The following is a 53,558-nucleotide window of genomic DNA, read 5'->3' on the forward strand; positions in this document are numbered from 1 at the left end:
ACCGCCTTTTCGATGTCTTCTTCGGCTTCGAAATCAACAACAGGTTTGCATCCATCCACATCCGCATACTGGTCTATGGTTTTGAGAAACAGCTCTCTTTTGTCGCCAAACGCCGCGTACATGCTGGGTCCGGTGATCCCCATTGCCTTGGTCAAATCACGCAAAGATGCGCCATCATACCCTTTGGCCCAGAACACCGACATCGCCCTAAGCAAGGCGTCTTTGTAGTCGAATTTGCGGGGGCGTCCCATTTTTTTTGTATCGTTCAATATAGAATCCTTGACGCTCTTCGGCTTTACCCAATATAAATATCAATCGATACATAAATCAAGGACGAGCCCTGATGACTCATAAACTCGCCGCTGGAAAGGCGTTTCCAGCGATCACTCTCCCTATGCTTGGCGGTGGTCAAGCGGATATTGCAACACCATCGCAGGGCCATGACTGGAAGCTGATCGTGGTCTATCGCGGCAAGCATTGCCCGCTTTGTAACAAGTATTTGACTCAGCTAGAGCAACTGCGAGACGGGTTCTCCAAAATCGGCGTCGACGTGATTGCGGTTTCAACTGACAGCCAGACACGCGCCACGGATCAGATCTCCGAGGTCGGCGCAACTTACCCCGCAGGATATGGTTTGACACTCGAACAGGCAGGAATGTTGGGCCTGTATATTTCCGGTGTGCGCAACGGCATGGATGTCGAAGCCCCCTTTGCGGAACCGGGCCTGTTTGTTGTGAATGAACAGGGCAACCTGCAACTGGTTGATATCTCGAATGTACCCTTTGCCCGCCCCGATCTGCAGGCGGTTTTAAGCGGGCTAACATGGCTGCGCAGCCAAAGCGTTAAGTTTCCCGTCAATGGCACCCATGAACCAGGAAAAACTCAATGAGTGTGACAGCCATTCGCCAAACCATGGATTCGTTGATCCAAGCCGGCACCAGCTTTGATCTGGATGCGCTGGATCATCTGTATCACGACGATATGCAGATCCTGATGATCAATCAGGATGGGGTGCTGAACAAAGCTGATAAATCCGGCTTCATCGCGATGTTCAAAGGTATGAAAGAGACCAGCTCTGGGCGGATGAACACCTGGGCCCAGTTCAACGATATCACGTCGGATGGAACCAAGGGCCATGTGTTGATCACGCGCAAAAATGATCTGGCTGGGACACCGTCTTTGATGGTGCTGAGCATTGATCTGATTTTTGACGATAACCGCTGGCAGATTGCCCGCGAAGTGATCTTTATCCGCCCTGACACCGGTGACTACCCGGGCCAAGAAAACTGATCTTACAAGCAAAGGAAAGAATTATGCGTATTGCAGCATTCGGGGCCGCACTGACCCTGACAGCAAGCATGGCCATGGCAGATGCGAAACAAGAGGTGTTGGATAGTCTTCACGCCTTTAACGTCCGGTTCAATGAATATACCGTGACCAAGAATGTGGACGGCCTTGTCGGCCTCTATTCAGATGACACGCTTTGGATCGAGCAAAACAAGCCCCTGGTTCAGGGGCAGGATGCGGTGCGTCAGACCTTTGCCTTTCTGGCCTCCAAAGACGCGGTGAATGATCATTCAATCGACAAGCTTGTTGTTGCTGATGATGGGTCATTGGCGGTGATGGTTGGCACAGCAATTGTCAAAGTCGAAGAGTTCAATCTGGATACCACGGGTACGTTTTTGTTTGTTCTCAGACCTCATGAGGACAGTTGGCAGATCGTCACGGACATGTGGCACCAGCATCAACCCCACGACACACAGCAGTAAGGACAGATCGGATATGCGGATTTTGGCAATTCTCGCGGCTCTTGCCGCAACAACACCCGTTTTTGCTCAGGATGCCACGGCAGAGCTGAAAGCAGTGAATGACGCGTTTAACGCAGGCATTGCCAGCCAAGACGTGCAGGGCCTGGTGGCTTTATACGGTCCCGAAGTGATGTGGATCGCTCCGGGCTCACCGATGAATCTTAACGGGTTGGAAGAAGCAGAAAACCTGTTCACCTTTATGACGGGCCAAAATGCCGAAGTCACACATGACATTGATCATCTGTTCGTTTCTGACGACGAAACCCTCGCCGTCATGATAGGGGATGTTACAGCTAAGGTTGAAACGCTCGGAATTGATGGGGTGGGGACATATCTGTATGTGCTTGAAAACGCTGAGGGTGATTGGAAAATCATCGCAGATATGTGGAACCAAGTGCCACAAGATTAGGGTCCTGACCCTAGGCCGACATGACAAAAGGGAAAGCCGCTATGGAAGCTCAAAAATTGGTCGAAACCTATGCCAAAGCATGGAACACCAGTGATGCTGAGATGCGGTTGGAACTTCTTTCGGCCTGTTGGGATGCAAGCGGGCGCTATGCCGATCCGGGCTGTGAGCTACAGGGGCGGCAGGCGCTTTCTGATCAAATCGGCCGGTTCCACAGGGATGATCCCGGCGCGCGCTTGTCTCTGACCAGCGCTGCGGATGGCCATAATGGATATGTCCGTTTTCAATGGAATCTGAATGACAGCGCTGGCAACAAACGGGCGGAAGGCACCAGTTTCGGACGTATTGGCAAAACTGGATTGCTGCACGAAGTGGTCGGATTCTTTGGCCCGTTTCCCAAAGCCGCCAGTGGCCAAGACCACAAAGGCTGATGGTTTCAGCCGCCCCCTGATTTAGGGCGGCCAACGCTGGAATGCTTAGGATTTTGTTCCCAGAATATCCCGAGTGATCTGTTCGAAGATCGATACCCCGACCGGGATCAGATCATCGGGGAAATCGTAATCGGGGTTGTGCAGCGCGGCATAATCGTTGCCCGGCCCCATGCATAACATGGCCGCCTTGGCCCCCCAGCCAAACACGCCGAAATCTTCTGAGGCGCGCATAGGCAGGCCAAAGTCTCCGTTTTCGATACCCAGCTTGTCCATGGCCCCGATCGCCAAGTCTGTGGCTTCACCATCATTGATCGAGGCCGCAAAATCGTCGAATATGTCAAAGGTGACGTCCAGACCGAACTCATTCGCCGCATCTGTGGCAAGCTGGCGCGCGTCCGTGGCGATGCTCTCCATTGCCTCATCCCGCGCAGTGCGCAGGGTTGCGTAGATTTCTCCTTCGCCCGGGGCGGTGCCAAAGGTGGGTTCACCTACCTGACAATGGGTGATCGTCACCAAGCGGAAGTCATCATCCAACTTGCCGCCAGATCCCAGCGCATCCAGCGCCGGGATCAACCGCGCCACCGCCATTGCGGGCGACACCCCGTCTTCTGGATCTGCCGCATGGGCGGTTTTGCCGGTCAGTTTGATGCGCACCCCCTGACTGGCGCAATTGACCAATCCGGTTCGAGTCGACACATAGGCCCAAGGCCGGCCCGGTTCGATATGAATTGCAAAGGCCCAATCGGGGCGGATCTCGTCAAAGGCGGGATCTGCAACGACGGCCCGCGCGCCGCTGCCGTCTTCTTCGGCGGGTTGGAACATCAAGACGACGCGCCCCCCCTCGACAGGGCTGCGCGACAAAATTCGCCCAAGCCCCATCAGGAACATCATATGCCCATCATGGCCGCATAGATGCCCCTTGCCATCAACTTCGGATTTCCACGGGTTGTCAGAGATTTCTTGAATCGGCAACGCATCCAACTCGGCCCGAAACAGAACCGTTGGCCCGGGTTCGCCGCTGTCGAAAACCGCCGCTACACCGTGCCCGCCCAGCCCGGTCAGAATTTTGCTTGGGGCTAGCGGGGTCAAGGCCTCAACAATGGTCTTTGCGGTCTCGACCTCTTCGCCAGACAGTTCAGGCTGGCGATGCAGGGTCCGGCGCAGTTCGGTCAATTCGGCAATATCGGAATTGGTCAACATAGAATGGGTGCCTTTCTAGCGCTCTTTGCGCATTTGGCCCTTTGGCCATTGTCCATCAAGAATGCTTTTTCAGCAGCGGTTGTCACTATACAGCCGTGCCATCAGTTCTTTCGTCAGTTTCGCGGCCACCATGGCTGTCATGCCGTATGGGTCACGCACGGGGTTTAGTTCGACGACATCGGCCCCGATAAGCTTGCCTTTCGCGTGATGTATCAGGTCAAGAGCTTGCCGCGTGCTTAGCCCGCCGGGTTCGAAATGCGAGACACCGGGCGCAAAAGCCGGGTCGAGCGCATCAAGATCCAGCGTGAGGTATAGCGGCCCGTCAAAGGTAAGCTCGGTCACGCCACTTAGGTCGCGCATCTCGTGGATCTCGACGTTAAACCGTTCGGCCTGGGCGCGCTGATGGTCGTTCAACGTGCGAATACCTACTTGGACCAACCGCGCAACCTGACCGCTTTCCATCAACCTGGCAAAGGGGGAGGCATGACTGAACGGGTTGTTCAGCATGTTGTCATAGAGGTCCGGATGGGCATCAATATGCAGGATATTCAATCCCGGGTATGACTTGGCATGGACAGCGATCACCGGGTAGGCAACCGAATGATCGCCCCCCAATGACAAGACCCGCTGCCCTTTGCTGATTTCACTGGTCACTGCGGTTTGGATGGCATCAAAAGCCGCCTGACCGGAAAGCCCGCTCAGAGCGACATCTCCGTGATCGCTCCAGATGCCATTTGCCGCCAGATCAAGCCCGGTTTCCGCAAACATATTGGCGCTGTCGCTCCGAATAGCTTCTCGGATCCGGGCAGGGGCCAGTGCGGGGCCTGTCAGATAACTGGAGTTATTGTCCTGAGGCAGCCCCAGCAGTGAAATCGTCATCCGGATCGTCCTTTTTAATCCAACAACATACCGTAGAGGTTACGCGGATCGGTTGGATCAGCAAGCATGTCCAAACTGTCAAAGAAGTCCGTACCTTTGATCTTGGCCAGCACATAGTTCAGGGCGCTGAAATCCTCAACCGCAAAGCCGACGCTGTCGAACATGGTGATTTGGCCATCACTGGTGCGGCCGGGAATGTCGCCGCGCATCACCTGCCACAGTTCATTGACGGGGTAATCTTCGGGCAATTGCTGAATATCGCCTTCGACGCGCGTCTGGGGCGGGAATTCCACAAACACATCCGAGCGTTTGATAACGTCCACCGCGATTTCGGTCTTGCCCGGGCAATCGCCACCAATCGCGTTGATATGCACGCCATCCCCAACCATGTTGCCGGTCAGGATGGTGGCATTACGTTTGTCAGCGGTGCAGGTGGTGATGACCTGCGCACCTTCCATGCTTTCTTCGGGCGTGGTGCAGGTCACAACATTGATCCCAGCCTGAGACAGGTTCTTCGCGCATTTGCGCGTGGCTTCGGGGGCAATGTCATACAGGCGCACATTTTTGATGCCGCAGATCTCGGCAAAGGCCAGACATTGGAATTCGGATTGCGCGCCATTGCCGATCATCGCCATGGTGTCAGCCCCTTTGGGGGCCAGATGACGCCCGACAAGGCCCGACATGGCCGCCGTGCGCAACCCCGTCAGCAAGGTCATTTCTGTCAGCAGAATAGGGTAACCGGTATCGACCCGCGCCAACAGGCCAAAGGCCGTCACCGTTTGCAGCCCTTCATTGGCGTTCTTGGGGTGGCCGTTCACATATTTGAACCCATAGGTTTCGCCGTCAGAGGTCGGCATCAGCTCGATCACGCCAACATCTGAATGGCTGGCCACGCGTGGGGTTTTGTCAAACAGCTCCCACCGTTTGAAATCGGCTTCGATGACATCGGCCAGTTCGGCCATGAAGCGCCGCGCGCCAATCTTTTTGACCAGCCGGATCATGTTTTCGACAGAGACAAACGGCACATAGGCCTGTTCAGAGAATTTCAATTCCATAGCAGGGACTTTCATGAACTAAGGGAAAAGGCGGGTTTTGCAGGACGATCCAAAAGAAAGAGCGCCGCGCCGGACAGGATGATGATGGCGATGCCGCCTTGGGCCGCCAAATTGGTCGGCAGCCCCCAAAGGGCCAAGGCCCAGACCGCGGCAAAGATCAGAAAGGAGTATTCACATACGGCGACAAAATCCGGTTCGGCAAAGCGATAGGCATTGGCTAGAACGGCAATTGAGAACGCCGCGCCGATGGCTTGGGTAAAGGTCAGCCACAAGAACCGTTGTGACAGGGGTTCCCAGCCGCGGGCGTGAAAACCGGGGTCGGGCAGGGCCGAAGGAAGCAAAGCCAGATATCCCAGCATAACAATTGAAATCGCGGCAATTGTCGCAAAGACACCCAAAGCCAAAACAACCGGGTTTTCATCCCCACACAGCTGCTTTGTCGCGAGCCCCCCAGTCCCGTAAAACGCGCCAGCCACCAGTGGCAAGGCCGAGAACACAGTCAGATTGGACAGGTCGGGCTGCAGCAGCATTAGCACTCCGACAAAACCCGCGATCATGGCAACGACGCGGCGCTTGCCGATCCGCTTGCCCAGAAACAACACGGAAAACAACATGATCCAGATGGGCGCGCTATAAAGCCCGGCGCCAGCCTGGGCCACAGGCAGCACCCCGAGCGCCGCGAAATAGGTCAGTAAACCCACCGCGATCAAAACACTTCGCAGGATCAGCCACCCCCAGTTTTGCGGCCGACAAGAGAGGCCAACAAACACAGCAGCGCTATAAAGAAAAGACAAGGCAATCATAGCTTTGACCAGTTGGAACTGCCACAGCCCGGCGGTTTCCTTGACCGCGCCGACAAAATTGTCGGCTAGGCTTAGAATGGCCGAGGCCATCAAGGCCAGCATCGCTGCAAACAGGGGGCGATTGGCTGTCATGCGTCGCTCCGTCCATCGGCATCTTCGGACTTCAGCGGGGTAATGGTCCAGCCCATATATCCAAAGAGGATCGTGACCAGGGGCGACAGCCAGCAAAAGAAGTTAAACGGCAGGTACAGGATTGTCGGGACACCAAGGGTGGCGAACTGATAGGCCCCACCGGCGTTCCAAGGCACCAGATTGGCCGTGACAGTGGCGGAATCTTCGACGGCGCGGCTCAGGTTTTCGGGGGCCAAGCCACGGTCGCGATAGGCCGGTGCAAAGCTGCGCGCGCCCATGACAATCGCCATATATTGATCGGCCAGCACGATATTGGCCATAATGGCGGTCAGCACAGTGGACAGGATCAGCGATCCGGTGGATTTCGCATAGCTCAGGATCTTTTCCGCCACGACCTTGAGCTGGTTGGTGCGCTCCATTACGCCGCCAAACATCATGCCTGCGAAAATCAAAGCGATCGTGTACATCATCGAATTCAACCCGCCGCGCGACAGCAGTGAATCCACATCCTCGACGCCGGTTTTGGACTCAAACCCCCACATGGCAACGGCGGAAATCGTTTCAAAGTTCGCCCCTTGCAGGCCAACCGCACAAATAACCCCTGCCACTGCGCCCATGGCTATGCCAGGAATGGCTGGCATCTTTTTGTAAGACACCACCATCACCACCAAGATCGGCAATAACAGCACCGGATTCAGGGTGAAATTGTCCTCAAGGGTTTTCAGGATCGTGTCGATGCGGTCCAGATTGCCCTCTTGCGCGGCATAGCTGCGGCCCAGAAAAATCTCGATCAGCAGGGTCAATCCAAAGGACACCGAGGTCGTGTAGGACATGTGTTTGATATGGGTAAAAACGTCCGTGCCAACCATGGCTGGGGCCATGTTGGTTGTATCGGAGAGCGGCGACATCTTGTCTCCGAAATAGGCCCCCGACAGAACCGCGCCCGCGACCACCGGCGCAGGAAAGCCAAGCCCGGCTCCGATTCCCATCAAGGCCACCCCGACCGTGCCTGTCGTGCCCCAGCTGGTGCCGGTGGCAAGCGATGTGATAGCGCAGATGATCAGTGTGGTCGGCAAAAAGACCGATGGCGAAATAATCTGCAATCCGTAATAGATAAGCGTCGGTACGACCCCGGCCAAAATCCAGACGCCGATCAAGATGCCCACAACCAAAAGGATAATGGTCGCCGGAATTGCCGCTGTGATCCCGCGCACCATTCCGTTTTGAATATTGGTCCAGCTAAACCCACATCGCAGCGCTACCAAACTGGCGACACACACACCCAAAAGCATCGGGATATGTGCGTCCAACCCGTATAAGACTATCGAAATAAAGATGCCGGTGATCAGGGAAAGCAATGAGATGATCGCTTCCCGCATATGGGGTTTTCGGGCCCCGTCGGGGATTGTGGTTTTCATTGGCGCATCTTTCCCGGTGCTGCCCGTTCATGGCGATGATGGCCAAGGGCATGTGATTATTATTTGAAATCAAAAGAGATTTCTGCTTGTTAAGTTTTAACCTTTCCCCAGGCGCAAAAAAATTAGGTATATATTGCCCTCAGCGACGCTTCTGCCTACGCTTGGGGAATGCACACATCTCTTCGCCATTTGAACGCCCTGCGCGCCTTTGAGGCTGCGGCCCGTCACTCCAGCATCTCTAAGGCAGCTGCTGAGCTGAATGTCAGCCACAGCGTGGTCAGCCAACATGTCCGGAACTTGGAAGACTGGTTTGGGAGCAAGCTGTTCAAGCGTTCCGGCAACCGGATCGAGCTCACCGGTGAAGGTCGACGCCTAGAGCCTCAAGTCGCGCATGGGCTGCAAATTCTCAGCGATGCCTGTGCCGGACTTTTACAAGCCTCGCAGCAGGGGGCGATCATCGTCAGCGCCGAACCCGCGCTTGCGTCGCGGTGGCTGCGGCGCAAGATCACTCAGTTCAGCGAACAGTTTCCCAAGATCGAATGCCATTTACGTTCGGATTGGCAGATCCCGGATACAAACGAACACCAGATTGATCTGGTTATTCATTTTGACGAACGCATTCAGCGCTTGCCGGGGGGGAAATCGCAACTCTTCCCTGTTGACGGTTTTCCCGCTTGCGCACCCAGCTTGGCCGACCAACTGAGGGCCAATGATCCCGACAGTTTTTTTGACATCCCCATCATTCATGATAACGGCCGCCATGTGTGGCAGCAATGGTTTGCAGAACACGCAAAAGACAGCCGGAAATGGACCCAAGGCAAGGTCTTTTCCGATCTTGCCCTGACCATCGACGCCGCCATTGATGGCGAAGGCGTCTTTCTGGCTGACAAAATCATCTGCAAGCGCGAGCTGGACAGCGGGCAACTTGTGCAGATCGACAGCCGCACCAGCCGCTGCACATGGTACAGCATCGCGGCGCGCGAAAATGCTGCGCCCAACTCTCCGGCGGAGACGTTCAAGTCCTGGCTAATTGCCGAAGTCAAAACCCATTTGCCAGCTTAGCGTCGGTTTTAGCCTCGCTCAGTATATTTTATTGGATTTCAAAGATTTTTTAACCCTGTGCGATGGTGCCATGGGGTTTGCCTGACCTGCGGCCTGTCTTCCCTCAGGCCAGTTTCAGATCGGGGGCCCCAATCGATAACCGCGCATCGCCTAAACCCGGGCCCGACCCGGCAGGCCAAAAGCGCCGACAGGGGGTCATTGAATGGAACAATCCGCCACCGCCATATCCCGCGATATCGGGGTGTATTTGAAACTGATTTTCGGATCGCTTTTCGGGATCTGCTTTTTCATGCTGCCCTTCTTTTGGGAGGGAGAGCTGACTTTGCCCATCGCCCTGGTGCAAAAGGTGATTTCCAAGCCGTTTGAATCGCTCTTGCCCGGCGTTGTCGTGGCGCTGATGATCCTGTCCGGGTTAGTCAGCCTGTTTGCCACCGCCACCGGGGGCAAAGGGTTAAACGCCTATTTCCAATCGGTCTTTGTGACCTCGTGGATGTCCGTGCTGTTTCGCCTTGCCGGGGCCGTGCTGGCCATCTGCGCCTTTTGGCATTTGGGGCACGAAGCGCTGTGGGGCGAATTTACCGGGGAAATCATCATCATTCTGCTGATGCCTTCGCTGTTGGTGATTTTTTTCCTGGCAACAACCATGTTGCCCTTTTTGCTGGATTTCGGCGGGGTCGAATTCTTTGGTGTCTATCTTCAAAAGCTGTTCAAAACCTTGTTTCGCCTGCCCGGACGGGCCTCGGTATTGTCGCTGACCTCGTTTGTTGGCTCTGGCACCAATGGCATCATCGCCGCTGAGCTCGATTACAAAAAGGGCATGTATAACGCGCGAGAAGTGTCGATCATCTGCCTTGGCTTTGGCACGATTTCCTTGCCCGCCGTGTTTGTCTACACCACCGCGATTGGCGGGCTTGAGGTGGCACATTTCCTGTATTTCGCGCTGACATTGCTGATTGTTGGCATTGCCTCAACCATGGTGATTGCCCGTGTTCCGCCCTTGTCCATCAAAACCGATGAGTTTTTTGAGGGCCGTAAAGACCCGCTGATTGATCAGGAAACAGGCGGCAAAACCCGTTTCGAAATCGCCCGTGATCTGGCCTATACCAAAGCCGCGCGCGCACCCAGCTTGGGCAAGATCCTGAAAGACGGTGTGTTGACCACGTTCGAGCTCTATATGTCGGTTTTCCCGTTGATCGTGCTGATCGGCACCTTGGCCTTGATCGCCACGGAATACACGCCGATTTTCAACTGGATCGCGACGCCAATCACCCCTGCGCTCGAAGCCATCGGCCTGCCCGAAGCGCAAACAGCCGCGCCCGGGTTTCTGACCGGTTTTGCCGATTTGTTGCTGCCCTTCCTGGCGGCTGAAAACATCGACTCGCAATTGACCAAGTTCGTCATGTGCATCACCGGAACGATTACTGTGATCTGCATGAGCGAGACCGGAGCCATCCTGCTGAAGTCCGCCATTCCGGTGAACTTCGTTGATCTGCTTTTGGTCTTCCTGATCAAGACCGCCGTATCGGTTCCAATTGCCCTTGCGATGGGGCGGTTATACGGGCTGACCTAAACGAAAAACTGCGGGGGCCTGATGGGCCCCCACGCGACACAGAGTATCTGCCCCATTGGAGGCAGATACACACATCGTTAATTCACTCAGCGACTTGGTTCCGCATGTCGCCGATGATTTTCCAGTCATCACCGTTCTTGTTCAGGACATAAAGATAGGTGCCATGCCCGTCGACGCCCATCGAAGGCGCTTTGGCCACCACATCCCCGATCATGACCGCAAGGGTTTCATCATCTGAGACAAACAGGTGGTCAATGTCATGAGTGACCTGTGCCTCTGCGCCGGTCATAAAGGTAAACAGCTTGGCGGCCTCGTCTCTGCCGTTCAAGGTCATGGCGGTGCCGGGGGCGATCCACATGACCTCTTCGCCATAAAGGCTCAAAAGTGCCTCTTGGTCCTGTGCGACAATGCCCGCATTGAAGGCGTCGTTCACGGCGTTCAACTGGCGAGCCGCGTCATCCGCCCGTGTCGGAGAAGCGGATACCGGCATGAGAGCCAGAGTTTTCAATTCCGCATATTAGATCCCCTGTACTTGGCTGGATGCGACTGATCTGCGGGCGGGTGCTGGTACCACTTATCGGTGACGAATTTCCAACTGTCGCCATGACGTTAGAGAAGAAACAAGGAACGTCTCGGTAGTGTCGAACGGGAAACCTTGAAATGGATCGACTGGTTCAACAATCGTCGCCTGCTGCGGCCCACCGGCGACATCCCCCAGCAGATGCCGAGAAGATGCTTTAGGAACAATGCAACGAGTTCGATAAAGTCGCGTGAAACGGAATAATTAGCCTTCGGGAAAACCGGGGTGGTTCAACTCTGAGAGAGAAAGCATTGAACGTCGGATTTGTCTGCAGTTCTTCCGTTCAGCCATTGAAAATGCTGCACCGTGAGTCGAATGGCTGGTTTGATGAAGCCGCGATGCAGCGCTTGATCGACCAGCAAAAGGCAGGTCTGGGCCGATCTCACCCCAACCGCTTGGCCCGTTCTGCCACCCTCTGGACCATCGAAACTGTGGCATTGCCCGCCTGCCGTATTCCAGCCCCTGCGATCTCAGCATTTGATCGGGTCCCAAACCGCGCCCGTGCCCGTGACCCCTTGGTGCCGATTAGGCCTTTGGCGAAGCCGCCCGGTCCCGGAATGCTCGGCGGTCCGGCCATCATGAAGTTGCCTGAGATTGAGCGGACGATCAGCGGGGTGGCGATGATCATGCCGCCTGCGAGGAACATCATCATGAAGAAGGGCACCAGCGCGCCGATGTTGCTCGCGCCAGAGGGGTCTCCTAGTTCAGTCATGAGCGAGCGGGACATGCCAACGACCGTGGAAAACACCCCGGCGATCACGAGGGGGTAGAGAGCATAGGATACCGTGCTGGACAGCCAGCGATGGAAATAGTCCTTGCTAACATCAAACAGCGACAGCGCGATCATGATGGGGGCGATGCCGATCATGAAGGCCAGCATGATCTTGGCGAAGATCAGGACAAGGCCGCAGAGCGCGCCGATCACGCCGAGGAGGAAAGCGCCGATCGCGCCGATCAGGGCTCCGGCCATCCAATGCATGTTGTCACCGGCCGCGTTCAGGTAGTCGCCGAACTCTTCGATGAGATCGTCGAAGGCCTCGGCAAAGTAGGACGCACCTGCTCCGCCGCCGCCAAGCCCTGCCACCATGCCGCCCGCGAGCTGGTCGAGCCCGTTGATGAGGGCGCTGGCTACTGCGTTGAATTGGACCCAGTTCATTGCAAAGAGGGAGATCAGTATGAGCTTGAGGGCGAACCAGAAGGCGGTTCGCCCATCCATGGATTTGTACTGAAACACCATGTTGAGGAAGACGCCGATCACCGCGAGCGTCGAAGCCACGGCAATGACGCCGCCGAGCTGACCGGCGACGTTGCCAAAGGTGGTTTGAGCCGCGTCTTCCAGAAAGCTGTCGGTTGTTTCTACCATCCAGGTGACGACGCCCATCGGATCCTCCTCAAGTTGGCTTTAGGCGCTCGCGCTGGTGCGACGTTTCATGAAGGCCTTCAGTATATGCTCGCCGTCGAAATCCGGCACGACCGAGACCAGCTCCCAGCCATCTTGGCCAAGGGCGGTCAGCTGCGCTTCGATCTTCGGCGACTTGATTTTGGCGGTGTTGATCTGTTCAATCTTGTATTCAAACATGGGCTGTTTCCTTTGTATGGGCCGGATCAACCGGCAGGTAGAATTCAGTGATGCCACGTGCGCCTTCACGGCGACCGGCCTGGATGATCACATCGATCGACCGGGTGATGTAGTCGTTCATGTCCTGGTAGGTCATGGGCACATCGGTTTTCAGGGCGGCGATTGCGAGGCGCTGCACGGCCAGTTGAGGCGTTTCAGCGTGCAGGGTGGTAAGTGAGCCACCATGGCCCGTGTTTATGGCCTCAAGGAAAGTCATGGCCTCTTTGCCGCGCACTTCGCCTAGAACGATGCGGTCAGGTCGCATACGCAGGGTGGAGGTCAGCAGGACATCAGCGCTGCGCGTAGCTTCATCGCGATCAGACATAAGCGTCACGACGTTGGGCTGCGTCGGACGTAGCTCGGCGGCCTCTTCGATCGTGATGATACGTTCGTCGGTGGGCACGAAGGAGAGGATCTTGCGCGCCGTGACGGTCTTGCCGGTCGAGGTCCCGCCGGACACGATCATATTAAGCTTGTGGGTGACGCAGAGCTTGATCGCAGCTTCGATGTCGCGGGTGGCCACGACATCTCGCAGCTCGGCATTGCGCTTACGTCTTGCTTCCTCGTTGCTGCGTTCTTTGCCGAATAGGTAGGACAGCTTGATCTGCTCCAGCGGCAGGTCCGCAAAAAACCGCAGGGAAATCGCGTAACCGCCGTCAACGGCGGGGGGCTGGATGACTTGCGCGCGGATGGGGCGGTCGCGGTAGGCGATGCTGACCGACACGATGGGCTTGGTCCGACTGAGCGTTGTGTTCGCCGCGGAAGCAATCTGATTGCCAAGGTCTTTGATCTCGTTCTGCGAAAGCCGTCGATTGACGGACCGCATGAAGTGATCGCCCTGAAACTCCGCCCACAGCGTGCCGTCGGGGTTGATGCAAAGCTCGATCAGCTTGGGGTCACGCGCCTCGGGGATCTTGTCCATCGAGCTTTGCAGATAGCTGGCCGCCATGATCAGAAAATCTCCAGATCACGGTCGACCATTACGGTGACGCGGGCACCTTGATCGACATAGATCACGGGCGAAACGGAGAGATATTCGCCAATCACACTTTGCGCGCTGTCTTGCAGGTCTTCGCCTATGCCCTCGAGGACATCCGAGGTGATCTCATCTTCGGTGTTCTGGGCTGCCACAGCGGGCAAGGCTCCGATCAGCGATATCAGAGCGGCTGAGCCGAACCGTGTTCCAAAGCGGCTGTCGACAAAGCCGGTTGTGCCGGACCGCCCCAGTTCATCACCACCGAAGGCGCTGATTTCGACGGTCTGGTTGCTGGGAAGAATGATCCGATCCCAGGCGATGGTCACGCGCTGTTGCGCGATATCGAGGCCAGATTGATAGCGTCCGATCAGGCGTGCGCCGCGCGGGATCAGAATCCGTGAGCCGTCATAGGCGTGGACATCTTCAGACACCATGGCGCGGACCTGGCCAGCGAGCGAGCTGTCGATTGCGGTCTCCAGCACGGCCTGGACCATCGTGCCTTGAACAACCGTGTTTGACGGGTTCACAATCAGCTGGGCCTGCGTCACGTCAGCGGGTTCAGCGCCATTGCGGACAAAGTCTGTGTCGCCATCAAGCTGTCGCTGCTGCGCGGCGGGTTCACTGTTGCCGCCTCCGGTGCCGCCAAAGGCGATGATTGGGCTGGCGATACGGGCTTGCAGCTCCTCAAGCTCCGCTTGCCGTCGCCGCTCGAGTTCCTGAAGGCGCAGCTCTTCGGCCGTTGGGCCGGTTGGTGCAGGCGTGCGAGGGGTTTCCAGGCGTGCAAGTTCCAGATCATTTTGAAGACGCTGGATTTGCCGTGCGCGTTCTTCCAGCTCCTCGCGCAAGGCGGCTTGCGTTGCTGCTGCCTCGCTGCGCAGGGCATCGATCTCTGTGCCCAAGGTATCCAATGCCTCGAGGTCGACGGTCGTGGCTTCAGGTGCACGTGCATTGCGCAGGGCTTCGAGCTCGCTTCGCATGGCATCCATTTGTGCGCGCAGCTCTTCTGTTTCGCTGTCTGGTTCCGGCTCCGGCGGTGGTGATGTGTCGATCGGTAATGGTGTGGGGTCTAACGCGCCAAAACCCGGTCCCGCCTCTTGGAATTCATCCGGTGAGGCGGTTTCCAAGCTTTCGGGTGCAGAGCCGCCAGAGAACAACAGCAAGAGACCGCCAAGGGCGGCGATTGCCCCAATACCCAGGGCAATAGTGACAACAGACGGTCGCGCTTTTCGATTTTGTGTTTTGCCTTCAAGTGCTTCTAGGCGCTTCTTAAGCTCGGCGGTTTCACTCATCGCGGTTTGCCTCGCCCATCTCTTGGACGCAGATCTCGTCCTCGCCGAGCCTGAGAACCCATCGATCGCTGACACCTGAGACACGGATCACTCCATCTGGCCGGGCCAGAGCATTTACGCTGCGCTCATTGCCGCCGGACCATCGAAAGATCGCGGGCAGCGGCGCGTTCGCGGCAAAGCGGAAATAGGTGAAGGTGCCGTCGTCCCAAATCTCGCGCGGAGTGATTTCGGACCGCGCGCTGACGCCATAGGCGTGATTTGCAGGTTGGCTTGCGGCCACTCGGGATTGCCGTGGTGCCGCCTCAGGATAGGTGAAGCGAATAACGTAGAAAGTCGGTGAACTCGCCTCAGTGACGTTGAAATAGTAACTGCGCCGGTTGGTATAGGCGGTGATGTTGGTATGCGCGCCGCGCGAGACTGGCTTGATCGCAAAAGCCTGGCCGCCGGGCACGCCGTCCAAAAGGAAGCCCTCGGTGTCACCTGCAATGATTGAGCGGATGGTCTCGCCTTGGCCAAATTCGATGCTGGTGACATGGGTCAGACTGGTGCGGATGCGATAGACCTGCCCATCCTGATAGGTGGCCAGCCGGACGCGGGCATCATAGGGGCCTTGTCGCGGCTGAGTTTCAGCATAGGCGGTGCCAGCAAGCGGAACAATGAGGGCGAGGATCAGAAACAGGCGGCGCATGGGTTACTCCAAACGATCCGAGCGGATCGCGTATTCTGTGACGGTGAAGCCGAAAGGGTTCTGCCAGACATCGTCGATCGACCGGCTATTCTCGGGCCGAAATTCAAACATCAGCGTTGCAGTGAAGAGCCCATTTTGAGAGCCGCGCGGTGAGTTGAGCTGCTTGCGCAGACGTACCTGGGCACGGTTGGCGCTGAAAAAGGTGATCGATAGAACCTCGACCTCAAGCCTTGCATCTGTGCCATAGCTGTCTGGCGGATAGGCCTCGTGGCCGCTGGTCCAGAGCGCGCGCAGTCCTGAGGCCGCAGCTCCGTCCGACTGGTCCAGGACCCGCCGCACACGCACGTCATTGTCGAGCTGATTGTATGTCTCTCGATCGATGACATAGCGGTAGACCTGTGCCTCGATGATAGCGGGGCGTTCCGTGAGTGAGACCGCTTCAACCACGGCATTGGGGAGGGCCATGCCGGTTTCGCTATCAAAGGGCACGATCATGGGCGGCGGGTCCACGTCGAACAGGGCAATGAGGGCGGCGGCGAGGCAACCTGCCATGCCAAACGCCATGCCTGTCAGCCCCAGCTTCTGCCACATGAGCTCACGTCGTCGTGCGCCGTAGACGAGCTCTTCTTCGATGATTTCTGCCTCGCTGTTCATGGGGTCAGTCCGCGCGCAGGTCTGGCAGAGTGAAGTCCATGTAGCGGCGCTCTTCGGCCAGCGTTGCGGCATCCACCACGCCGGACTGGCCCGCGCCGACGGTCTGAATGGCCTCTAGTTCCCACATGCGCGTCATGGCAATTGCCAGCTCGGCCGTGACGCGGGTGTTGTGGTCCACGGCTTCCTTGAGCGTTTCCATGTCGGGGATCAGGGAAACCAGTTGCTCGACCCGTTCAAGAGACTGCGCAGCCTCTTCATAGCTGTTCTCAGCGGCCGCCGACATCACCGCTCCAGTGCCCGCCCGGCTGGCAATGCGCTCCGCCCCTGGATTGCCGCTGCTGGCCATGTCGGACAGGCTGTCTTGGTCAAAGCCTGCGTCCTCCAAGGCTTGCGTCATGCGGCCTTCCATCTGAGGGGCGGCATTGCCAATGAGGCCGCTGAAATCGCCACTCTGGATTTGCCGGATGGTGCCAAGGAGATCGCCAAATTCTTGATCGAGCAGCCCGTCGAGATCACCGCCCATGGCCATTTCAATGATATCCGTCGCGCCGGTCAGGGCCGCATAGGTCTCATTGAGCGTGTCGAGCTGCTGCTGCACCAGATCGAGCTGTTCGAGAAGCGTGTCGAGCTGGTCGGTTTGGATCCCGAAATCCTCCAGCATCTGCTGCAGCTGGCGAATTTCCTGCGCAATGTTGCGCGTGTCGACTGTTGGAACGCCTTGGGCAGACACAGGTGAAGCAACCAGCAACGCGCAAGTGGCAACGGTGGATAGAAAGCGGATCATCGGAGTGCCTCCAGATCGAATTGCATGAAGTCTTGTTCGCCCGCCTGCGCGGCCGCCATGGCCAGTTCTGCCGCGCCAAGCGGGCGGGTATGGGCGGCCTTGAGGCGCGTGCGGATCGCGATCAGGCGAGCGAGTTCGGCCCGCGCGTAGGTGTTGAGCGACATGGCCGCGTGAATGTCATCTGTCTCGCCAATGCGGGTGATGACGTCCTGGATACGCAGTGCGGCCGCTTGCACCGAGACCAAGGAATAATCGCCATAGACCCCAGCACCGAAAGTGGTCAGGCTCATGGTGGAGTTGGCGAGCAAGACGGGATCAATGGTGCCACGCGCATCTACGCCACCGACGCGGGCAAGGTAGAGATTGTAGCGCTCTGGGATGACCTGAACGTAGTGCTGGGTCTCGGCAAAGGGCGGCACGCCACCGTAGCGCTGCACGTTGCCGGGACCGGCATTGTAGGCGGCCAGCCCATGAATGATGTTGCCGTCAAACATAGCCAGCATCTGTGCGAGATAGCGCGCGCCGCCTGTGACCTGCACATAGGGGTTTTCATAATAGGCGGGATAAATCCCGAGATCCTGCGCAGTGCCGGGCATGATCTGGGTCAGGCCAAACGCGCCGACCGGGGAGCGAGCGCCGATGGTGAAGCGGCTTTCTTGCCAGATCAGGGCCTGCAACAGGCATCGCCATTGCTTGGGCGACAGGCCTGCAGCGCGCACGCCGGACATATGGTGCGTCTCATGGGCGGCGCGAATGATTAGCGCTTCGATCGAGCCCGAGGCATCGCCGAACATCTGGCCTGCGCCGGGGTTTGGGTCAACCGGACCGTAGAGCGTTTCTGCAGCGCTTTCAGGCGATGAACCAGCTTCCAAGCTTGCGACCAGCGCGCCTGAGTTTCCGCTGGCCAGTGTTGAGGCATCTAGGATGTCCTCCAACGCCTGGAGTTGTTCTTGCTCGAGCTCTTCAAGTTCTTCGTCTTTGGACAGGCGATCCCGCTGCAGCGCCAGATCTTGTTCGCCATGCTGCAATACGCGCTCGCGTTGCAGAAACATGCTCGCATCAAATGTGGGCACGCCTTGGGCATGGGCCAATGGCGCGGCGAAATAGACCAAGCCCGCAATGATATGCAGGCGGCGCTTACTCACCGAGACCACCAATCGGCCCGAGCAGCTCGAAATTGCAGTTGCTGCGGCTGACCTCGGCAAAGGAGTTGAAGCATTCGGCTTCTGACGGCCGGTATTCCGCGCAGGCCGTCAGGGTCAAAAGGGTGAGGGTCAGCACGCAAAGTCTACGCATCAATCTGTCTCCAAAAGTCGGGGTTCTGGCGGTAATCCGCGCCGACGAGAGCCTCGCCTTTTTCCATGCCGCCAAGGATCGTGAGGTAGGGTCCAAGGGCGCTCAGATCAGCGTCGATCACCACAGAGCCTTGATCGTCGCGCACCAGCGCCAAACGGGAGTTGCTGCCTGTGCCGAGCAATACGCTCAGCTCTTTGTCAGTGAGCCCCAGCATCGTGTAATCGCTGGCCGAGGCGCGGATGTTAGGAAGCAGGAGCTGCGTCGGAACAGCCTCGATAATCGTCTTGCCGGTGCGGGTTTTCTCAAGCTGGCTTGCGTATTGGGTCATCATCACGACGACCGCGTTCTGTTTCCGCGCGGTCACGAGCCAGTTGCTCAGCCGGTCTGCGAAATAGGGATTGTCCAGCGCCTTCCAGGCCTCATCGATGATGATCAAAGTCGGTTTGCGGTCCTCGATCACGCGCTCCACCCGCCGAAACAGGTAGGACAGGACCGCCATGCGCTCTTTCTCGCTTTGGCTGTCGAGAATGCCGGTCAGGTCGAACCCCACGACATCACCATCGAGCGAGAAGGTATCTTCAGAACTTTGCCCAAAAATCCAACCGTAGCGACCTTCAGCGGTCCACTCCTGTATCCGTTCGAACAGATCCCCTTCGTCTGCCCCCGCCACAAAGAGGGAGGCCAGGTCTTGCCAGTTGCGCAGGGCGGCATCGCTCGCCCCGGCGTTCTGGCGCACCACTTCTTGGATGCGATTGATCTGAACAGGGCTCAGGGGCTTGTCAGCGCGATGCAGCAGCGTGGCCAACCAATCGGATAGCCAAGCTTGGCCGCGCCCATCGATTTCGGTGCGGAGCGGGTTCAGACCGGTTGCTTCACCTGCCTTGATGGCGCTGTAGCGCCCGCCATTGGCGCGCACCGCCATTTCCATGCCCGCGCGATAGTCGAAGACAAAGACGCGCGCGTCGCAGCGACGGGCTTGGGTCATGAGGAAGGCCGACAGCACTGACTTGCCTGAGCCAGGACGGCCGAGGATCAAGGTGTGCCCGCCCGTCGGCTCTTTGTCTGGCTGACCCGTCTCATGGTAGTTGAACAGGAAGCCCGAACGCTCCGGCGTTGGGAATAGGGTAATTGGCTTGCCCCAAGGCACTCTATCACCCGGCTTGCCCAGTTGACCGCGATGTAGCGCCGCGAGATCGGCAAAGTTCGTGTTGGTGATTGCGGCCTTGCGGCTGCGCATCTGCCCATTGCCCGGATGCTGCGCGAAATAGTGGGTGCGCGCCGCAAAGCTCTCGTTCACCAGATTGACGCCTTCACTGGCTGCGATATTGCGTACCTCGGCCGCCATGGCTTCCAGCTTTTCTTTGCTCTCGGCGAAAACCGTGACGGTCATGTGATGATCGCCAAAACTAAGCCGCTTTGATTCAAGATCGTCCAGCGCGTCGACCAGTTCTTCAGCAAGGGAAATCGCCCCATCATCGCTGGCCTTCATCAGGCGCTGTTGCCGCTTGATCCGGCTGGCCATGATGTTGCCGTTGATCGGTGTGAAGGAGTGCGTGACTACCATGTCGACGGGCAGGTTCAGCTCATCGAACATGGTGCAGTTGGTTTTGGCCGGATAGGTCTTGATCGCAAAGCTGGTGCCAAACCGCTTGCTCGCCGTCCCATCGTCGAGCATAAAGCCTCGCCCCTGAAACGTGGTGCGCGTGTTCGCCACATCCTCCGCAATGATGCCAAAGCGGGATTTTGCGTAAAGCGACCGTTCCTGACCGATGTTGAGCGCCCCGAGGAACCCGAGTAGCTCGCCGCATTCAGCGCCGAGCAGGCGCGGGTTCATCTCTGCAAAGGACGACAGCAGAAACCCGACGACCTCCTCGAGCTTGCGCAGTTGCTTGGCTGTCTGGTCTTTCAGGTGTGCGATGGAGTCTGAACGTTTCAGGCGCAGCCGCGCGCCGAGGGGCGGACGTTTCAGTACCGTGAGCGTGAGAGTCTTGTCCCGCAGACCTGCCCGCGCCATTGCCATTTGCCAATGGCTGTCCAGGGCTTGGGCAAACCCCTCATCGGGCACTGGTGGCAAGGCGGTCTCAATCGCTTTTGAGACCTTATGTACGTAGAAACTGTATTCCGGCCCGATCTGCGCGATGATCGCAGCAAAGAGGGCGCGGATCTTCTCCAGATGCGCGTCATCGCTGGTCATGCTGTTGACGCCGTCAAGACGGATGCACTGGAACAGTGCATTGCCGCGCGTGCGGATCGTCACATCTTTCACGAGACTGATATAGGGAAGCATGCTGGCCATCGGGCGCTCTTGGCGCGCCCAGTCCGGCAGCATGGCAAGATCATCCGAAGGATCACGGAGCATAGCTGTCCCCTGAATGGATCTTGCGATTTGGCGTCGGGGGCGTTTCCTGCAGCGCGGTGACCATCACCTCAAGAAAGGCCGGATCCCAATCCGCTGCTTTCCACAGCGCTGGATAGGCCAGAGCGGCGATGATGATCACCGGCCAGCTCTGGACCCAAAGAAACAGCAACACAAACCCAAAGAGCCAGACCATAGCGTACATGATCGGCAAGCCGATGAGCTTTGGCGGCCGGATCAGACCGAGGAAGAGGCGGGTTTGCGTAGCCATGCCGAATTTACGCGCCCCAGATCGCGGTCACGATGGTCGGTGCAGCTGCGATCCCTGCAATGGCGACCAGAACCCAGAGAGCCTGGCGGAAGTCGAGAATGCCGAAGAGCCAGGAGAGGAACACACCGATCAAGGCCAAGGTGCCGATGACTATGCCCAAGGGGCCGGTGATCGTGTCGACGATACCTTGCAACAGGTTCTGCACCGGCGAGAGGTCGATGCTTTGCGCAAAGGCGGGGTTGGCAATCATCAAGCTGGCCAGAGCCAGCGACAGGATCGTGCGGAATTGTGTGTACATCAGGAGGCTCCAGTCAGTCGATCACGCACGGCCATGACGCGGCGCACGTGATTTTGGGTTTCTTGGTAGGGAGGAATGCCGCCATAGCGCGCGACCGCGTCTGGCCCGGCGTTATAGGCGGCAAGTGCCAGTTCAGGCGTGCCAAAGCGCGACAACATCATCAGAAGGTACCGGGCAGAGCCGTCCAGGTTGGCCTGCCAGTTATGGGGATCGACACCAAGCTGCACAGCTGTCGCAGGCATCAATTGCCCGAGGCCAATCGCACCTGCGGAACTGCGCGCATTCGGGCGATAGGCGCTTTCGATCTCGATATTGGCTTGGAAAAGCGCGCGCCATTCAGACACAGATAGACCGGCGCGGCGCAGGGCGGGGTGTCCGCCATAGCGATGCGCGGTGCTTTCAAGAGCTGCGAGGATTTCGGGGCGGGGAACTGTGCGGGTTGGTTCCGGAGGAGATGCCTCGGGCTCAGGGGCTGAGAAAACGATTAGTTCTGGTGGGTTTGCACCAATCCCGTCGACATAGGTTTGGGCAAAACCTGATTGGGGTGTTTTGGTCTCCAGCTGGCCATCGGCCCGCATGGAAAGCACGAAGCCTTCAGAATAGGCGGGCGCAGCAAGGAATGCTGCGAGGGCGGCAAGTGGTTTAGCCGGCGACGTCCAGTTTGTGAGAGGCGACTTTGCCCTCAAACATGGGGATAGAAATGATCGAAGCGCCAAGCCCCGCAAGGAAGCTGGATAAGCCGTTGATTGTCTTGAACTCTCGGGCAGCCATGTTGTTGCGTGCAGTGACGAGCAGGCGACGCGTCTCGCCATCTGGCGAGACGCAATGCACGGTCCAAACTCCGGACCACTGAGCACCTGTACGTTTGGGCGTAACCCGGCACACAACATCCGCCGAATGACCCTCGGCAAGCAGCGTGCGCAGCCCGTCTTCACTGACAACATTAGGGGCGTCTTGCATCAAATTCATAGGATCGAGCCTTGCAGAATTATGCATTGGCCCGGCAGTCCTCATGGACTACCGAACCGATACAATATTATAATCTTGCAATCAATGGGTGCAATTTGAGTTATTGCGCCCTTCATGCGTTGAAACAAATTTACTGCAACGGAGTGGCTGAGCCAAGATAATATGGCGCTTTTGAAACAAACATGGGCGGTTATGGTCGTTCTGAGCTGGGGTTCTGCCGCGATTGCGGGCACTTGCCTGCCGCCTGCGCCGCCTTGGATGCCGAACACTGCCAGCGACGTGCGGGCATATGCTGACTTGTTGAGGCGCGATGCGGAGACCTATTTTACCGATGTCGAACGATACTTCCGTTGCCTAGATCAGCAGAGGCGAGAGGTCTTCGAACAAGCGCGCGTGGTCAGTGGAGACTATGCGCGCGTTCTGGAATTCCTGGACGACATGAGGAAATGATACCCGTCCTCAAGTAGAGAAAGCTGCCGTTCAACAAAGCTGCCGCGAAGGTCGCCAACGCGGACAAACCGGACTTGTGCAGCAACGGCTATTGCTGACGCAGCATCGGCTCGCAAGTGCGGCACGCCTATCGCTGCGTTGCAATCGATGACACCAGACCGGCCATTCAAAACATCGACGATGCCCAAATCTCATACGGCCTTTTCGCAGCACCAGAATGGCAATCGAGGAGCGGGTGGGGCCTAAAATTGACTACTTTCTCACCGATGGCTGCTTTGGAGGAGAGCCATAGTTTCAATCCAAATTGGCTTGAGATTGGCATTAGGAACGCAACCCGGTGCCCACTCAGATACGCTACGGCCCATGTATCAATATCAGTTGCATTTTAAATATTAAGGATCAAGTTCGCCTTGGTTCGGTCCATGGTGACGAAAGTTCTGAATTTTACAACGATCTCGTTGCCAAAAAATAGCCGTTGAGTGAGCTCTTCATACTCGGCCATATCGCCAACAACGATGATAAGAACGATATCGACCTCCCCGGTCACATAGTAACATTGCTGAATTTCCGGGGCGTCAAGAAACTGCCGTTTTATGTCGCCGATCTGAGTGCCTGTATCGGTTTTCAGTTCAACTTCGACCACTATGGTCAGCGGCAATCCGACGCTGGCCGGATCTATTTGCGCAACCTGAGCCGCGATTACACCGTCGTTTTCCATTCTCTTGATCCGCCGCTGCACGGAAGGTGCTGACAGGTTCACCTGTTCACCAATCAGGCGCTGCGGCACGGTGCAGTCCTTTTGTAGAATTCTGAGAATCGCCAGATCGTAGGAATCCAGCGATGATGAGGAAAGTGCTTTTTTCATGAGCCCGCCATGCAATTTTGTTTCATTAACTTACAAATAATGGAGCGCAAAACTCTCTCTTTACGAGGTATCATTGCATCAATCATGAAAGGAAATCCACGATGCTAGATACTTTTTCTAACGCAGAGCTGAAACACATCAACGTTCAACCAAGGTCGGGCACCGCGGCCGATACGGTCGTGACCCGTGACGACTATGCGGATGCCGTCACTGAGATTACGTCATGGGATGGTTACGCAAAATCGCCGCTGCATGCGCTGCAGAACCTCTCCAACGCGATGGAACTTGGGGCCATTTTCTACAAGGACGAAGGAACGCGATTTGGATTGGGTAGTTTCAAAGCGCTTGGCGGATCATATGCCGGTTTGCGTGTGATCCAACGTGAGCTGAGCAAAAAGCTTGGCAAAGAGATCAGCGCGCGCGATGTACGCAAACGGATTTATGCTGATGATGTGGCCTCGATCACATTGGTTTCAGCGACCGACGGAAACCACGGCAAATCACTGTCTTGGGGGGCACAGAGATTTGGAGCGCCCTGTCACATTTACATCCACCGTGATGTTAGCGAACCCCGTGCGCAGGCCATGCGGGATTTCGGCGCAACGGTCATTCGTGTTGATGGTGACTATGACGCTTCAGTGGACGCGGCGCGCAATGATGCGAACGAAAACGGTTGGTTCGTTGTTTCCGACACCTCATGGGAGGGGTACACGCAGCCACCTGTCGATGTGATGGCTGGTTATGGGGTGATGACCAAAGAGATATTTGAGCAGATGGATACCGCGCCAACCCATGTATTCATCCAGTGTGGGTGCGGCGGTCTTGCCGCCGGTGTCGCGGCGAGTTTCCGGCAACTTTGGGGGGAGGCCGCCCCGCAGATCGTTATTGTGGAACCCGAGCTTGCACCTTGCCTGTTCGAAACGGCTAAGGCCGGTAAAAAAACGGATGTTGTGGTTCAAGAGGAAACGCTCATGGCAGGCCTGTCGGTCGGAGAACCATCAGGTATCGCCTGGCAAATCCTGTCAGAGGAAGCGTCGGACTATGTGACCATTCCCGAAACCCTGATTGCACCTGCCATGCGCCTTTTGGCCCGGCCAATTGGAAACGATCCCAAAGTTGTTGCGGGAGAGTCGGCAATTGCAGGTCTTGCCGCACTTATGGCCGGGGCTCAGCACACATCCTTGCGCGATGCCTTGAGGTTGACAAATCAATCTCGTGTCTTGCTGATCGGTTCAGAAGGTGCAACCGATCCCGCGATCTACGAGGCGCTTGTGAATGGTTAAGTCCTGAACACGCAGGGTCACTCAATATCAGACTTTGCTGTGGCTAAGAACTTGCCAAATAGGAGCCCGGGTCGATTCTGAGTGCTTGATCGGTTTGTGTAAGGTGTCGTTCGTACTTCTACAACGAAATGGTGCTTTGTCCGGCGACCTGTAAATTGCCGCCTTAAAGAATACTACGCGGTGCGCGAATGGCCGGAATGGCCGCCGCACCGCAATATTAGAGTTTGCGCGCGTGCAGAAAAATCTTAGCTGCGAGCGCACGCAGCACAAAATGGCAGCGACTGGTGAGGGCTCTACTGGCACCTTCGCCGCAATCTGCGCCAACGGCAGGTCTAGGTGCTGCCGCCGTTCGCTGCGCCGCACACGAACTGGTAATATGCCGGACGAAGTTAGCTTTCGTTGTGGCTGCGCCAATGGCCTCTTCTCAAGATTTGGTTCATAGCAACACGATCACAGAAGTTCCCATCACGGTCATCGCAGCCCCTTGGATCGCCTGTGGACGAGGCGGGATACCCTCCCTGAGCCATAAAATGGTATGTCATCCTGCGGAGTGTCAGACGCCTCACCGCCTGCATCATCAGCTTCTGGCAAAGCATCCCGCGCGGCCTCTCCGTCTCAGCTGCGCGAGCGAAACTTGCGATCGCTGTATTGTTGCCCTGACGGCGTGCATTGTCGTGGCGCTCCCGTGACGAGCTTGCCATTTAATGCTTCCCTCCAAGCCTGAGAAAGGATCGCACCATCAAACCGTGGGATCAAACACCTAAGCATTAGGACAACACCGTAGAAAAACACCGAAGCTATTTTTCCGTCGAGGTAATTTTTGTGCAGATCCGTATCAACTCATCCGCCTCGGCTTGCGTGAGGCCAATACGGGCAAAGACATCAGACGAGACATTACAGCTCTTAATCCAAATGTTACGCCCCGTCTCGGTCAAAGAAATACTCTTCTGACGCTCGTTCCCTTGCGTAATCTCTCGCGACAAAAGCCCTTTTTCCTCTAACCGGCGTAACAAAGGCGTCATCGTGGCCTTTGAAACCCCCAGTCTGCCAGCAAGTGTAGAGATGGATACCCCATCCTCCTCGGCCAGCGCCATTAGCACAAGGTACTGCGTATAGGTCAGCCCTTGGGCTTTCAGAAGTGTCTGATAATGCTTCTCAATAGTATGAGAGGCCGAATAGACCGAGAAACAAAGCTGATTATCCAGCCGAACCTCTAGCCTGCCAGCTGATGGCGTTTCCTGTTGCAAGATAACGAAGCTTTCCTTCCTGAGTAGATATTTATGCTCGTAGCATCTTTCTTTCTTCTTGCAAACAGTTGGCTCTCTAACTATTAGCTACCTTACATAGTCAAGCAATAGGAGCATCCCACCATGCGAACCCGAGTACTTGCCATCTGCCTGTCGCTCGCAGCCCTCCCCGTCGCTGCCGAGGGTGATTTCGACACCGAAGGTGGATTTGCTGCCTTTGAACAGCTCTTTGGTGTGACCGAGGGCAAGCGCCGCAACCATACCAAAGGCTTTTGTGTTGAAGGTGAGTTGACCCCGGTTGGCGATGCCATTCATGCTTATTCGAACAGCCCGCTGTTCAGTGGCACCTCCAGTGTGATTGCCCGCGTGTCCCACAAAGGTGGAAAACCAAATCCTGCAGACGACAAATACGGATTGCTGGGCATGGCAATGGAAATCACGACAGCGGATGATGATCTGCATGTCATCGCCATGAACACAGAACATTTCTTTCCTGTTGCAACCAGTGAAGCGTTCATCGAATTGCTGCGCGCCAAGGCTGCCGGTGGGGACGCAACCAAGGCGTTTGCCGCAAAATATCCCGCATTGAAGGCCTACAAAGCTTATCACAGCGCGTTGGCCAAAACCCTGCGCCCCTACGAAGGCACAACTTTCAACAGCGTGAATTCCTTCTATCTGGTGGATGAGGCTGGCACACAAACGGCGATGCGTTTCTCATTCCGACCTTCCGGAGAAGAGGGTATTGTTACCGAGACTCACCCTAATTTCTTCTTGGAAAACATGCAGAAAAACATCGCTGACGGTGGCGTTTCCTGGGACATGGTTGTGACATTGGCCAATCCAGATGACGTTGTCGCGGACCCGTCCGTTCAATGGACCGGGGACCATACCGAGATCGTCGCGGCTCGCTTTACCGCAAAAGCCGCAATGGCTGAAAGTGACGGTCAATGTGATGCGCTCAACTTTGACCCAATGGTGCTGAGCGACGGGTTTGCCCCCTCGGAAGATCCCATGTTGCAGGTTCGATCAATGATCTACGCACTCGGCGTTGGACAGCGTCTCTCCGAAAAGGAATGATTGTTACCAATAAAACCTTGCAAGGGGCAGCGCTGTGCAAGCGGGCTGCCCCCGAACGGTAAATTCAGTGCTGCCCTTCAACTGACTTGTTGCTGCCATGCGCCTCCCGCGTCTGGTAGCTGTTGCAAGTTGCATTTATTCGGCGCCCGGATAAGTGCAAGCCGCTACAGGTACATAGGCAAGGTGCGCTACCATCAGCTCCCATGCGTCAGGTTTTTGGTAAGTCGGGTCAGGTTGGTGGTAATCTGATCCAATGCCTCCGGCTCCATCTCTGTGGCTTCCACAAGACATGATGTTATTTCGCGTGAGGCTGCGTGCAAGTCCCGGCCCTTGCCGGTCAGATGCACAAACACTTGACGTTCGTCCTTGGTGCCCCGGATCCGTTGCACCAAGCCTGAACTTTCCAGCCGCTTGAGCAGCGGTGTGAGGGTGCTGGTTTTCAAGGAGAGCTGTGCCGCAAGCTCGCCCACACCTTGCGCATCGCGCTCCCACAGTAACATCAGGGTAATGTACTGTGGATAGGTTAGGCCCAGAGGCCGCAATAGTGGGCCATAGAGTTGATTGATTGCGTGGGAAGCATTGTACACCGCAAAGCAGAACATCTCATCGGCATTTTCAGGCAGTTTTGACATCCTGGTCCTCATGCCTCCATTAAATCGTGCGCGATATACCTAGTTGACAGTTTGCGGATGTCAAGAGTAGTGTCGAGTTGTACTATATCGTGCACGATGCAATTTGCACTGCAGCAATTTCCTTGCGCAGTCAGAAATGAGGAGTTGAAGGACATGTCTGGGGCAGAAGAGCTGATTGATGCGTTGAATGGTACTTTTGGTCACCATCCCGGATACCGCGCGTCGCATGCCAAGGGGTTTTCCGTCAGGGGTCGCTTCATTCCCGCATCCGGCGGTGGTGAAGCGCAGATACCGCTATTGCAATCCGAACAGCAGGTAGTTGCGCGCTTCTCGGTTGGGGGCGGTAAGCCAGCGATTAGCGATAAAAGCCCAACCGTCCGGGGGATTGGGTTGGAGATCGGGCAGAGCTCCGAAAAATGGACTATGGCATTGATCTCAAATCCGGTGTTCTTTGCCAATTCGGCAGAGCAATTTAAGGCATTTTTGGCGGCGCGGGTTGCTGACCCTGCAACTGGCGCACCGAACCCTACAAAGGTAAAGGCGTTTAATGACGCAAACCCGAACACCGTTCCGCATCAAGCCTACCTGAAATCTGTGGCGCCTTGCCAATGCTATTCGACTGAACAATACCATTCAGGCCATGCTTATCACATTGCAACCAGCGAAGGTTCTGTTGCGGTACGTATTTTGTTGGAACCCGAAGCTGGCCGCCAAGGGCTCTCGGATGCCGAGATGAAAGATCTTCCAGATAATTTCCTGTATGATCGGTTGCTAAAGGTATTGGGCAATGGGCCTGTGCGTTGGGCGCTCAAGCTGATCGTCGCGAACGAGGCAGATGACACCTCTGATCCAACCGTGCCTTGGGATGGTGAGCATGGCGAGCTGATTTTGGGTACAGTCCAGATCGACCTGCCGGATGACCGGGCAGGGAGCGCCAGCAGGGTTTTTGACCCCTCCCATTTGCCCGAAGGTGTAGATGAGCCTCGCGATGGCGTATTTGGTTTGCGTAGCGCAGCATATGCAGTTTCTTCTGCACGTCGCTCTGCCTAATAGGCCAATACTATTAAAAAGAATGTGCTGCGGCTGTTTGGGCGCAGCACAAGTGTCCGAAGCTCACTTTGAATACGACTTGAAGATACCTATTTATTTTAATATGCATGTCACAATCGGATTTGGAGATTCTCATGGCGCAAGCGTCGGACCCGCGGGCGATAATGTTCGAAGTCACAGCAGCAGAAATCCGCAGGCTGGTTGCTAACTTTTATGCCCGGATCCGCAGGCATGATGAGCTGGGGCCCGTGTTCAATGCTGTCATTGGTGATTGGCCGGAACATGAGGCAAAGATTGAAGCCTTCTGGCGGGGCGCAATCCTGCGCGAGCCGGGCTACTTGGGCAATCCTATGCAAGTCCACTTGGCCAATGCAGCGATTAAACCGGAGCATTTCCCGCTGTGGCTGGATTTGTTCCGGGATACCGCAAAGCGCGAGCTGAAACCGGAAACGGCCGCGGCATTTGCAAGTCTGGCCGACCGCATCGGCAAGGGGTTGTCCTATGGGATCGAAAACTTCCGCGGGCCCGAGGGGGCGCCGCCCGTTCTGAGGTAAGCAATCAGCGGGCGGCTGCCAGGCGATTTAGGATGGAAGTTGTCATTCTGTCCGGAACGGCCAAGAGGAGAGGCAAGAATGACTGCAGCCATCTATTCCAAAGCAAGGGTGATCCAGGAGAATCCGGCTCAGGTGGTGCAGCGCTGGCTGGTTGCCGGTTGGCGGGATCTGCGTGCAAACCCCGGGTTTTCCCTTGGCTATGGGATGGCACTGGTCCTAGGGGGCTGGGCTTTGATCTGGCTCCTTTCTATGAGCGGGACCGGCTGGATGCTGCTGCCGCTGCTTGCGGGCGGAGTACTGATCGGGCCAGTTGCCACAGTTGGGCTCTACGCAGTGGCCCGCGGCAAGCGGGAGGTTGCCTCGAAAGGACAGATCGCGCTGGTGGGGGCCATCCTGATGGTCTTTGCCCTGACCTGGATCCGGGCAGCCACAGTGCTTTTTGCCATTGTCTATGGGCTGCGCCCCTTTGCCGGTTTCACCGAGACACTGCAACTGTTGCTCAGCACGCAGGAAGGGTGGGTGCTAATGGTGACAGGTTCGCTGACGGGCGGGCTGTTTGCAGCACTTGGCTTTGCGGTCTCGGCCTTTTCGATTCCGATGCTTGTGGACCGCAAGATCGACGGCTTCTCGGCTATGGGGCTGAGCTTCAATGCGGCTACCCATAACTTCTGGCTCTGCGTCTGGTGGGGCGCTGCCATCACTTTCCTGATCGCCCTGGGTATTCTGACCGGGTTGCTGGGGCTTGCAATTGTCTTTCCGCTGCTTGGCTATGCCACCTGGCATGCCTACGCGGATCTGTTCCATGGAGATGCATGAATGGCTGAGGCTCTTCCCAAAGGCGCGGCGCATTACGCTACCTCGCGGTTCACTCAGGACACCCTTCCGGAGAAATTGCGTAAGGATCACAGCACCAAGGCGGGCGTCTGGGGTCAGTTGGCAGTGCAAAGCGGCCGGCTGCTGTTCCGGCGGGAAGACAAAGCAGAGGTGATTGTCGAAGCGGGCGGATCCGCCATCTTTGCCCCGCTGGAAGTGCATTCGGTCGAGGCGCTTGGCGCAGTGGAATTCGAGGTCCGGTTCTACCGGCAGGAGGCGCCCGATGCAGCGTAATCTGAGCATTGAGGATGGTGTCATTTTCGGCGCTCTGCTTGCCGTGCTCTTAGGTGGGCTTGCCATTCTGGGCTGGGGCGTTCCGCTGGGCTATGTGCTGCACGGCTGGCTGATCGCGCTGGCTGCGGGCTGGGGCATCATGTGGATGCTGAACCGTGTCAGTGACCGGCCGGCTGAGATTCCTCTGGCCTATAACGACAAGGTGATCCGCTTTGGCGTCGTTGCAGCACTGATTTGGGGAATCATCGGCTTTGCCGTTGGCGACATACTGGCCTGGCAACTGGCCTTCCCGGCTCTGAACGGCGATATGTTCTGGTCCAACTTCGGACGGCTGCGGCCGGTGCATACTTCTGGTGTGATCTTTGGCTTTGGCGGCAACGCGCTGATCGCCACCTCATTCTATGTGGTGCAGCGGACCTCACGCGCCCGGCTGGCCAGCGAAACGCTGCCCTGGCTGGTGTTCTGGGGCTACAATCTGTTTCTGGTGGTTGCAGCCTCGGGCTATCCGCTGGGCATCACCCAGTCCAAGGAATATGCCGAGCCTGAATGGTATGCGGATCTGCTGCTGCTGGTAATCTGGATCGGTTACCTGACCCTGTACCTGCGTACCCTGGCGCGGCGGGCGGAGCCGCATATCTATGTGGCCAATTGGTACTACCTGGCCTTCATCGTGGTGATTGCGATGCTGCACACGGTGAACAACCTCTCGGTGCCGGTCTCGATCGCGTACCCTAAGAGCTATTCGCTGTTTGCCGGAACCCAGGATGCGATGACGCAATGGTGGTACGGCCACAATGCGGTGGGCTTCCTGCTGACGGCCGGCTTCCTTGGGATGCTCTATTACTTCCTGCCCAAGGCGGTGAACCGGCCGGTCTATTCCTACCGGATGTCGATCGTCGGCTTCTGGGGGATTACGTTCCTTTACCTCTGGGCCGGCTCGCACCACTTGCATTACACGGCGCTGCCGGATTGGGTTCAGTACCTGGGCATGACCATGTCGATCATCCTGCTGGTGCCCAGCTGGGCTTCGGTCTTCAACGGAATCCTGACGATCAACGGTGCCTGGGACAAGGTGCGCACGGACCCGGCTGTGCGCTTCATGATGGTCGCCATTCTGTTCTACGGTCTCTCCACCTTCGAAGGCTCATTCATGGCGATCCGCCCGGTGAACTCGCTCAGCCATTATACCGACTGGACAGTGGGCCATGTGCATGCCGGCGCCCTGGGCTGGGTCGCCTTCATCACCTTTGGTGCAATGTACAAGATGGTGCCCTGGGTCTGGAAGCGCGAGGGGGTCTATTCCCTGAAACTGGAAGCTTGGCACTTCTGGCTCGCCCTGTCGGGCACGTTGATCTACGTCGGTGCGATGTGGAACAGCGGTATCACCCAATCGCTGATGTGGCAGACCTATGACGGTGATGGCGCCTTCCTTTACTCCTTCCTCGACAGCGTGATCGAGATGCACCCCTACTATGTGGCCCGTGCGGTCGGCGGGCTGCTCTATCTGATTGGGGCCTGTATCGGAGCCTACAACATCTACATGACGGTGAGCGGGCCGCGGAAAACCGGAACCCGGCAAACCGGGCCCCTGGCCCAGCCTGCGGAGTAACGCCCATGAGCACAGCACATCAGAAGCTTGAACGCCACTCGCTGGGATTTGCCATGATGATCCTGATGGTGGCCTCGATCGGCGGCATTGTGGAAATCGCACCGCTGTTCACCATCGAAAACACGGTGGAGGAAGTGGACGGCATGCGGCCCTATACGCCGCTGGAACTGGCCGGGCGAGACATCTATGTGCGCGAGGGCTGCTATGCCTGCCACAGCCAGATGATCCGTACCCTGCGTTCGGATGTGGAGCGCTACGGGCATTACAGCCTGGCAGCCGAAAGCATGTATGACCACCCGTTCCAATGGGGCTCGAAACGCACCGGGCCGGATCTGGCACGGATCGGCGGCAAGTATTCGGACGATTGGCATGTGGCGCATCTGGAGGCGCCGCGCGAACTGGTTCCCGGATCGGTGATGCCCGGCTATGCTTTCCTGTCCGAGACCCGGCTGTCGACCGGCCACCTGCCCGCGGCGCTGAAAGCGCTGAGCCGGGCAGGGGTGCCTTACACCGACGCCCAGATCGAAAGCGCCGAAAAGGACGCACACTGGCAGGCGGATCTTGAACAGAACTACGAAGGCGAGCTGCAGGAAAGCTATGGCGAAAACGTTCAGGTCCGCGATTTTGACGGCCAGCCCGGGCGTCTGACGGAAATGGACGCGCTGGTGGCCTATTTGCAGATGCTGGGAACGCTTGTTGATTTCGACTCTCTGAACCCGGAGGAGGTGAACCGATGACACATGATGCAGTACTGGTTTTCTCCAAGACCTGGGGCGCAATCTACTTGCTGACCGTTTTCCTTGCGGCGGTAGTCTGGGTCTACTGGCCCTCGCGCCGCCGGATGTACGATGATGCGGCGCAGTCTCCGCTGGACGGGCGGGAGGATCAGCCATGGCGTTAAGGGAAAAGGACCCGGTCTCCGGCACTGAATTGACAGGGCATGAGTGGGACGGGATCAAGGAGCTTGACACACCGGTTCCCTGGGCAGCCCGCTGGTCCCTGTGGGGCAGTATTGCCGTGGCGGCAGTGTTTTGGGTGTTTTACCCGTCTTTTCCCGCTGTGAGGGATTACGCCAAAGGGGCGCTTGGGTATTCCTCAAGGGCGGAAGTCATGGCCTCGCTGAAGGAAGCAGAGGCGGACCGGGAACAAGCTTTTGCACCATTCGCATCGGAGGATATTGAATCGCTGGCCGTCGATCCGGCGCTGGAGGCGCGCTATGGCGCGGCCATTTCCAAGCTTTATGCAGACAATTGCGCCGCCTGCCATACGGAAAATCTGAAGGGGCAGCCTGGCTTTCCGAACCTGGCTGACGGCCATTGGCTGTGGTCGGGATCGCCGGAGGAGATCGAATACACGATCCGCTATGGCATCAATGCGGCACATGACGAGACCCGCAGCGCCCAGATGCTGGCCTTTGGGGCGGATGGGATGATCGAAAAACCGCAGGTCAAGGAAGTGACCGAGTTTGTGCTGTCCCTGTCCGGGCTGGAACATGACGCAGCGGCTGCCGAGGCCGGCAGAGTAGTCTTTGAGGACAACTGTGCGGCATGCCATGGCGACGACGGGCGCGGCGGCTACGAAACCGGCGCACCGGATTTGGCGGACAGCCAATGGATATATGGCAGCAGCCGGGAAGATGTGTATCGCAGCATCTATTACGGCCGCATGGGCGTTATGCCTGCCTGGGAAGGGCGCCTGAGCGATACGCAGATCCGGATGCTTACGCTTTACTTGCTGTGGAACGGCGAAGATGTCCCAGGCTGAGGAGAACCCCCGGTTCCGCAGGGGCATGTACCTGCTGATACTGGCCCTGCTCGCTGGCTACATCGGCTTCAAGGCCTGGCATCTGTCGGTGGCGTTTGACGCGTGGGAGGATCAGCCGCTGGAGGGCGCGATTTCGGGCGCTGCCAAGTAGGGGTTCAGCGGTTTTAATGCGCATGCGTATAGCGCATTAAGAGCTTCAGGCTGCTCCGCGCCCGGCTTCCAAAGCCCGAATCAGGTTCTTCATTCCGCGGTTTCCTTCCAGAACATCCTGCAAAGTTTTGCTGTCCAGTGCGGCAAAAAACACCTCCTGCGCCTCATTCAGAATCGGCAGCAATCCGCAGGCCGGGGTCATCACACAGCAGCCGCCATCCTCCTTCATGCATTCCACAAGCGGCGTGCCGCGTTCTGATTTGCGCAGCAGCCCGCCAATGGATATGGCCTGCGGCGGCAGCGCCATACGCATGCCTCCGTTGCGTCCGCGCACTGATTCCACGTAACCCTCGTGGGTCAGCCATTGAGAGATCTTGGCCAGGTGGTTGAAGGGCAGCTTCTGCATCTCCGCAATCTCGCGGGTCGACATCAGCCCGTCCTCATGCGTGGCGAGGTGGATCAGGATGCGAAGGGCGTAGTCTGAAAACTTTGAAATCTGCATAAGCGTTCATCCCACAAAAAACACGCACTGAAAATACGTATTTTGTTGACATGTATCGGTACTCCTCAATAATAGGCATTATAAATACTTATTAAAGGGGGCGGCACATGCAGCCAGTTGTTCTTTTGATCTCGCTGATCCTGATGGCGGCGCTGACGGCGGTCTTCTGGCTGGCAGCCCGTGCGTCGCGCGGGGAAGCGCCCGGCCCGAAGGCAGGCAGCAAGCGCACCGGCCTGATCTGGGCGATGACAATCGTAGGCGTGATCGTCTCGGTTGGTTCGCTGCGGCAGTGGCCGCATGCGCTGGCCGGCACCGGCGACGCGCTGGAGGTGAATGTCAGCGGCGGCCAGTGGTGGTGGGATATCGACACCACGGAAATCCCGGCCGGCACGCCGGTCAATTTCCATGTGACAACGGAGGACGTGACCCACGGCATGGGCATCTATGACAGCGGCCTCACGCTGCTGACCCAGGTCCAGGCGATCCCCGGCTACACCACCAAGGTCACCTACACCTTCACCGAACCGGGCAGCTACCAGGTTCTGTGCATGGAGTTCTGCGGGGTGGCCCATCACGACATGGTCAATGAATTCGAAGTTGTAGCGGTGGAGGAATAAATGAGCACTGCATCTGAACAAATTGCTGACGCGCCTGCCGCGGCTGCACCCCAAGCCGGAGCAGTCAAGCTGACGATGATCCTGTCAGGCGCGGTTTTTGCGCTGATGATGGTTCTCGGGCTGATCATGCGCGCGGCACAGGGCCAGTGGATCGAATTGGACCCGGCCCTGTTCTACCAGATCCTGACCGCACACGGCGCTGGCATGGTCGGCACCGCGGCGCTGTCGGGCGCGGCCATCATGTGGTACTTCTGCGGCCGTCACTTGGTGCTGACGGCGGGCATTTTCTGGGCCTTCCTTGGCCTCTTTCTGCTGGGCGTTGTGCTGATCCTGAGTGCGATCTTCGTTGGCGGATACGGCGGCGCCTGGACCTTCCTGTTTCCGCTGCCCGCCCTGTCCGGCGGCGCCTGGGAAGCTGGGGCAGCCGCGGCCTTCATGCTGGGCTATGTTTCGATCGGTGTCGGCTTTCTGCTGTACTACCTTGAGCTTGGCCGCCAGATCCATGCCCGTTACGGAAGTCTGGCGCGGGCGCTTGGCTGGAACCTGATCCTGGGCCGCGAGGACAAAAATCCACCGCCGCCGACCATCGTCGCTGCGGCAGCTGTCACCATTTTCAACTCGATCGGCATCATCCTGGGAGCCGCCGTTCTGGTGGCCAGCCTGGTGCATCTGCTGGTGCCGGGGTTTGAGGTCAATGCGCTTCTGGCCAAGAACCTGATCTATTTCTTCGGCCATGTCTTCATCAACGCCTCAATCTACATGGCGGTGACAGCGGTCTATGAGATCCTGCCGGAATACACAGGCAAGGCCTGGAAATCGAACCGGATGTTTGCCATTGCCTGGAATGCGGTGCTGATCTTTGTGATGGCGGTCTACTGGCACCACCTGCTGCAGGATGTGGTGATGCCGCCCTGGATGCTGGTGGTGGGGCAGCTGGTCTCCTATTTCAGCGGCATTCCCCTGATCGCAGTTACGGCCTTTTCCACCTTCCTCTACGTGCGCGGCTCCAAGATGACATGGGATTTGGCGTCATCGCTGCTGGTGCTGTCGGTGGCAGGCTGGTCGGTGGGGTCTATTCCGGCTTCCATCGACGGGATGATCAGCGTTAACAAGGTGATGCACAACACCATGTGGGTGCCCGGTCATTTCCACACCTACCTGCTGCTGGGCGAGGTGGCGATGGCCTTTGGCTTCATGGCCTGGCTGGTGCGCGGCAAGACGATCTCGCAGATGGGCGGCTTGGACTGTGCGGCCTTTGTGACCTACCTGGCGGGTGCTGCTGGTTTTGTGACGGTGTTCCTGTTCTCGGGCGCAGCCTCGATCCCGCGCCGCTGGGCGGTGCATTACGAAGAATGGCTGACTCATGACCGCATCGGCACCCTGTTCAGCGTGCTGGTGGTGCTGGGAACGCTGATCTTTGTCCTGCGCTTTGTCGCACGGCTGGGACGGAGCGAAAGCTGATGCTGGCCCGTGCTCTCCCGTCGGTTCTCGCTGCGGTGATTGGCCTCGGGATCCTGTGGCAGGCTACCGACGGGGCGCAGGCCTTCACCAGCGAGGCAGCCCGTCGGCTCGATGTGGTGCGAGCGCCCCGTGCGGTGCCGGAGGTGCAGCTGGAGGATATGGCCGGCCGGCAGGTGCCGCTGCTGCCGCAGCCAGAGGAGGTTGTGCTGGTTGAGTTCATCTACACGGTCTGCGGCGACATCTGCCAGATTGCCGCCGCGGATTTTGCGGACATCCGTGACAGCTTGCAGGCGCGGGGGCTGCAGGTCCGGCTGCTGTCGGTCAGCTTCGACCCGGAGCGCGACACGCCCGAGCAGATGGCCATCTACGGCGATGCGCATGAGGCTGACGGTATCATGTGGACTGTCGCACGGCCATTGCAGGAGGACCTGCCGGCTCTGCTGGACCTGTTTGATGTGACCGTCATCCCGGATGAATGGGGCGGCTTCCAGCATAATGCAGCGATCCATGTGATCACCGGCGATGGCCGCTTCTCCGCTGTCTACGATACCGACGCAGTGGACGCTGTGCTGGCGCATGTAAACGGGTCGCGGCCATGAGGATGATCTGCCTGGCCCTGCTTGCCTTTGCCGAAGCCATTGCGCTGCGGGATGCGGCGGTGGCCAGCCCGGTCCAGCATGTACTGGTCCAGATGTCCTTGCTGGTGCTGGCGGGCTTTGTGGCGGCCTGGGATCTGAAAGCCCCGCGCCGCTGGGCCGTCCCGATGCTGCTGGCGGCGCTGACCACCTTCCTGTTCTGGATGCTGCCGCGCAATGTGGACTGGGCGCTGTTCCCGGCTGGGGAGACTGCAAAATACATAGCCCTGCCGCTGTTGCTGGGGGTGCCGTTGCGGCTGTCCTGGCCTTGGCTGGGCCCGATCCTGCGGGGCTTTTTGAAAGCCAATGCGCTGTCGATGCTGGGGGTGCTTGGGTTTCTGTACACCCATGCGCCGGTACGGATCTGCAACTCCTACCTGGTCTCTGCTCAGCAGGAACTGGGCTTTGCCTTCCTCTATCTCGCCGCGGCTCTGGCCTGTCTTTGGGCCATCCCGGTTTTATTCGGACATCCGCGCTGGCTGCCGCTGAGCAGTTCGGGATGCGCAAAATGCGGAGCTTGAAACAAGATGACTTATGCTGAAACCGTTCTGGGTTTTGCCCGGGTCGCGCAGAACAAGAGCGCCAGCCTGCGGGCTGACCCTTTGGCCTTCCTGATCCTCGCATTGAAAGCGGGCGCCTTTGTGGGTGCGGGCATCCTGCTGATATTCTCTGTGGGGCAGGGAGTGGAGAGCGCTATCCGGCCCATTGTTATGGGCGCAAGCTTCGGCATTGCACTGACGCTGGTGGTTTTTGCAGGGGCCGAGCTGTTCACCGGCCACACCATGTACATGACGCACGGCCTGCTGACCGGGCAAAGCAGCCTGCGCGATCTTTTGCGCTGCTGGGCAGCCAGCTGGGCAGGCAACCTGATTGGAGCGCTTATGCTGGCACTGCTCTTTGTGGCGGGCGGCGGCGGACTGATCCTGGGGGCAGGCGAAGATGCTCTGCTTTACAAAGTGGCCGCAAAGAAGATGCACGGGACCGGCCTGCAGCTGTTTGCCAGGGCGGTGCTGTGCAACTGGCTGGTGTGCCTGGCCCTGTGGTGCTCGGCCAGGGCCAGGGATGACGTGACCAAATGCATCGTCATCTTCTGGTGCCTCTATGCTTTCATCGCGGCCGGCTTCGAGCACAGCGTCGCCAACATGACTGTGTTTTCAGTGGCACTGCTGTCTGATCACCCTGACACCGTCTCTTTGGCGGGAGCAGCACATAATCTGGCGTTTGTCACGCTTGGCAACGCCTTCGCAGGCGCGGGTATCATGGGATACGGGTATTGGCGCGCAGCCTCGAGGCCAAATGTGCGGACTGCAGAAGCAAACGGTTTGCAGGACGGGCAGGACCAGCGGGAGGCGGGATGATGGAGGCACTGACCCGCGCACATCCTTGTTCAGCTTCGCAAGTGCGCTCAAGTGCGGGACCTGCGGCGAGCCAAGCCGCCGCTGCCGCTACTATGTTTTGGGCAGGGGCGGCTGTTTCCGGAAATCTGATTGCCGCGCCAGCGAAGTTCCAGGCGCCCTCCCTTTCACTTCCTGTGGCGTTGGAAGTGGGGCGGATGCAGTTTCTCTGGATCGGCGTAGCGGAGGCCATCTGTTTGCTGGCCATCCTGCTCCTGCTGACGGCGGCACGACGGTGGCCATCCTGGCCTCTGCTGGCGGCAACGGCAGTTTTTGCCCTTCAGCGGCTGTGGCTTTTGCCGCTGCTGGACATCCGCACCCTCGCAGTCATTGCTGGTACTCAGGTGGAAGAAAGCTCGCTTCACATAGTCTACGTGGCTGCTGAAATCCTGAAAACAGTCTGCCTTGTTTGGGCCGGAACATTGTCCCTGCGCTTCCTCCAGCCGCAGACGCGGCAGAAGCCCGCTTCAAAATCCGATCAACCACTCAAACCAAAAGGGATACCCCAGTGAAGAAAATTCTATTGGCCGCTTCAATGATCATGGGCTGTTTTCAAACGGCTGCCGCTGAAGGCGACGCAGCCGCCGGCGAAAAGGTGTTCAAAAGATGCGCCGCCTGCCACTCGGCGCAAGAAGGGAAAAAGAAGGTCGGCCCAACGATGTTCGGGATTGTCGGCCGTCCGGCCGGATCGGTAGAGGGCTACAAGTATTCCGGTGCGATGCAGGAGGCCGGATACGCCTGGGATGAAGAACAGTTGGCCGGATTCCTGGCCGCGCCCAAGAAACACCTTCCTGGCACTAAAATGGCCTTTCCCGGCTTGAAAAAGGAAGAACAGATCACCGATCTAATCGGGTACCTTAAGACCCTTAAATGACCTGAAGGAAGCAACTACCGCCTGGCTGACGGCACGTATGACGCAAATACTCGAATAGGTCCGGCCCTGGCGAAATTTCCGGGGCCGTGCCTATTTTAATATCCACTCATTGGAGCGAACCCTCCGGCTACCAGCCGGACCCGCTTTGCCCAGTTCACTCTGAGTTCGTCGGCTTGATCAGGGGCTGGCACAAGCCCTTTTGCAGGCCGCTAAGGTGGCTCGGTCATTGTCCGAGTGTACAGCCGCGCTGCGGCACGCCCGACCGAGCACCTGCAGAGATTTCCGCGCTTTGCTCGTGCCGCATTCTGAACCAATGAACTTCGTTCCTGTTCCCGGACACCGGGGTAAAGTACCCCTGTCCAGGAAGGGAGCATGGAATGGGACAATCGCGACGAACGTTCACAGATGAATTCAAAGCTGCAGCTGTTGGTCAGCTACGAAACCATTGCTGCATTGCAGAGGCAAAAGCAGTCACTCAGGCAGCTTGCAGCAAGTCTGCAGCGCCACCATATGGATTGAGCTGTTTTTTGAACTTCTGATAGCCATTCGCCGCCTTGGCCACGGCCAAAGCGGATCTGGTTCCGTTGCTGACTTTGTCAGAGGCGGCGGACAATCCGTGAACCGGCAAGAGAACCCAAACTGGGTACGGGCAAAGTGCGGTCAGCGAGCGTCTCAAGCCAGCAACGTCAAGCGCTTCCGCCTCGTGATATGCGCAGGTCTTGCATTTCCCGAACGAGTGGCCGCCAAAGCCTGCCTCAAGCTTTGAAGCAAGCCGTCCCTGAGAGCGGTTTGAACGCCGGCGGGCAAGCTGCCTATGGCGTCTGCAGTTGGATTGGGTTCTGTCACCGCGGCTACGCCTGCCTCAGTCAGCTCATAGGAAATTGATCGCTGGTCGGACTTTTGCCGGCGTTCAGCAGCGTATCCCTTCCGCACCAGCGCCTTCAGTGTCTGCGACATCGTTCCGCGTGTTGTTCCTGACCCATCACAAGCTCGCGACAGAGGGTTCAAAGGACTCACTGTAGGATGTTTGAAAGCTTCTCAATAGAGCGTGAAATCTCGCGCTCGTTGAGAGCACCAAATCCAAACCGCAAATGGGTGGGAGAAGTTTGCTCGCTTGAATAGAGCGTGCTCAACGTCGAGTCGGTGTTGTTCAGGTTTTTCAAAGACCTTCCGTTCACCATTTTCGAAATATCTACCCAAATCGCCATACCTCCTGTTGGTAAGCTGAAAGAAACTTTCTGACCAAAGACACGAGCAAATTCGCTTGCGGCAAAGTTTCGCCGGGCTTCATATTCCCTTCTTGTCTTGCGAATATGTCGTTTTACTTCCCCTGACGACATTAGGTCCGATAGCACAAGTTCGGTCAGTGTATTCCCTTGCCGATCGATAATCACGATTTCTTGTGCCACGCGCTCAATGAAAGCTTCGTCCGCTGCCATGTAGCCCAGCCGTAGCCCTGGAGCGAAAACTTTTGACATGGATCCGATATGCACAACATTTTCTGAATTGGGGAGGCTTGCAAGAGGCGGAATGGGGTTCGTCACATAGTGAAATTCATGATCGTAATCATCTTCCAAAATGGCAAATTCGAAAGATTTGGAGAGCTCTAGCAGTGCCAATCGCCTATCCATTGGCATACAGACCGTTGTCGGATACTGATGGTGCGGTGTCACATAGACCGCTGCTACGTCATGACTGGCCAAAATTTCCTGCAGACAATCGGTATCTAAACCATGGCTGTCTACCTTACAGTGTAAGACTCTAAATCCGTTGGATCCGAAAGCAGCTTTTGCTGGCAGATAACACAGCTCCTCCATGACAATGGCCCCCTTGCTCGGGTCTAGAACTCGAGAAGCGAGATAGATACCCATTTGGCTTCCACGCAAGATGCATACCTGATTGATCGAACATGTCATGAAGCGATCATCTTTTAACATTCTATTGACGGAATCTCGTAGTTCCCTCGTGCCTCTCGGGTCTCCATAACCGAGATCTGAATGCTGGTTCAGTCCTGTACAAACCCTCCGGTAAGTTCTGGCTAGCAATGCATAGGGAATAAGTCTTGAGTCCGGAGTACCATCGTTGGCTATGGGGAGTTGGTTGGTCGAACCAAGAGCATTCTGGTAAAGACCTTCCACGATTTTGGACACTGACTTTGTCTTACTTGTACTGTTGACCAACGTTTCATGGAGTTTTGACAAAGCTTGCTCGGGAAGCGTTTCAGAAACATAAGTCCCCGATCCGCGCCGAGTTACAAGCCACCCCTGTGCCTCAAGCTCTTCGTAAACTAGCTGAACTGTTTTTCGATTCATTCCTTGCTGTTTCGCCAAGGTGCGGGTGCCTGGAAGCAAGCTACCGGATGCTAGTCGCCCGCCTTTGATATCTCTCGTCAGTTGGTTCAAGAGTTTTGAATGCAACGTTCGCCCTGGACTATCTTCCAGCCAAAATTGCATTTCCCAAGGCCGTTTCACTGCTGTCATCTCCTCTACCAAGTGGACCAGTGAAAATCACAATAGTGGATCTTTCTTTGGGTCCAGATAAGCCTTAGCTCTTTTCAACAACCAAGTAAATTATTCGAGGAGCTACTCCGTGAAAACAGCCACGACAGCGAAAGAAGACCTGAAAGAGAGCGCCCAAAGTGATATGCGCCGTCTGATCAAGGACATGGGTCTTACGGACAGGCAAAAGTTGGCGCTCACCTGCCGAATTTTGTTTGATAAAGGTCATGATTCTGGCGTGACTGGACAAATCACGTGTCGGAGTGACGAACCAGACAGATTTCTTACCCAGCGATTTGGCTTGGGCTTTGAAGAGATCACTGCAGAAAACTTGATTGAGGTTGATCAAGATCTCACACCGCTTGACGAGATGGCTATGGCAAATCCCGCCAACCGTTTTCATACTTGGGTGTACAAAGAGCATCCGGATGTGAACTGCATTATTCACACGCACCCGACACACATCGCTGCGTTATCCATGCTCAAAACGCCTCTGGTTATTTCCCACATGGATACCTGCGCATTGTACAACGACTGTTCGTTTGTCGGGGATTGGCCGGGAATACCGGTTGGCAATGAAGAAGGTGTCCTCATCTCTGAAGCTTTGGGCAAAAACCGGGCCCTGCTTCTCTCTCATCATGGGCAACTTGTTACAGGGAAAACCATTGAAGAAGCCTGCAACTTGGCGGTCTTAATTGAGCGGGCGGCAAAGCTGCAGCTCCTGGCTATGGCTGCGGGAGAAATTCAAGAGCTTCCACATGAACTGGCCCAGGAAGCACATGACTGGGTGTCCACGGACAAAAGAAACAAAGTCAATTTTGCCTACTATGTCAGGCAAGCTCTCAAAACACACACAGACTGCATCTAAGGACATCAAAATGAATCTATCAGGAATCATTGGCTACCCAGTCACACCGTTCAAGGTAGACAGCACCGGGGTGGATCTTCAAAAACTAGGACATGTTATCGACGTGTTGCTCGAGGCAAAATCTGATGCAATCGCGACTCTGGGAAGCGCAGGGGAGGCCGCTTACTTAAGCGAAGCGGAATGGAAGCTGGTTGCCGATTTTACGGTCAAGCATGTCGCGGGCCGTGTGCCGGTTGTAATCGGCGTTGCTCAGCTTACCACCGACCAAGCGGTAAACTATGCGAAGTACGCCCATGAAGTAGGTGCTGACGCACTTATGTTGTCACCGTTCTCATACTACAAACTCAACGAAGATGAGGTGTTCCAACACTATCAGAGTGTGTCGAACGCCACGCCTTTGCCCTTGATGATCTACAACAATCCCGCCACTTGTGGCGTAGATATGTCACCTGAGTTCATGTTGCAGATGGTGGAGAAGATCGAGAATGCGACAATGATCAAAGAGAGCACAGGTGACATTCAGAGAATGCACAAGATCTACAAGCTCTCTGACGGACAAGTACCCTTTTTTAATGGTTGCAACCACATGGCTCTGGAGGCTTTCAATGCTGGCGCAAGTGGCTGGTGCACGGCAGCTCCTTGCCTAATTGGCGATCAACCAAAACAGTTGTTTGATGCAGTTCAGAGCGGCCAAGGGGACGCTGCGAAAGAGTTGTTTTATCAGCAATTTGACTTCCTCGAATTCATCGTGAAATCAGGATTGGCGGCGGCGGTAAAAGCCGGATTTTCAATTTTGGGTTCCGACGTTGGAGCGCCAAGGAAACCACTGCTACCCTTGAATGATTCAGCGCAAAAGCAACTGGAAACGATGTTGGGTGGCCTCGGGCGCCTTGGCTAATCCACTCGACAAAGATGCGCAGCGGTGTGTTGAAACGACGGACTGCTGCCACCTTTGTGCTGAATGACGCAGGTGTAACAATGACAGAGATTGCCGATTCCAAATCAATCATGGGTCTTCTAGCAGAAGCCGGCGATGCCGGACTCACGGGACAGGAGCTCAAGCGCTTGACTCAAATGAATGATGAAGAATTCACCAATGAAAGTGAGAAACTCTGGATGCGTCAACGGCTGACGGGGATACGTGAAAACGGCTGCTGCGGAAGAGGTTGCGGGTTCATGTGTGTTTCTTACATGGAGCTTGATCAGGTTTGGCACTTGAATGAGTTCCAACGATGAACACCCGTTCGATCACTGCCTATGAGAAGTATCTGCGCTCATCGTCAAAACACTCCGCACGGTCAAAGGCTTAGATCATGAATTATCTAACTTCGATTACAAATTTTTCGGATACAGCACACTCCAAGCGGTTTCTTCTGGAAAACCAGCCGATGGAATTTTTTGCACTTGCAATGATGGCGGGTGCCTATGTTGGTCTTGGTATCTTGTTGATTTTTTCCGTGGGTCAGGGTGTCAGTGAAAGCATTCGTCCCATTGTCATGGGGGCCAGTTTTGGGATCGCTCTGATGTTGGTGATCTTTGCAGGTTCCGAACTTTTTACTGGTCATACTATGTATATGACGATCGGGGCCTTAACCGGCAGAACTAGCATAAAGGACTTAGCAAAGTGTTGGTCCGTGAGTTGGTGCGGAAACCTCATTGGAGCATTATTCTTAGCCGTTTTGTTCGTCTATGGCGGCGGTGGACGCGTTCTTGGTTCCGATGACAGCAACTTGGTTCTCGACATCGCTGAAAAGAAGATGGCTGCCGATGCGTTGGCGTTGTTTCTAAACGGAATCTTGTGCAATTGGCTTGTGTGCCTCGCTATCTGGACAAGCTCGCGTGTGAAGAGCGACACAGCCAAAATCGCACTGATCTGGTTCTGCCTGTATGCTTTTATCGCGGCTGGCTTTGAACACAGCGTTGCAAACATGACCGTTTTTTCAGTGGCTCTCTTATCTGAGCAGAATGAAGCCATCAGCCTCTTGGGCGCGCTTCGTAACCTTGCTTTTGTCAGTGCTGGTAACGCCGTAGCTGGAGCGGGCATTATGGGATTGGGCTATTGGATTGCCGCAGGTTCCCCACACTTGTTAAATGAAGCACGAGCCCAATCTTGCACTGCAAAGATCGAAGATAGACAATCAGATCTGTGATTTGGCCGAACAAGCGTTTCATTTAGGTGGTACTGAGCATTTCTCAGAACAAAAACTCTCAACCCTTGACTTGAGCCCCGAGTTTCCTCCATCTCACGGAGAGTCCTTGGTTTTGGTTTGATGACCTTACGCGGCCAGTTTGTCTATGTTCATTTTCTCTGCCAATTCCATCGGTTTCAGGTTGCCCAACGCCGAATGTGGTCTTTGATAGTTGTAATCCTCCTGCCATGCTTCCAGCGTTTCTTGCCGATCTGACATCGCCTGCTTGCTGGCACGGCGCCCATTTCCGCAGGCCGCAGAATAGGAAGACTTCGAATGACAGACGCTCCAGCAACTCAAAAAGCACCAGGCTCGCTTGACCTGGTGGGCGCCGGCCCCGGCGCACGCGACCTGCTGACGTTCCGCGCGATGCAAAGGCTGCAGCAGGCCGATACGGTTTTCTATGACCGTCTGGTTGATGAAGAGGTTCTGGAACTGGCCCCGCCCGCGGCTAAACGGGTCTTCGTCGGCAAACACGTTGGGGCCCACGCCTGGCCGCAGGACAAGATCAACGCGGTGATCGTGGCTGAGACGCTGAAAGGCCGCCGGGTTGTGCGCCTCAAATCGGGTGACCCCGGTATCTTTGGCCGCGTTGCCGAAGAATTGGCCGCCGCCCGCGCGGCCGGCATAGAGGCCGAGGTTGTTCCCGGGGTCACGGCCGCCTGCGCCGCCGCCGCGCAGACAGGTATTCCGCTGACCGAACATGGCGTGTCGGACATACTTGTGCTGACCACAGCCAAATGCAAGGCCGACGACCCTCTTCCCGACTGTGCTCTCTATGCAAAGCCAGGAACCACGATTGTCATTTACATGGCCGTCAGGCAGGCTGGAGATCGTCCCGTTTCCCGGACAGTTTGATTATTGACCCTATGCTGCACTTTTCCAAGTCATGGTTTCATACGCTTGCGCGGGGGTTTGGTAGCCGATGGCTAAATGCCGCCTCTGACGGTTGTAGAAGACCTCAATGTATTCGAAGATCGCAGCCTTTGCCTAGGCGCGCGTTTTGAATCGCTCCCGGTGAACCAGTTCCTTTTTCAGTGATGCGAAGAAACTTTCCATTGGAGCGTTATCCAGGCATTCGCCCGTACGGCTCATGGATTGCGTGATGCGTGCCGCCCCGAGCAGTTTGCGGTATTCGCTGCCTGCGTATTGCACGCCGCGATCTGAATGATGAATGAGACCAGGCACCGGTCCGCGGCGCCCCAGAGCCATGTTCAGGGCATCACAGCACAGTTCGGATCGCAGATGATCGTCCATTGCCCAGCCCACGATTTCGCGCGTGGCCATGTCCTTGATGGCAGCAACGTAGAGCCATCCTTCTTTCGTATCGACGTAGGTAATGTCAGTGAGCCAAACCCGGTTCTGACCGGTGCAAGCGAACCGTTGTTCCAGTAGGTTTGGCGAGGGTTTGAGGCTGTGATTGCTGTCTGTGGTGCACGGCTTTCGGCGCTTGCACGGGCGAGGCGTGACATTGTTTTCCCGCATTATTCTGGCCACGCGCCGCTCCGAAACGTCCTCGCCATCGGCTTTCAGATCCTGGTGGACCCGCTTTGACCCATACCGTTTTTTGCTTTGAGAAAACGCCTCTTTAATCTTTGGAAGCAACTCGGCGTCCCGGTCGGTACGTAGCTTGTGCCGCTGATCTCGAGCAAGTTGTGACTGGACAAAGCCGTAAAACCAGCTGCGCGCAACACCAACAAGGCGACAGAGCTGAACGATCGGGTAAACAGTCTTGTGGGCAGCGACGAAAGCACGTTTCGCGTTCATGTTTTCGCTGCCCTTGAGGAGAAAAAAAAGCGGAAGCTCTCTCGAGGGTCTCATTTTCCAGCTTCAAGCGTTTGTTTTCCTTGCGCAGACGATCCAGTTCCGCCGCATCCGCCTGTTGCCTGCGCAATGCCGCCATCGATCCTGCCGCTTCGATCTCCAAGCGCCAGGTTTTCAGCTGCGAACTCGTCACACCCAGTTCCCTGGCCACGCCGGTTTGTGTGGCACCAGGCGTATAAAGCCGACCAACAGCTGCGGCTTTGAATTCATCTGTGAACGTTCGTCGCGATTGTCCCATTCCATGCTCCCTTCCTGGACAGGGGTACTTTACCCCGGTGTCCGGGAACAGGAACGAAGTTCAGCTTCGCCACTGGTGGAACAGGAGGCGCGAGCAGGGATGTTGGAGACACGAAGAAGGAAAGGTTTTGCCATCTAGACATCAATAAGCCATTGATTTTATGCCCGTGGAAAGCCCACACTCGCGCCAGTCTTTCACTTTTTCGACTCTTAGGTTTTCCTCTGGGTAGGGAACTGGGATCGGTCTTGCTCACATCACTTGCAGTTTGTTCAACCGCCGCGAGCAAGATCTTTGTGAACGAGGCTGAGCGGCTAATTGTTAGCATCAACAGGCAGGATATTTCTGCAACACCTGTTCAATGACCAGTCTTACACGGTACAAATGAAACAGCGGCCGTAACCTCCGGTCCAAGATGCATAGCATTCCGGAACGCAAAGCATGAAACAGCTCAAACGCCATTTGCCGCCTCTGACTTCTCTACTTGCGTTTGAAGCTGCTGCCCGCCTAGGCGGTTTTACCGCTGCGGCGGAAGAGTTGAACGTCTCCCGAGAGGCTGTCAGTCGACAGATCCGGACACTGGAAAGCCATCTTAGAATTTCTCTGTTTGAGAGGGACGCGAACCGGGCGCTCATGGGAGCGGCCGGAGCACGTTTCTTTGCAACGGTGTCACCCAATCTTACCGCAATTGCAGTTGCGGCCAGGGAATTGGCCGGAGAAATCGGCAATAGCCCCGACCTGGACGGCGCGGCCCCTCCGGGAGATGATGAGGAGCTGCCGTCGCTTCTTGTGGTTGATGACACACCTCAGAACATTCACCACTTGCACGGCCTGCTGAGGGACGCTTACCGGATCATTCCGCAAACCTCCGGCAAAGCAGCCCTGTCTTTTCTCGCGGGGGAGTTGGCAGACCTGGTTCTACTGGATATCCGGATGCCGGATATGGATGGCTACGAGGTCTGCCGGCAAATCAAATCCACGGCCAGCCTTGCTGATGTACCGGTGATATTCCTGACCAGTTTCGATGATCCGATGGATGAAACCAAAGGCCTGGAAATGGGCGCTTGCGACTTTATCACCCGGCCCATCGTTCCCGCCGTTCTGCGCGCTAGGATCCGCAGCCATATTGAACTGCGCCAGGCAAAAACGGCCTTGGAAAAACTGCTGGCGCGGCGGGCAGACCGGCTCGAGAAAGCCGAGCAGCTTCTGGCCCGGATGTGTTCAGATATCGGACAGTTTCAGTCCTCGTGAAGCCAACCCGCGAGCTGTTCCAAAATTTGATCAGCCATTTCAAAGTCCAGCACTTTCAAGGCCGCCCCAAGGCTTTGAAGTGCCGCCTTGGCAGATTCCGGAAGATCTCCTGATCCTGTTTTCTGTACTTCTTCAAGGGCCTGAAGGTCACGGTTACTGACAAGTGCGCTAATCCTATTCAGCCTGCCGGGAGTAAGCGGCAATTCATGTTCAGAAATAGGGCTGCATGCGTCGAACTGCGCAAGCATCTGGGATAGGGCCTGCTCCACTGTTTCGATAGAGGTGTTTCCTTTCTCAGCGCTTGCAGCAAGTTCCGCCAACCTGTCGGCCCCCACCGTGCCGGCCCCCCCTTTAATGACATGAAGGAGATTGGCCACGCCCGGGCCTTCCGGCCCGTCAGCCTGAGTCGCCAGACCTACGGACCATTCACGCACACTGGCATGAAACCGGCGCAGGGAAGCTTCATAGTGCCGCTGGTTGCCGCCCGCGTAAAACAGCCCCTTTTCCTGATCGATTCCCGGCAACCGATTGTTACCGCAAAGCCCGGCCAGAAGGCTGCGAAGCTGTGACGGATCGATCGGCTTAGGGATAAACCCGGCAAAGCCGGCAGCTGTGCAGCGCTCGGCTTCTTCCTGGGTGGCATTGGCCGTTGCGGCGACAACTGGGGCCAAACTTGCCTGATACTTGCTCTGAAGATTTTTCAGAGCGCGGTATCCATCCATCAGGGGCATATGCAGATCCATCAAAATCACGCCGGGCATCGCCTCTGCGGTTTGTTCCATTGCCTCGAGACCGTTCGTCGCTGTGCGCACCGTGGCGCCAAGTGTTTCCACCAGCGAAACAAAGACGGCCAGATTGACAGGGTTGTCCTCCACCACCAGCACATCCAGACCTGCAAGGATGTCGTCCTTTGGCGGTTTCGAGTTACCGCCGGTTTGCAATTCCAAAACAACTGCGGCCAATTCCCTATGGGTGATTGGGAAAGCAAGACGTTTGCTTTCCATGCTGCCCGAAGACTGCATAAAAAATGTTGCATGGGCCGCTGTGACGGTGACCGTGACCGGCGGTATTGGACCGGCGATGATTGCCGCCGCCCGGTTTGCCATTATCTGAAGCTGCCGGACCGGTCCCTCCGTGCCCTCAACCTTGATCAGATCCGCGGTTTCGCTTTGCTGCGGCGCGGCCCGGGTTGGCGGGTGCAGAAGGATCGCAAACTCAGCCCCCCTGCCAGGCTCACTTTCCACCAGAAGCTTACCGTGCATCCTGTCCGCAAGCCTTTGGGCAATGGACAGGCCAAGTCCGGTGCCCCCGTACTGGCGGGTGGTTGAACTGTCGGCTTGCCCAAAAGCTTTGAAGATGCTTTCGATCTGGTCCGGGGAGATCCCAATCCCGGTGTCTATCACGCCCAGGCGCAGAGCGCCGTCGTGATATGCAGCCAGCAGGCGGATCTCGCCCTCTTTCGTGAATTTCACCGCGTTTGAGACAAAGTTGACCATAATCTGCCGCAGGCGCAGAGGGTCCGCACAAACCTCTTCTGGCAGATCCGGAGCATAATCCCAGGTTAGTAGCACTGGTTTGCCAGCCATCAGCGCTCTTGTCTGTATCAGCACATCGTCCAGAAGATCATCAAGACGGAACCAGACCTGCTCCAGAACCAACTCTCCGGCCTCGATCTTGGAGAGATCCAAAATACTGTCGATGTTCTCCGACAGCTGGACGGCAGCAGCCCTCAGATCGGTCAGGTTGCGCGTATTTGTGTTGCTTTGACCTTCCCGCAGAAGAATGCCGGACAATCCGATAATCGCATTGAGCGGTGTACGCAGCTCATGGCTCATGTTGGCAAGAAAGATTGACTTTGCCTGGGAGGCTTCGACTGCTTCGTTGCGCGCCACCAGCAGTTCGCGAGTACGCTCATCCACAAGCTCCTGCAGATTATCACGGCTGGCCTCAAGTTCAGTCACCGTGCGCCGGAATGCACGGGCCAGACGAGAAATCTCATCCTGCCTGTTTACATCGAACATTCGCTGGTCGCGCCCTTTCAGCCGGAAAGAGTACCCATCACGCACCCTGAGAGCAGCCGCCTGAAGCCGGGCAAGAGGGCGGATAACAATCAATTGCACAATCAGGAAAATAACAGCCGTCACCAGCAGGGTCTGCAGAATGCTTGAGCCAAGCACGGCATAGCTGCGGGCAACCATATCTTCCTGTACCGGGCGAAAAGATAGCTCCAGCACCAGTCGGCCGATCTCACTGCCGTCGCGCGGGTTGGTCAATACGTATGAAATCTCCTCTGCCTGGCTGCCTGGCTGAAACAGAATGATCAGCCAGGGCGGCGCGGGCGGTGGCTGGCGCGATACGGACAAGTCGATCAAGCCACTGCTGTCACGTTGCGCCTCGGTCAGAAGCGGATCTTCAATACGTGCGCTCAGGATCACCGGATCTTCGAGCAGGCCGTTCAGAATGGCGCGGACGGCAGGAACATCCACCTCCCAATAGGCGCCGGCAATCTGCGGCAGCGTTGCTTGAATGATCCGCTCGGCATTTAGGCGCGCCGCACCAATTCTGAGGGAATGATCCGCCAGCAGCGTATACAACCCAAGAAACAGGCCGGATAAAATCCCTAGCAGCGCAGTTGCAAGCGCAATCTTACGTGTGATGCCGGAGGGTTTGAGCTTCACTCTCATCGTGAGAAAAAATGGCGCAGGTACTCGGGCGGGATACGGTTTGCCTGCATCCTTTCCAGTTCCGCCTGCAGGCGGCGGGCCATATCATCGCCTTCCGGTGAGCGGTGGAAGCCGATATAGCGGGCGTGTTCCGCCAAAGGGGTCGGCAGAAACTTCAGTTTGTCCAGCGCATTCAGTTCACTGGCCACATAATGCAGTGTCTCGTAGCCGCCGACAATCAGATCAGAACGGCCGAGAAGCAGCTTGCGCAGATTAGTGAAATCATCCAGCGAGGCTTCGCGTTGCAGCGGCTGATAATGATCGAAGCGCGCTTCGTATGTGAACCCCGAAACCACACCTACAACGAGGCCGTCCAGGTCCGAAAGCGTATGGACATCCTGGATCGGGGAATCTTTCAAAGTCACAAAAACAGTGCGCGTGCGGCGCAGGGGCCCGACCATGTTCCATTTCTGAAACCGCTCAGGCGTGGGCGCCAGCTGAAACACGGCATCAAGCTGACCGGTCTCGAAATCCAGCAAGGCGCGCTTCCAGGGCAGCGGCCTGTGGTCCAGCGTGACCCCGATCTGTTCTGCAGCCTCATTCAGGATCTGCACATCAATGCCCGAATATTCGCCTTCGATTGAGTAGTTGAAGGGTGCAAAGCCTTCCATGGATCCGACCACCCAGGTTTCTGCCTGGACGGGGCGCATCATAATGCCAAGCAGGCAGATAGCCGTCACGATCTGCAAGAACCGGTTCATCAGTCATCCATCGCTGGTTACGCGCTAGTGCCAGAGTATCCGTGTGCGCATAGGCCAGGCAAGCAGGCAGCCTGTCAAAAAAGTTCCGGTGACAGGGGAACTTTTTCGTCTCTCACGCTGAACAGCTCCCAGCTGTTAACCATCCGGCAGACGAGAAAGGGAGAGAAACATGAAACACCTGATTGCCACCACAGCCCTGGCCAGCTTTGCTCTGGCGCCGATCGCAGCCACTGCTGCGGAATGCACCAATGACACCTGGAACAGGATTCAGGAGCGCGGCAAGATCGTTGTCGGCGTCAAAGCAGACTACAAGCCCTGGGGTTTCCGGGACACCGACGGGTCGATTGTCGGCATGGAAATCGACATGGCCCAGGATATTGCTGAGACACTTGGCGTTGAACTGGAACTGACCCCGGTCGTCGCTTCGAACCGGATGCAGTTTCTGGAACAGGGTCAGATTGATCTGATGATTGCCACCATGACCGACCGCGCCGACCGCCGTGAAATCGTCGGAATTGTCGGCCCGAACTACTATACGTCGGGCACTAATATCCTGGCCCCGAAGGCATTGGGGTTCTCTTCCTGGGAAGAATTGAACGGCAAACCGGTCTGTGGTGTGCAAGGTGCGTTCTACAATCAGATCATTGAAGACAAATACGGCGCCCAAATCGTGGCCTTTGGTGGATCCGCTGAGGCTCGCCAGGCGTTGCGTGACAAGAAATGTGTTGCCTTCGTCTATGACGATTCCTCGATCGGCTCGGCAATTGCTTCCGGCGAATGGGACGACTTCGAAATGCCGCTGGCGTCCGAGGACGACAGCCCCTGGGGCCTGGCGGTTCCGAAGGGAGAGGAGCACTGTGTCTTTGGCCGCTTCATGACCGGTATGCAGTACGGCTGGCACCAGGATGGCAGCCTGATCGATTGGGAAACCAAATGGGGCATCAAACCGACGGCCTACCTGCAGGATCTGAACGCCAAGCTGGCAGACCCAGTCGCAGAATAACCGTTGGCCATAGGGGGAGACCGTCGGCATGACAGGTTTCGAAGCGTTTTTTGTGCAGCTTGCCGAGGATTTCCCGCGCTGGAATTTCATCTGGCTTTATGACGAGAAGCAGGCCGGACGCATCTTGTCCGGCCTGTGGATGACGGTGAAGCTTAGCTTTGCCTGTGTACTGCTATCACTGCTGATCGGCATTGCAGGAGCCTGGCTGCAAGGGGCCCGCAACCGCATTCTTCGTGCGGGTGTTCAGGGCTACATCCAGTTCTTCCGCAACACACCGCCACTGGTACAGCTGCTGTTTTTCTACTTTGCATTGGGTCAGTTCACTCCCGTAGTAGCCGGTCCTGACGGCTGGACCGAAGTGCCAGTGGTCTCAGCTGCCGGCTGGGCCATCATTTCGCTGTCATTTTTTGCAGGAGCCTTCAACGTCGAAATCTTCCGGGCCGGGATTGAAG

67 protein-coding genes and 1 pseudogene (2 of these 68 cut by a window edge) are annotated in these 53,558 nt (G+C 56.8%); 35 read left to right on the forward strand and 33 right to left on the reverse strand.

All coding sequences use genetic code 11. From position 1 onward, the window contains the following. On the reverse strand, positions 1-269 hold the 5' end (the start) of the coding sequence (locus GAL_RS05295; RefSeq protein WP_024096553.1) for a TetR/AcrR family transcriptional regulator. It extends 340 nt beyond the left edge of the window; the window shows 269 of its 609 coding nt (coding positions 1-269); its start codon is at positions 267-269; the stop codon falls past the left edge of the window. 74 nt (positions 270-343) lie between these two features. On the opposite strand from GAL_RS05295, the gene GAL_RS05300 reads away from it, so the two are divergent. Genes GAL_RS05300 through GAL_RS05320 form a run of 5 tightly spaced genes read left to right on the forward strand, consistent with a single transcriptional unit; the run spans position 344 to position 2,645 of the window. Then, positions 344-889 (forward strand): redoxin domain-containing protein, encoded by a 546-nt coding sequence (locus GAL_RS05300; RefSeq protein WP_024096554.1) that lies wholly within the window; start codon positions 344-346, stop codon positions 887-889. Continuing rightward, on the forward strand, positions 886-1,290 hold the full coding sequence (locus GAL_RS05305) for a hypothetical protein (RefSeq protein WP_024096555.1): 405 nt from the start codon (positions 886-888) through the stop codon (positions 1,288-1,290). Before GAL_RS05300 ends, GAL_RS05305 begins: the two co-directional genes overlap by 4 nt. A gap of 23 nt (positions 1,291-1,313) precedes the next feature. Then, positions 1,314-1,769, forward strand: a complete 456-nt coding sequence (locus tag GAL_RS05310) for a YybH family protein (protein ID WP_024096556.1) — start codon at positions 1,314-1,316, stop codon at positions 1,767-1,769. A 13-nt stretch (positions 1,770-1,782) separates the two neighbouring features. After that, positions 1,783-2,217 carry a YybH family protein gene (locus tag GAL_RS05315; protein ID WP_024096557.1) on the forward strand — a complete coding sequence of 145 codons (435 nt, stop codon included), beginning with the start codon at positions 1,783-1,785 and terminating at the stop codon, positions 2,215-2,217. Between the two features lie 41 nt (positions 2,218-2,258). Beyond that, entirely contained in the window at positions 2,259-2,645 is a 387-nt protein-coding gene (locus GAL_RS05320) for a nuclear transport factor 2 family protein (RefSeq protein ID WP_024096558.1), read from the forward strand. A 45-nt stretch (positions 2,646-2,690) separates the two neighbouring features. Here the strand turns inward: GAL_RS05320 and GAL_RS05325 are convergent, their stop codons facing one another. The 5 genes from GAL_RS05325 to nhaC all read right to left on the reverse strand — a co-directional run bounded on the left by GAL_RS05325 (position 2,691) and on the right by nhaC (position 8,132). Continuing rightward, positions 2,691-3,845, reverse strand: coding sequence for an amidohydrolase (locus GAL_RS05325; protein WP_024096559.1), 1,155 nt, complete (start codon positions 3,843-3,845; stop codon positions 2,691-2,693). Between the two features lie 69 nt (positions 3,846-3,914). Then, positions 3,915-4,724 (reverse strand): agmatinase, encoded by an 810-nt coding sequence (speB, locus tag GAL_RS05330; protein ID WP_024096560.1) that lies wholly within the window; start codon positions 4,722-4,724, stop codon positions 3,915-3,917. A 14-nt stretch (positions 4,725-4,738) separates the two neighbouring features. Next, entirely contained in the window at positions 4,739-5,779 is a 1,041-nt protein-coding gene (locus tag GAL_RS05335) for an ornithine cyclodeaminase (RefSeq protein WP_040103927.1), read from the reverse strand. A gap of 11 nt (positions 5,780-5,790) precedes the next feature. Then, on the reverse strand, positions 5,791-6,714 hold the full coding sequence (locus tag GAL_RS05340; RefSeq protein ID WP_024096562.1) for a DMT family transporter: 924 nt from the start codon (positions 6,712-6,714) through the stop codon (positions 5,791-5,793). Further along, positions 6,711-8,132 (reverse strand): Na+/H+ antiporter NhaC, encoded by a 1,422-nt coding sequence (gene nhaC / locus GAL_RS05345; RefSeq protein ID WP_024096563.1) that lies wholly within the window; start codon positions 8,130-8,132, stop codon positions 6,711-6,713. Before nhaC ends, GAL_RS05340 begins: the two co-directional genes overlap by 4 nt. Positions 8,133-8,321: 189 nt before the next feature. Between nhaC and GAL_RS21895 the strand changes: the two genes are divergently transcribed. Together GAL_RS21895 and GAL_RS05355 are read left to right on the forward strand one after the other, a co-directional pair. Then, positions 8,322-9,194, forward strand: a complete 873-nt coding sequence (locus GAL_RS21895) for a LysR family transcriptional regulator (protein WP_158524499.1) — start codon at positions 8,322-8,324, stop codon at positions 9,192-9,194. 202 nt (positions 9,195-9,396) lie between these two features. Next, positions 9,397-10,764 (forward strand): YjiH family protein, encoded by a 1,368-nt coding sequence (locus tag GAL_RS05355; protein WP_024096565.1) that lies wholly within the window; start codon positions 9,397-9,399, stop codon positions 10,762-10,764. A gap of 82 nt (positions 10,765-10,846) precedes the next feature. On the opposite strand, the gene GAL_RS05360 is transcribed toward GAL_RS05355, so the two are convergent. The 15 genes from GAL_RS05360 to GAL_RS05420 all read right to left on the reverse strand — a co-directional run bounded on the left by GAL_RS05360 (position 10,847) and on the right by GAL_RS05420 (position 22,570). After that, on the reverse strand, positions 10,847-11,254 hold the full coding sequence (locus tag GAL_RS05360) for a YybH family protein (protein WP_024096566.1): 408 nt from the start codon (positions 11,252-11,254) through the stop codon (positions 10,847-10,849). Between the two features lie 472 nt (positions 11,255-11,726). Then, positions 11,727-12,725: a type IV secretion system protein gene (locus tag GAL_RS05365; protein WP_024096567.1), complete on the reverse strand. Its 999-nt coding sequence runs from the start codon at positions 12,723-12,725 to the stop codon at positions 11,727-11,729. 21 nt (positions 12,726-12,746) lie between these two features. After that, positions 12,747-12,923: a DUF4177 domain-containing protein gene (locus GAL_RS22140; protein WP_024096568.1), complete on the reverse strand. Its 177-nt coding sequence runs from the start codon at positions 12,921-12,923 to the stop codon at positions 12,747-12,749. After that, on the reverse strand, positions 12,916-13,911 hold the full coding sequence (locus GAL_RS05370) for an ATPase, T2SS/T4P/T4SS family (RefSeq protein ID WP_024096569.1): 996 nt from the start codon (positions 13,909-13,911) through the stop codon (positions 12,916-12,918). Before GAL_RS05370 ends, GAL_RS22140 begins: the two co-directional genes overlap by 8 nt. A gap of 2 nt (positions 13,912-13,913) precedes the next feature. Further along, the gene (locus GAL_RS05375) at positions 13,914-15,227 is read right to left on the reverse strand and encodes a TrbI/VirB10 family protein (protein ID WP_024096570.1); all 1,314 of its coding nucleotides are present in this window, start codon (positions 15,225-15,227) and stop codon (positions 13,914-13,916) included. Continuing rightward, positions 15,220-15,915 (reverse strand): TrbG/VirB9 family P-type conjugative transfer protein, encoded by a 696-nt coding sequence (locus tag GAL_RS05380; RefSeq protein ID WP_024096571.1) that lies wholly within the window; start codon positions 15,913-15,915, stop codon positions 15,220-15,222. The genes GAL_RS05375 and GAL_RS05380 overlap by 8 nt, the downstream gene beginning before the upstream one ends. Before the next feature lie 3 nt (positions 15,916-15,918). Then, on the reverse strand, positions 15,919-16,569 hold the full coding sequence (locus GAL_RS05385) for a virB8 family protein (RefSeq protein WP_024096572.1): 651 nt from the start codon (positions 16,567-16,569) through the stop codon (positions 15,919-15,921). Between the two features lie 4 nt (positions 16,570-16,573). Then, a complete protein-coding gene (locus GAL_RS05390; RefSeq protein ID WP_024096573.1) occupies positions 16,574-17,353 on the reverse strand; it encodes a type IV secretion system protein in 780 nt (259 codons plus the stop codon). Beyond that, positions 17,350-18,405, reverse strand: a complete 1,056-nt coding sequence (locus tag GAL_RS05395; protein WP_407674847.1) for a lytic transglycosylase domain-containing protein — start codon at positions 18,403-18,405, stop codon at positions 17,350-17,352. Before GAL_RS05395 ends, GAL_RS05390 begins: the two co-directional genes overlap by 4 nt. An 85-nt stretch (positions 18,406-18,490) precedes the next feature. Then, a complete protein-coding gene (locus tag GAL_RS22430; RefSeq protein WP_024096575.1) occupies positions 18,491-18,649 on the reverse strand; it encodes a hypothetical protein in 159 nt (52 codons plus the stop codon). After that, the gene (locus GAL_RS05400) at positions 18,642-21,008 is read right to left on the reverse strand and encodes a VirB4 family type IV secretion/conjugal transfer ATPase (RefSeq protein WP_024096576.1); all 2,367 of its coding nucleotides are present in this window, start codon (positions 21,006-21,008) and stop codon (positions 18,642-18,644) included. The genes GAL_RS22430 and GAL_RS05400 overlap by 8 nt, the downstream gene beginning before the upstream one ends. Continuing rightward, the gene (locus GAL_RS05405) at positions 20,998-21,276 is read right to left on the reverse strand and encodes a type IV secretion system protein VirB3 (protein ID WP_024096577.1); all 279 of its coding nucleotides are present in this window, start codon (positions 21,274-21,276) and stop codon (positions 20,998-21,000) included. The genes GAL_RS05400 and GAL_RS05405 overlap by 11 nt, the downstream gene beginning before the upstream one ends. Before the next feature lie 7 nt (positions 21,277-21,283). Beyond that, on the reverse strand, positions 21,284-21,574 hold the full coding sequence (locus tag GAL_RS05410; RefSeq protein ID WP_024096578.1) for a TrbC/VirB2 family protein: 291 nt from the start codon (positions 21,572-21,574) through the stop codon (positions 21,284-21,286). Continuing rightward, positions 21,574-22,152, reverse strand: coding sequence for a lytic transglycosylase domain-containing protein (locus GAL_RS05415; RefSeq protein ID WP_024096579.1), 579 nt, complete (start codon positions 22,150-22,152; stop codon positions 21,574-21,576). Before GAL_RS05415 ends, GAL_RS05410 begins: the two co-directional genes overlap by 1 nt. A 64-nt stretch (positions 22,153-22,216) precedes the next feature. Then, positions 22,217-22,570, reverse strand: coding sequence for a hypothetical protein (locus GAL_RS05420; RefSeq protein WP_244462732.1), 354 nt, complete (start codon positions 22,568-22,570; stop codon positions 22,217-22,219). 135 nt (positions 22,571-22,705) lie between these two features. Between GAL_RS05420 and GAL_RS05425 the strand changes: the two genes are divergently transcribed. Further along, positions 22,706-22,993: a hypothetical protein gene (locus GAL_RS05425; protein ID WP_024096581.1), complete on the forward strand. Its 288-nt coding sequence runs from the start codon at positions 22,706-22,708 to the stop codon at positions 22,991-22,993. A 385-nt stretch (positions 22,994-23,378) separates the two neighbouring features. Here GAL_RS05425 and GAL_RS05430 read toward each other — a convergent pair whose 3' ends face one another. Further along, positions 23,379-23,858, reverse strand: coding sequence for an Lrp/AsnC family transcriptional regulator (locus GAL_RS05430; RefSeq protein WP_024096582.1), 480 nt, complete (start codon positions 23,856-23,858; stop codon positions 23,379-23,381). A 101-nt stretch (positions 23,859-23,959) separates the two neighbouring features. Between GAL_RS05430 and GAL_RS05435 the strand changes: the two genes are divergently transcribed. Further along, a complete protein-coding gene (locus GAL_RS05435) occupies positions 23,960-25,141 on the forward strand; it encodes a diaminopropionate ammonia-lyase (protein ID WP_024096583.1) in 1,182 nt (393 codons plus the stop codon). A 797-nt stretch (positions 25,142-25,938) separates the two neighbouring features. Here GAL_RS05435 and GAL_RS05440 read toward each other — a convergent pair. Continuing rightward, positions 25,939-26,388, reverse strand: coding sequence for a MarR family winged helix-turn-helix transcriptional regulator (locus tag GAL_RS05440; protein WP_024096585.1), 450 nt, complete (start codon positions 26,386-26,388; stop codon positions 25,939-25,941). Positions 26,389-26,511: 123 nt separating this feature from the next. Between GAL_RS05440 and GAL_RS05445 the strand changes: the two genes are divergently transcribed. Continuing rightward, complete coding sequence (locus GAL_RS05445) at positions 26,512-27,465, forward strand: catalase (protein WP_024096586.1); 954 nt, start codon at positions 26,512-26,514, stop codon at positions 27,463-27,465. A 194-nt stretch (positions 27,466-27,659) separates the two neighbouring features. Here the strand turns inward: GAL_RS05445 and GAL_RS05450 are convergent, their stop codons facing one another. Beyond that, positions 27,660-28,097 (reverse strand): MarR family winged helix-turn-helix transcriptional regulator, encoded by a 438-nt coding sequence (locus GAL_RS05450; protein ID WP_024096587.1) that lies wholly within the window; start codon positions 28,095-28,097, stop codon positions 27,660-27,662. 96 nt (positions 28,098-28,193) lie between these two features. Between GAL_RS05450 and GAL_RS05455 the strand changes: the two genes are divergently transcribed. The 9 genes from GAL_RS05455 (at position 28,194) to GAL_RS22440 (ending at position 34,332) form a co-directional block, all read left to right on the forward strand. Beyond that, on the forward strand, positions 28,194-29,147 hold the full coding sequence (locus tag GAL_RS05455; protein WP_052331584.1) for a catalase: 954 nt from the start codon (positions 28,194-28,196) through the stop codon (positions 29,145-29,147). Positions 29,148-29,281: 134 nt separating this feature from the next. Continuing rightward, positions 29,282-29,701, forward strand: a complete 420-nt coding sequence (locus GAL_RS05460; RefSeq protein WP_024096589.1) for a group III truncated hemoglobin — start codon at positions 29,282-29,284, stop codon at positions 29,699-29,701. Positions 29,702-29,779: 78 nt separating this feature from the next. Next, on the forward strand, positions 29,780-30,517 hold the full coding sequence (locus GAL_RS05465) for a DUF2189 domain-containing protein (RefSeq protein ID WP_024096590.1): 738 nt from the start codon (positions 29,780-29,782) through the stop codon (positions 30,515-30,517). Further along, complete coding sequence (locus tag GAL_RS05470; protein ID WP_024096591.1) at positions 30,518-30,808, forward strand: DUF1971 domain-containing protein; 291 nt, start codon at positions 30,518-30,520, stop codon at positions 30,806-30,808. Further along, entirely contained in the window at positions 30,798-32,417 is a 1,620-nt protein-coding gene (gene ccoN, locus GAL_RS05475; protein WP_024096592.1) for a cytochrome-c oxidase, cbb3-type subunit I, read from the forward strand. The genes GAL_RS05470 and ccoN overlap by 11 nt, the downstream gene beginning before the upstream one ends. 5 nt (positions 32,418-32,422) lie before the next feature. Next, the gene (gene ccoO, locus GAL_RS05480) at positions 32,423-33,154 is read left to right on the forward strand and encodes a cytochrome-c oxidase, cbb3-type subunit II (RefSeq protein WP_024096593.1); all 732 of its coding nucleotides are present in this window, start codon (positions 32,423-32,425) and stop codon (positions 33,152-33,154) included. Continuing rightward, a complete protein-coding gene (locus tag GAL_RS05485) occupies positions 33,151-33,318 on the forward strand; it encodes a cbb3-type cytochrome c oxidase subunit 3 (protein WP_024096594.1) in 168 nt (55 codons plus the stop codon). The genes ccoO and GAL_RS05485 overlap by 4 nt, the downstream gene beginning before the upstream one ends. After that, entirely contained in the window at positions 33,309-34,181 is an 873-nt protein-coding gene (ccoP, locus tag GAL_RS05490; protein ID WP_024096595.1) for a cytochrome-c oxidase, cbb3-type subunit III, read from the forward strand. The genes GAL_RS05485 and ccoP overlap by 10 nt, the downstream gene beginning before the upstream one ends. Further along, a complete protein-coding gene (locus GAL_RS22440) occupies positions 34,168-34,332 on the forward strand; it encodes a hypothetical protein (RefSeq protein ID WP_024096596.1) in 165 nt (54 codons plus the stop codon). Before ccoP ends, GAL_RS22440 begins: the two co-directional genes overlap by 14 nt. Positions 34,333-34,377: 45 nt before the next feature. On the opposite strand, the gene GAL_RS05495 is transcribed toward GAL_RS22440, so the two are convergent. Continuing rightward, entirely contained in the window at positions 34,378-34,833 is a 456-nt protein-coding gene (locus GAL_RS05495) for an RrF2 family transcriptional regulator (protein ID WP_024096597.1), read from the reverse strand. 107 nt (positions 34,834-34,940) lie between these two features. Between GAL_RS05495 and GAL_RS05500 the strand changes: the two genes are divergently transcribed. From GAL_RS05500 to GAL_RS22445, 8 genes are all read left to right on the forward strand, one after another. After that, positions 34,941-35,450: a cupredoxin domain-containing protein gene (locus GAL_RS05500; RefSeq protein WP_024096598.1), complete on the forward strand. Its 510-nt coding sequence runs from the start codon at positions 34,941-34,943 to the stop codon at positions 35,448-35,450. Beyond that, positions 35,451-36,911, forward strand: a complete 1,461-nt coding sequence (locus GAL_RS05505) for a cbb3-type cytochrome c oxidase subunit I (protein WP_024096599.1) — start codon at positions 35,451-35,453, stop codon at positions 36,909-36,911. Continuing rightward, positions 36,911-37,510, forward strand: a complete 600-nt coding sequence (locus GAL_RS05510) for an SCO family protein (RefSeq protein ID WP_024096600.1) — start codon at positions 36,911-36,913, stop codon at positions 37,508-37,510. The genes GAL_RS05505 and GAL_RS05510 overlap by 1 nt, the downstream gene beginning before the upstream one ends. Then, positions 37,507-38,067: a hypothetical protein gene (locus GAL_RS05515; RefSeq protein WP_024096601.1), complete on the forward strand. Its 561-nt coding sequence runs from the start codon at positions 37,507-37,509 to the stop codon at positions 38,065-38,067. Before GAL_RS05510 ends, GAL_RS05515 begins: the two co-directional genes overlap by 4 nt. A 6-nt stretch (positions 38,068-38,073) precedes the next feature. After that, positions 38,074-38,904, forward strand: a complete 831-nt coding sequence (locus GAL_RS05520; protein ID WP_024096602.1) for a formate/nitrite transporter family protein — start codon at positions 38,074-38,076, stop codon at positions 38,902-38,904. Further along, the gene (locus GAL_RS05525; RefSeq protein ID WP_145957939.1) at positions 38,901-39,452 is read left to right on the forward strand and encodes a hypothetical protein; all 552 of its coding nucleotides are present in this window, start codon (positions 38,901-38,903) and stop codon (positions 39,450-39,452) included. Before GAL_RS05520 ends, GAL_RS05525 begins: the two co-directional genes overlap by 4 nt. After that, entirely contained in the window at positions 39,449-39,814 is a 366-nt protein-coding gene (locus GAL_RS05530; protein WP_024096604.1) for a c-type cytochrome, read from the forward strand. Before GAL_RS05525 ends, GAL_RS05530 begins: the two co-directional genes overlap by 4 nt. Before the next feature lie 372 nt (positions 39,815-40,186). Beyond that, positions 40,187-40,333, forward strand: a complete 147-nt coding sequence (locus GAL_RS22445; protein ID WP_024096605.1) for a hypothetical protein — start codon at positions 40,187-40,189, stop codon at positions 40,331-40,333. A 153-nt stretch (positions 40,334-40,486) separates the two neighbouring features. On the opposite strand, the gene GAL_RS22940 is transcribed toward GAL_RS22445, so the two are convergent. Both GAL_RS22940 and GAL_RS05540 read right to left on the reverse strand, forming a co-directional pair. Beyond that, a complete protein-coding gene (locus GAL_RS22940) occupies positions 40,487-40,831 on the reverse strand; it encodes a winged helix DNA-binding protein (RefSeq protein WP_407674841.1) in 345 nt (114 codons plus the stop codon). Beyond that, a complete protein-coding gene (locus tag GAL_RS05540; RefSeq protein ID WP_199535420.1) occupies positions 40,828-42,294 on the reverse strand; it encodes an aminotransferase-like domain-containing protein in 1,467 nt (488 codons plus the stop codon). Before GAL_RS05540 ends, GAL_RS22940 begins: the two co-directional genes overlap by 4 nt. A gap of 109 nt (positions 42,295-42,403) precedes the next feature. Between GAL_RS05540 and GAL_RS05545 the strand changes: the two genes are divergently transcribed. The 4 genes from GAL_RS05545 (at position 42,404) to GAL_RS05560 (ending at position 45,330) form a co-directional block, all read left to right on the forward strand. Next, entirely contained in the window at positions 42,404-43,180 is a 777-nt protein-coding gene (locus GAL_RS05545; protein ID WP_024096607.1) for an aldolase, read from the forward strand. Positions 43,181-43,190: 10 nt separating this feature from the next. Further along, positions 43,191-44,078 (forward strand): dihydrodipicolinate synthase family protein, encoded by an 888-nt coding sequence (locus tag GAL_RS05550; protein ID WP_024096608.1) that lies wholly within the window; start codon positions 43,191-43,193, stop codon positions 44,076-44,078. Between the two features lie 80 nt (positions 44,079-44,158). Beyond that, positions 44,159-44,416, forward strand: a complete 258-nt coding sequence (locus GAL_RS05555; RefSeq protein WP_096753138.1) for a hypothetical protein — start codon at positions 44,159-44,161, stop codon at positions 44,414-44,416. A 77-nt stretch (positions 44,417-44,493) separates the two neighbouring features. Next, positions 44,494-45,330, forward strand: a complete 837-nt coding sequence (locus tag GAL_RS05560; RefSeq protein WP_024096610.1) for a formate/nitrite transporter family protein — start codon at positions 44,494-44,496, stop codon at positions 45,328-45,330. Positions 45,331-45,456: 126 nt separating this feature from the next. Here GAL_RS05560 and GAL_RS22945 read toward each other — a convergent pair whose 3' ends face one another. After that, complete coding sequence (locus GAL_RS22945) at positions 45,457-45,744, reverse strand: integrase core domain-containing protein (protein WP_407674842.1); 288 nt, start codon at positions 45,742-45,744, stop codon at positions 45,457-45,459. On the opposite strand from GAL_RS22945, the gene cobA reads away from it, so the two are divergent. Continuing rightward, positions 45,646-46,227, forward strand: a complete 582-nt coding sequence (cobA, locus tag GAL_RS05570; RefSeq protein ID WP_024096611.1) for a uroporphyrinogen-III C-methyltransferase — start codon at positions 45,646-45,648, stop codon at positions 46,225-46,227. The genes GAL_RS22945 and cobA overlap by 99 nt on opposite strands. 9 nt (positions 46,228-46,236) lie before the next feature. On the opposite strand, the gene GAL_RS22950 is transcribed toward cobA, so the two are convergent. From GAL_RS22950 to GAL_RS22955, 3 genes and pseudogenes are all read right to left on the reverse strand, one after another. After that, positions 46,237-46,347 carry an IS3 family transposase gene (locus tag GAL_RS22950; protein ID WP_096596796.1) on the reverse strand — a complete coding sequence of 37 codons (111 nt, stop codon included), beginning with the start codon at positions 46,345-46,347 and terminating at the stop codon, positions 46,237-46,239. Between the two features lie 12 nt (positions 46,348-46,359). Then, positions 46,360-47,136 carry an IS3 family transposase gene (locus GAL_RS05575; protein ID WP_024096612.1) on the reverse strand — a complete coding sequence of 259 codons (777 nt, stop codon included), beginning with the start codon at positions 47,134-47,136 and terminating at the stop codon, positions 46,360-46,362. A gap of 130 nt (positions 47,137-47,266) precedes the next feature. After that, positions 47,267-47,431, reverse strand: a pseudogene (locus GAL_RS22955) (transposase); the annotation flags it as partial. Between the two features lie 438 nt (positions 47,432-47,869). On the opposite strand from GAL_RS22955, the gene GAL_RS21900 reads away from it, so the two are divergent. After that, positions 47,870-48,679: a response regulator gene (locus GAL_RS21900; RefSeq protein WP_024096613.1), complete on the forward strand. Its 810-nt coding sequence runs from the start codon at positions 47,870-47,872 to the stop codon at positions 48,677-48,679. Here the strand turns inward: GAL_RS21900 and GAL_RS05590 are convergent. Together GAL_RS05590 and GAL_RS05595 are read right to left on the reverse strand one after the other, a co-directional pair. Then, the gene (locus GAL_RS05590; RefSeq protein ID WP_040103941.1) at positions 48,667-51,357 is read right to left on the reverse strand and encodes a hybrid sensor histidine kinase/response regulator; all 2,691 of its coding nucleotides are present in this window, start codon (positions 51,355-51,357) and stop codon (positions 48,667-48,669) included. The two genes, GAL_RS21900 and GAL_RS05590, sit on opposite strands and share 13 nt — an antisense overlap. Positions 51,358-51,359: 2 nt before the next feature. After that, positions 51,360-52,103 carry a substrate-binding periplasmic protein gene (locus tag GAL_RS05595; RefSeq protein ID WP_024096615.1) on the reverse strand — a complete coding sequence of 248 codons (744 nt, stop codon included), beginning with the start codon at positions 52,101-52,103 and terminating at the stop codon, positions 51,360-51,362. Between the two features lie 169 nt (positions 52,104-52,272). On the opposite strand from GAL_RS05595, the gene GAL_RS05600 reads away from it, so the two are divergent. Both GAL_RS05600 and GAL_RS05605 read left to right on the forward strand, forming a co-directional pair. Further along, on the forward strand, positions 52,273-53,106 hold the full coding sequence (locus GAL_RS05600; RefSeq protein ID WP_024096616.1) for a transporter substrate-binding domain-containing protein: 834 nt from the start codon (positions 52,273-52,275) through the stop codon (positions 53,104-53,106). 52 nt (positions 53,107-53,158) lie between these two features. Then, positions 53,159-53,558, forward strand: the 5' portion of a protein-coding gene (locus GAL_RS05605) for an amino acid ABC transporter permease (protein ID WP_254659043.1). 332 nt of this gene lie beyond the right edge of the window; 400 of the gene's 732 nt are visible here — the first part of the coding sequence; its start codon is at positions 53,159-53,161; the stop codon falls past the right edge of the window.

The organism is Phaeobacter gallaeciensis DSM 26640 (assembly GCF_000511385.1).
GTDB lineage: Bacteria > Pseudomonadota > Alphaproteobacteria > Rhodobacterales > Rhodobacteraceae > Phaeobacter > Phaeobacter gallaeciensis.

Coding starts and splice junctions, on each gene's coding strand:
- GAL_RS22440 (WP_024096596.1), top strand. CDS start 34,168: ATGTCCCAGGCTGAGGAGAACCCCCGGTTCCGCAGGGGCATGTACCTG.
- GAL_RS22430 (WP_024096575.1), bottom strand. CDS start 18,649: ATGCGTAGACTTTGCGTGCTGACCCTCACCCTTTTGACCCTGACGGCC.
- GAL_RS05525 (WP_145957939.1), top strand. CDS start 38,901: ATGATGGAGGCACTGACCCGCGCACATCCTTGTTCAGCTTCGCAAGTG.
- GAL_RS05470 (WP_024096591.1), top strand. CDS start 30,518: ATGGCTGAGGCTCTTCCCAAAGGCGCGGCGCATTACGCTACCTCGCGG.
- GAL_RS05395 (WP_407674847.1), bottom strand. CDS start 18,405: ATGTTTCTGCAACGCGAGCGCGTATTGCAGCATGGCGAACAAGATCTG.
- GAL_RS05405 (WP_024096577.1), bottom strand. CDS start 21,276: ATGGCTACGCAAACCCGCCTCTTCCTCGGTCTGATCCGGCCGCCAAAG.
- GAL_RS05445 (WP_024096586.1), top strand. CDS start 26,512: ATGCGAACCCGAGTACTTGCCATCTGCCTGTCGCTCGCAGCCCTCCCC.
- nhaC (WP_024096563.1), bottom strand. CDS start 8,132: ATGAAAACCACAATCCCCGACGGGGCCCGAAAACCCCATATGCGGGAA.
- GAL_RS05430 (WP_024096582.1), bottom strand. CDS start 23,858: ATGAAAAAAGCACTTTCCTCATCATCGCTGGATTCCTACGATCTGGCG.
- GAL_RS05455 (WP_052331584.1), top strand. CDS start 28,194: ATGCAATTTGCACTGCAGCAATTTCCTTGCGCAGTCAGAAATGAGGAG.
- ccoP (WP_024096595.1), top strand. CDS start 33,309: ATGGCGTTAAGGGAAAAGGACCCGGTCTCCGGCACTGAATTGACAGGG.
- GAL_RS05485 (WP_024096594.1), top strand. CDS start 33,151: ATGACACATGATGCAGTACTGGTTTTCTCCAAGACCTGGGGCGCAATC.
- GAL_RS05410 (WP_024096578.1), bottom strand. CDS start 21,574: ATGTACACACAATTCCGCACGATCCTGTCGCTGGCTCTGGCCAGCTTG.
- GAL_RS05400 (WP_024096576.1), bottom strand. CDS start 21,008: ATGCTCCGTGATCCTTCGGATGATCTTGCCATGCTGCCGGACTGGGCG.
- ccoO (WP_024096593.1), top strand. CDS start 32,423: ATGAGCACAGCACATCAGAAGCTTGAACGCCACTCGCTGGGATTTGCC.
- GAL_RS05495 (WP_024096597.1), bottom strand. CDS start 34,833: ATGCAGATTTCAAAGTTTTCAGACTACGCCCTTCGCATCCTGATCCAC.
- GAL_RS05385 (WP_024096572.1), bottom strand. CDS start 16,569: ATGAACAGCGAGGCAGAAATCATCGAAGAAGAGCTCGTCTACGGCGCA.
- GAL_RS05310 (WP_024096556.1), top strand. CDS start 1,314: ATGCGTATTGCAGCATTCGGGGCCGCACTGACCCTGACAGCAAGCATG.
- GAL_RS05425 (WP_024096581.1), top strand. CDS start 22,706: ATGGCGCTTTTGAAACAAACATGGGCGGTTATGGTCGTTCTGAGCTGG.
- GAL_RS05595 (WP_024096615.1), bottom strand. CDS start 52,103: ATGAACCGGTTCTTGCAGATCGTGACGGCTATCTGCCTGCTTGGCATT.
- GAL_RS05600 (WP_024096616.1), top strand. CDS start 52,273: ATGAAACACCTGATTGCCACCACAGCCCTGGCCAGCTTTGCTCTGGCG.
- GAL_RS05370 (WP_024096569.1), bottom strand. CDS start 13,911: ATGGCGGCCAGCTATCTGCAAAGCTCGATGGACAAGATCCCCGAGGCG.
- GAL_RS05315 (WP_024096557.1), top strand. CDS start 1,783: ATGCGGATTTTGGCAATTCTCGCGGCTCTTGCCGCAACAACACCCGTT.
- GAL_RS05420 (WP_244462732.1), bottom strand. CDS start 22,570: ATGCATAATTCTGCAAGGCTCGATCCTATGAATTTGATGCAAGACGCC.
- GAL_RS05435 (WP_024096583.1), top strand. CDS start 23,960: ATGCTAGATACTTTTTCTAACGCAGAGCTGAAACACATCAACGTTCAA.
- GAL_RS05465 (WP_024096590.1), top strand. CDS start 29,780: ATGACTGCAGCCATCTATTCCAAAGCAAGGGTGATCCAGGAGAATCCG.
- GAL_RS05560 (WP_024096610.1), top strand. CDS start 44,494: ATGAATTATCTAACTTCGATTACAAATTTTTCGGATACAGCACACTCC.
- GAL_RS05450 (WP_024096587.1), bottom strand. CDS start 28,097: ATGTCAAAACTGCCTGAAAATGCCGATGAGATGTTCTGCTTTGCGGTG.
- ccoN (WP_024096592.1), top strand. CDS start 30,798: ATGCAGCGTAATCTGAGCATTGAGGATGGTGTCATTTTCGGCGCTCTG.
- GAL_RS05415 (WP_024096579.1), bottom strand. CDS start 22,152: ATGCGGGCCGATGGCCAGCTGGAGACCAAAACACCCCAATCAGGTTTT.
- GAL_RS22445 (WP_024096605.1), top strand. CDS start 40,187: ATGGAATGGGACAATCGCGACGAACGTTCACAGATGAATTCAAAGCTG.
- GAL_RS05325 (WP_024096559.1), bottom strand. CDS start 3,845: ATGTTGACCAATTCCGATATTGCCGAATTGACCGAACTGCGCCGGACC.
- GAL_RS05390 (WP_024096573.1), bottom strand. CDS start 17,353: ATGATCCGCTTTCTATCCACCGTTGCCACTTGCGCGTTGCTGGTTGCT.
- GAL_RS05520 (WP_024096602.1), top strand. CDS start 38,074: ATGACTTATGCTGAAACCGTTCTGGGTTTTGCCCGGGTCGCGCAGAAC.
- GAL_RS05515 (WP_024096601.1), top strand. CDS start 37,507: ATGAGGATGATCTGCCTGGCCCTGCTTGCCTTTGCCGAAGCCATTGCG.
- GAL_RS05510 (WP_024096600.1), top strand. CDS start 36,911: ATGCTGGCCCGTGCTCTCCCGTCGGTTCTCGCTGCGGTGATTGGCCTC.
- speB (WP_024096560.1), bottom strand. CDS start 4,724: ATGACGATTTCACTGCTGGGGCTGCCTCAGGACAATAACTCCAGTTAT.
- GAL_RS05500 (WP_024096598.1), top strand. CDS start 34,941: ATGCAGCCAGTTGTTCTTTTGATCTCGCTGATCCTGATGGCGGCGCTG.
- GAL_RS05340 (WP_024096562.1), bottom strand. CDS start 6,714: ATGACAGCCAATCGCCCCCTGTTTGCAGCGATGCTGGCCTTGATGGCC.
- cobA (WP_024096611.1), top strand. CDS start 45,646: ATGACAGACGCTCCAGCAACTCAAAAAGCACCAGGCTCGCTTGACCTG.
- GAL_RS05380 (WP_024096571.1), bottom strand. CDS start 15,915: ATGCGCCGCCTGTTTCTGATCCTCGCCCTCATTGTTCCGCTTGCTGGC.
- GAL_RS05305 (WP_024096555.1), top strand. CDS start 886: ATGAGTGTGACAGCCATTCGCCAAACCATGGATTCGTTGATCCAAGCC.
- GAL_RS05505 (WP_024096599.1), top strand. CDS start 35,451: ATGAGCACTGCATCTGAACAAATTGCTGACGCGCCTGCCGCGGCTGCA.
- GAL_RS05360 (WP_024096566.1), bottom strand. CDS start 11,254: ATGCCGGTATCCGCTTCTCCGACACGGGCGGATGACGCGGCTCGCCAG.
- GAL_RS05320 (WP_024096558.1), top strand. CDS start 2,259: ATGGAAGCTCAAAAATTGGTCGAAACCTATGCCAAAGCATGGAACACC.
- GAL_RS05540 (WP_199535420.1), bottom strand. CDS start 42,294: ATGACAGCAGTGAAACGGCCTTGGGAAATGCAATTTTGGCTGGAAGAT.
- GAL_RS05365 (WP_024096567.1), bottom strand. CDS start 12,725: ATGGGCGTCGTCACCTGGATGGTAGAAACAACCGACAGCTTTCTGGAA.
- GAL_RS21900 (WP_024096613.1), top strand. CDS start 47,870: ATGAAACAGCTCAAACGCCATTTGCCGCCTCTGACTTCTCTACTTGCG.
- GAL_RS22140 (WP_024096568.1), bottom strand. CDS start 12,923: ATGTTTGAATACAAGATTGAACAGATCAACACCGCCAAAATCAAGTCG.
- GAL_RS05355 (WP_024096565.1), top strand. CDS start 9,397: ATGGAACAATCCGCCACCGCCATATCCCGCGATATCGGGGTGTATTTG.
- GAL_RS05555 (WP_096753138.1), top strand. CDS start 44,159: ATGACAGAGATTGCCGATTCCAAATCAATCATGGGTCTTCTAGCAGAA.
- GAL_RS05335 (WP_040103927.1), bottom strand. CDS start 5,779: ATGGAATTGAAATTCTCTGAACAGGCCTATGTGCCGTTTGTCTCTGTC.
- GAL_RS05550 (WP_024096608.1), top strand. CDS start 43,191: ATGAATCTATCAGGAATCATTGGCTACCCAGTCACACCGTTCAAGGTA.
- GAL_RS05375 (WP_024096570.1), bottom strand. CDS start 15,227: ATGAGTGAAACCGCCGAGCTTAAGAAGCGCCTAGAAGCACTTGAAGGC.
- GAL_RS05460 (WP_024096589.1), top strand. CDS start 29,282: ATGGCGCAAGCGTCGGACCCGCGGGCGATAATGTTCGAAGTCACAGCA.
- GAL_RS05300 (WP_024096554.1), top strand. CDS start 344: ATGACTCATAAACTCGCCGCTGGAAAGGCGTTTCCAGCGATCACTCTC.
- GAL_RS05575 (WP_024096612.1), bottom strand. CDS start 47,136: ATGAACGCGAAACGTGCTTTCGTCGCTGCCCACAAGACTGTTTACCCG.